The sequence below is a fragment of the Loktanella sp. D2R18 genome (assembly GCF_003318235.1).
GTDB lineage: Bacteria > Pseudomonadota > Alphaproteobacteria > Rhodobacterales > Rhodobacteraceae > Yoonia.
Window position 1 is genome coordinate 115,344 of the sequence record NZ_QOCG01000009.1, and the last position, 55,792, is coordinate 171,135.

63 protein-coding genes, 1 tRNA gene and 1 pseudogene (2 of these 65 only partly in view) are annotated in these 55,792 nt (G+C 54.4%); 41 read left to right on the forward strand and 24 right to left on the reverse strand.

Features of this window, described 5'->3' with window-relative positions:
• From eno to DS901_RS05630, 3 genes are all read left to right on the forward strand, one after another.
• Positions 1-613, forward strand: the end of a protein-coding gene (gene eno / locus DS901_RS05620; protein WP_113775955.1) for a phosphopyruvate hydratase. 665 nt of this gene lie to the left of the window's left edge; 613 of the gene's 1,278 nt are visible here — the last part of the coding sequence; its start codon lies off the left edge, out of view; its stop codon occupies positions 611-613.
• Positions 614-704: 91 nt separating this feature from the next.
• Positions 705-1,295, forward strand: a complete 591-nt coding sequence (locus tag DS901_RS05625; RefSeq protein WP_113775956.1) for a GNAT family N-acetyltransferase — start codon at positions 705-707, stop codon at positions 1,293-1,295.
• Positions 1,292-1,711 (forward strand): cupin domain-containing protein, encoded by a 420-nt coding sequence (locus DS901_RS05630; RefSeq protein WP_113775957.1) that lies wholly within the window; start codon positions 1,292-1,294, stop codon positions 1,709-1,711. The genes DS901_RS05625 and DS901_RS05630 overlap by 4 nt, the downstream gene beginning before the upstream one ends.
• Here the strand turns inward: DS901_RS05630 and DS901_RS05635 are convergent.
• The 7 genes from DS901_RS05635 to pdxH all read right to left on the reverse strand — a co-directional run bounded on the left by DS901_RS05635 (position 1,708) and on the right by pdxH (position 8,954).
• The gene (locus DS901_RS05635) at positions 1,708-2,493 is read right to left on the reverse strand and encodes a TIGR00266 family protein (protein ID WP_113775958.1); all 786 of its coding nucleotides are present in this window, start codon (positions 2,491-2,493) and stop codon (positions 1,708-1,710) included. The genes DS901_RS05630 and DS901_RS05635 overlap by 4 nt on opposite strands.
• Positions 2,494-2,711: 218 nt before the next feature.
• A complete protein-coding gene (locus tag DS901_RS05640; protein WP_113775959.1) occupies positions 2,712-2,945 on the reverse strand; it encodes a hypothetical protein in 234 nt (77 codons plus the stop codon).
• Positions 2,945-6,571 (reverse strand): vitamin B12-dependent ribonucleotide reductase, encoded by a 3,627-nt coding sequence (locus DS901_RS05645; protein WP_113775960.1) that lies wholly within the window; start codon positions 6,569-6,571, stop codon positions 2,945-2,947. Before DS901_RS05645 ends, DS901_RS05640 begins: the two co-directional genes overlap by 1 nt.
• 546 nt (positions 6,572-7,117) lie before the next feature.
• Positions 7,118-7,194 (reverse strand) — tRNA-Pro (locus DS901_RS05650).
• A 41-nt stretch (positions 7,195-7,235) separates the two neighbouring features.
• Positions 7,236-7,712, reverse strand: a complete 477-nt coding sequence (locus tag DS901_RS05655; protein WP_258546659.1) for a DUF192 domain-containing protein — start codon at positions 7,710-7,712, stop codon at positions 7,236-7,238.
• Complete coding sequence (locus DS901_RS05660) at positions 7,709-8,236, reverse strand: cold-shock protein (RefSeq protein WP_113775961.1); 528 nt, start codon at positions 8,234-8,236, stop codon at positions 7,709-7,711. Before DS901_RS05660 ends, DS901_RS05655 begins: the two co-directional genes overlap by 4 nt.
• Positions 8,237-8,348: 112 nt before the next feature.
• A complete protein-coding gene (pdxH, locus tag DS901_RS05665; RefSeq protein ID WP_113775962.1) occupies positions 8,349-8,954 on the reverse strand; it encodes a pyridoxamine 5'-phosphate oxidase in 606 nt (201 codons plus the stop codon).
• 155 nt (positions 8,955-9,109) lie between these two features.
• Here pdxH and fabI point away from each other — a divergent pair, with 155 nt between their 5' ends.
• The 6 genes from fabI to trpE all read left to right on the forward strand — a co-directional run bounded on the left by fabI (position 9,110) and on the right by trpE (position 15,717).
• Complete coding sequence (fabI, locus tag DS901_RS05670) at positions 9,110-9,916, forward strand: enoyl-ACP reductase FabI (RefSeq protein WP_113775963.1); 807 nt, start codon at positions 9,110-9,112, stop codon at positions 9,914-9,916.
• 2 nt (positions 9,917-9,918) lie between these two features.
• Positions 9,919-10,533 (forward strand): LysE family translocator, encoded by a 615-nt coding sequence (locus DS901_RS05675; protein ID WP_113775964.1) that lies wholly within the window; start codon positions 9,919-9,921, stop codon positions 10,531-10,533.
• A gap of 23 nt (positions 10,534-10,556) precedes the next feature.
• On the forward strand, positions 10,557-11,063 hold the full coding sequence (gpt, locus tag DS901_RS05680) for a xanthine phosphoribosyltransferase (RefSeq protein WP_113775965.1): 507 nt from the start codon (positions 10,557-10,559) through the stop codon (positions 11,061-11,063).
• A gap of 60 nt (positions 11,064-11,123) precedes the next feature.
• On the forward strand, positions 11,124-12,299 hold the full coding sequence (locus DS901_RS05685; RefSeq protein WP_113775966.1) for an aminotransferase: 1,176 nt from the start codon (positions 11,124-11,126) through the stop codon (positions 12,297-12,299).
• A 64-nt stretch (positions 12,300-12,363) separates the two neighbouring features.
• The gene (locus DS901_RS05690; RefSeq protein WP_113775967.1) at positions 12,364-14,202 is read left to right on the forward strand and encodes a peptidylprolyl isomerase; all 1,839 of its coding nucleotides are present in this window, start codon (positions 12,364-12,366) and stop codon (positions 14,200-14,202) included.
• A 6-nt stretch (positions 14,203-14,208) separates the two neighbouring features.
• Positions 14,209-15,717, forward strand: coding sequence for an anthranilate synthase component I (gene trpE, locus DS901_RS05695; RefSeq protein ID WP_113775968.1), 1,509 nt, complete (start codon positions 14,209-14,211; stop codon positions 15,715-15,717).
• A gap of 42 nt (positions 15,718-15,759) precedes the next feature.
• Here the strand turns inward: trpE and DS901_RS05700 are convergent, their stop codons facing one another.
• Positions 15,760-17,349 (reverse strand): divergent polysaccharide deacetylase family protein, encoded by a 1,590-nt coding sequence (locus DS901_RS05700; RefSeq protein ID WP_113775969.1) that lies wholly within the window; start codon positions 17,347-17,349, stop codon positions 15,760-15,762.
• Between the two features lie 144 nt (positions 17,350-17,493).
• On the opposite strand from DS901_RS05700, the gene DS901_RS05705 reads away from it, so the two are divergent.
• The 8 genes and pseudogenes from DS901_RS05705 (at position 17,494) to lexA (ending at position 23,379) form a co-directional block, all read left to right on the forward strand.
• Positions 17,494-18,075 (forward strand): anthranilate synthase component II, encoded by a 582-nt coding sequence (locus tag DS901_RS05705; protein ID WP_113775970.1) that lies wholly within the window; start codon positions 17,494-17,496, stop codon positions 18,073-18,075.
• The gene (gene trpD, locus DS901_RS05710) at positions 18,072-19,085 is read left to right on the forward strand and encodes an anthranilate phosphoribosyltransferase (RefSeq protein ID WP_113775971.1); all 1,014 of its coding nucleotides are present in this window, start codon (positions 18,072-18,074) and stop codon (positions 19,083-19,085) included. The genes DS901_RS05705 and trpD overlap by 4 nt, the downstream gene beginning before the upstream one ends.
• On the forward strand, positions 19,085-19,726 hold the full coding sequence (locus DS901_RS05715; protein ID WP_113775972.1) for a uracil-DNA glycosylase: 642 nt from the start codon (positions 19,085-19,087) through the stop codon (positions 19,724-19,726). Before trpD ends, DS901_RS05715 begins: the two co-directional genes overlap by 1 nt.
• Positions 19,723-20,529 (forward strand): indole-3-glycerol phosphate synthase TrpC, encoded by an 807-nt coding sequence (trpC, locus tag DS901_RS05720; protein ID WP_113775973.1) that lies wholly within the window; start codon positions 19,723-19,725, stop codon positions 20,527-20,529. Before DS901_RS05715 ends, trpC begins: the two co-directional genes overlap by 4 nt.
• Positions 20,529-21,005, forward strand: a complete 477-nt coding sequence (moaC, locus tag DS901_RS05725; protein WP_113775974.1) for a cyclic pyranopterin monophosphate synthase MoaC — start codon at positions 20,529-20,531, stop codon at positions 21,003-21,005. Before trpC ends, moaC begins: the two co-directional genes overlap by 1 nt.
• A 263-nt stretch (positions 21,006-21,268) precedes the next feature.
• Positions 21,269-21,454 (forward strand): annotated as a pseudogene (locus DS901_RS19120) (DUF4357 domain-containing protein); the annotation flags it as partial.
• On the forward strand, positions 21,451-22,623 hold the full coding sequence (locus DS901_RS05740; RefSeq protein WP_113775976.1) for a molybdopterin molybdotransferase MoeA: 1,173 nt from the start codon (positions 21,451-21,453) through the stop codon (positions 22,621-22,623). The pseudogene DS901_RS19120 and the gene DS901_RS05740, both read left to right, overlap by 4 nt.
• A gap of 69 nt (positions 22,624-22,692) precedes the next feature.
• Positions 22,693-23,379, forward strand: a complete 687-nt coding sequence (gene lexA / locus DS901_RS05745) for a transcriptional repressor LexA (protein ID WP_113775977.1) — start codon at positions 22,693-22,695, stop codon at positions 23,377-23,379.
• Here the strand turns inward: lexA and DS901_RS05750 are convergent.
• On the reverse strand, positions 23,376-25,454 hold the full coding sequence (locus DS901_RS05750) for a ComEC/Rec2 family competence protein (protein WP_113775978.1): 2,079 nt from the start codon (positions 25,452-25,454) through the stop codon (positions 23,376-23,378). The two genes, lexA and DS901_RS05750, sit on opposite strands and share 4 nt — an antisense overlap.
• An 81-nt stretch (positions 25,455-25,535) precedes the next feature.
• Here DS901_RS05750 and gltX point away from each other — a divergent pair, with 81 nt between their 5' ends.
• From gltX to DS901_RS05765, 3 genes are all read left to right on the forward strand, one after another.
• A complete protein-coding gene (gene gltX / locus DS901_RS05755; RefSeq protein ID WP_113775979.1) occupies positions 25,536-26,930 on the forward strand; it encodes a glutamate--tRNA ligase in 1,395 nt (464 codons plus the stop codon).
• A 93-nt stretch (positions 26,931-27,023) separates the two neighbouring features.
• Positions 27,024-28,319, forward strand: a complete 1,296-nt coding sequence (gene gltA / locus DS901_RS05760) for a citrate synthase (RefSeq protein ID WP_113775980.1) — start codon at positions 27,024-27,026, stop codon at positions 28,317-28,319.
• Between the two features lie 73 nt (positions 28,320-28,392).
• Positions 28,393-28,899, forward strand: coding sequence for a GNAT family N-acetyltransferase (locus tag DS901_RS05765; protein ID WP_113775981.1), 507 nt, complete (start codon positions 28,393-28,395; stop codon positions 28,897-28,899).
• On the opposite strand, the gene DS901_RS18680 is transcribed toward DS901_RS05765, so the two are convergent.
• A complete protein-coding gene (locus DS901_RS18680; RefSeq protein ID WP_181820783.1) occupies positions 28,867-29,061 on the reverse strand; it encodes a hypothetical protein in 195 nt (64 codons plus the stop codon). The genes DS901_RS05765 and DS901_RS18680 overlap by 33 nt on opposite strands.
• Here DS901_RS18680 and DS901_RS05770 point away from each other — a divergent pair.
• Complete coding sequence (locus DS901_RS05770) at positions 29,055-29,564, forward strand: DUF2087 domain-containing protein (protein ID WP_113775982.1); 510 nt, start codon at positions 29,055-29,057, stop codon at positions 29,562-29,564. The two genes, DS901_RS18680 and DS901_RS05770, sit on opposite strands and share 7 nt — an antisense overlap.
• Here the strand turns inward: DS901_RS05770 and DS901_RS05775 are convergent.
• The 10 genes from DS901_RS05775 to DS901_RS05820 form a co-directional block, all read right to left on the reverse strand.
• Positions 29,549-30,325 (reverse strand): enoyl-CoA hydratase-related protein, encoded by a 777-nt coding sequence (locus DS901_RS05775; protein ID WP_113775983.1) that lies wholly within the window; start codon positions 30,323-30,325, stop codon positions 29,549-29,551. The genes DS901_RS05770 and DS901_RS05775 overlap by 16 nt on opposite strands.
• Positions 30,326-30,394: 69 nt before the next feature.
• On the reverse strand, positions 30,395-30,835 hold the full coding sequence (locus DS901_RS05780; protein ID WP_113775984.1) for a cytochrome c-type biogenesis protein: 441 nt from the start codon (positions 30,833-30,835) through the stop codon (positions 30,395-30,397).
• On the reverse strand, positions 30,832-32,802 hold the full coding sequence (locus DS901_RS05785; protein ID WP_113775985.1) for a heme lyase CcmF/NrfE family subunit: 1,971 nt from the start codon (positions 32,800-32,802) through the stop codon (positions 30,832-30,834). Before DS901_RS05785 ends, DS901_RS05780 begins: the two co-directional genes overlap by 4 nt.
• A gap of 78 nt (positions 32,803-32,880) precedes the next feature.
• Positions 32,881-33,084 (reverse strand): hemolysin XhlA family protein, encoded by a 204-nt coding sequence (locus DS901_RS05790; protein ID WP_113775986.1) that lies wholly within the window; start codon positions 33,082-33,084, stop codon positions 32,881-32,883.
• Positions 33,077-33,565, reverse strand: a complete 489-nt coding sequence (locus tag DS901_RS05795; RefSeq protein WP_113775987.1) for a holin family protein — start codon at positions 33,563-33,565, stop codon at positions 33,077-33,079. The genes DS901_RS05790 and DS901_RS05795 overlap by 8 nt, the downstream gene beginning before the upstream one ends.
• Entirely contained in the window at positions 33,553-34,167 is a 615-nt protein-coding gene (locus DS901_RS05800) for a holin-associated N-acetylmuramidase (RefSeq protein WP_113775988.1), read from the reverse strand. The genes DS901_RS05795 and DS901_RS05800 overlap by 13 nt, the downstream gene beginning before the upstream one ends.
• Positions 34,168-34,212: 45 nt before the next feature.
• On the reverse strand, positions 34,213-34,680 hold the full coding sequence (gene ccmE, locus DS901_RS05805; RefSeq protein WP_113775989.1) for a cytochrome c maturation protein CcmE: 468 nt from the start codon (positions 34,678-34,680) through the stop codon (positions 34,213-34,215).
• Entirely contained in the window at positions 34,677-35,705 is a 1,029-nt protein-coding gene (gene argC, locus DS901_RS05810) for an N-acetyl-gamma-glutamyl-phosphate reductase (RefSeq protein ID WP_113775990.1), read from the reverse strand. The genes ccmE and argC overlap by 4 nt, the downstream gene beginning before the upstream one ends.
• A 34-nt stretch (positions 35,706-35,739) precedes the next feature.
• Complete coding sequence (locus DS901_RS05815; protein ID WP_113775991.1) at positions 35,740-36,552, reverse strand: glutamate racemase; 813 nt, start codon at positions 36,550-36,552, stop codon at positions 35,740-35,742.
• Positions 36,530-37,438, reverse strand: a complete 909-nt coding sequence (locus DS901_RS05820) for a lysophospholipid acyltransferase family protein (RefSeq protein ID WP_113776141.1) — start codon at positions 37,436-37,438, stop codon at positions 36,530-36,532. The genes DS901_RS05815 and DS901_RS05820 overlap by 23 nt, the downstream gene beginning before the upstream one ends.
• Positions 37,439-37,520: 82 nt before the next feature.
• On the opposite strand from DS901_RS05820, the gene DS901_RS18950 reads away from it, so the two are divergent.
• The 8 genes from DS901_RS18950 (at position 37,521) to DS901_RS05860 (ending at position 44,189) form a co-directional block, all read left to right on the forward strand.
• Positions 37,521-37,646: a hypothetical protein gene (locus tag DS901_RS18950; RefSeq protein WP_258546660.1), complete on the forward strand. Its 126-nt coding sequence runs from the start codon at positions 37,521-37,523 to the stop codon at positions 37,644-37,646.
• Between the two features lie 56 nt (positions 37,647-37,702).
• Positions 37,703-38,623, forward strand: coding sequence for a LysR family transcriptional regulator (locus DS901_RS05825; protein WP_113775992.1), 921 nt, complete (start codon positions 37,703-37,705; stop codon positions 38,621-38,623).
• Positions 38,624-38,859: 236 nt separating this feature from the next.
• The gene (locus DS901_RS05830; RefSeq protein ID WP_113775993.1) at positions 38,860-39,354 is read left to right on the forward strand and encodes a hypothetical protein; all 495 of its coding nucleotides are present in this window, start codon (positions 38,860-38,862) and stop codon (positions 39,352-39,354) included.
• Positions 39,355-39,971: 617 nt separating this feature from the next.
• Positions 39,972-40,586: a hypothetical protein gene (locus DS901_RS05840; RefSeq protein WP_147249860.1), complete on the forward strand. Its 615-nt coding sequence runs from the start codon at positions 39,972-39,974 to the stop codon at positions 40,584-40,586.
• A 96-nt stretch (positions 40,587-40,682) separates the two neighbouring features.
• Positions 40,683-42,842 (forward strand): phosphoribosylformylglycinamidine synthase subunit PurL, encoded by a 2,160-nt coding sequence (purL, locus tag DS901_RS05845; protein WP_113775996.1) that lies wholly within the window; start codon positions 40,683-40,685, stop codon positions 42,840-42,842.
• 74 nt (positions 42,843-42,916) lie between these two features.
• Complete coding sequence (locus DS901_RS05850) at positions 42,917-43,147, forward strand: BolA family protein (protein ID WP_113775997.1); 231 nt, start codon at positions 42,917-42,919, stop codon at positions 43,145-43,147.
• A gap of 68 nt (positions 43,148-43,215) precedes the next feature.
• Positions 43,216-43,575 carry a Grx4 family monothiol glutaredoxin gene (grxD, locus tag DS901_RS05855; protein WP_113775998.1) on the forward strand — a complete coding sequence of 120 codons (360 nt, stop codon included), beginning with the start codon at positions 43,216-43,218 and terminating at the stop codon, positions 43,573-43,575.
• 11 nt (positions 43,576-43,586) lie between these two features.
• Positions 43,587-44,189: a glutaredoxin domain-containing protein gene (locus DS901_RS05860; RefSeq protein WP_113775999.1), complete on the forward strand. Its 603-nt coding sequence runs from the start codon at positions 43,587-43,589 to the stop codon at positions 44,187-44,189.
• 5 nt (positions 44,190-44,194) lie between these two features.
• Here the strand turns inward: DS901_RS05860 and DS901_RS05865 are convergent, their stop codons facing one another.
• Entirely contained in the window at positions 44,195-44,584 is a 390-nt protein-coding gene (locus DS901_RS05865; protein WP_113776000.1) for a cell division protein ZapA, read from the reverse strand.
• Positions 44,571-45,038 carry a hypothetical protein gene (locus tag DS901_RS05870; RefSeq protein ID WP_113776142.1) on the reverse strand — a complete coding sequence of 156 codons (468 nt, stop codon included), beginning with the start codon at positions 45,036-45,038 and terminating at the stop codon, positions 44,571-44,573. The genes DS901_RS05865 and DS901_RS05870 overlap by 14 nt, the downstream gene beginning before the upstream one ends.
• A 282-nt stretch (positions 45,039-45,320) precedes the next feature.
• On the opposite strand from DS901_RS05870, the gene tkt reads away from it, so the two are divergent.
• The 4 genes from tkt to DS901_RS18955 all read left to right on the forward strand — a co-directional run bounded on the left by tkt (position 45,321) and on the right by DS901_RS18955 (position 48,568).
• Positions 45,321-47,339: a transketolase gene (gene tkt, locus DS901_RS05875; protein ID WP_113776143.1), complete on the forward strand. Its 2,019-nt coding sequence runs from the start codon at positions 45,321-45,323 to the stop codon at positions 47,337-47,339.
• Between the two features lie 84 nt (positions 47,340-47,423).
• Entirely contained in the window at positions 47,424-47,651 is a 228-nt protein-coding gene (locus DS901_RS05880; RefSeq protein ID WP_147249861.1) for a hypothetical protein, read from the forward strand.
• A 76-nt stretch (positions 47,652-47,727) separates the two neighbouring features.
• Positions 47,728-48,258: a hypothetical protein gene (locus DS901_RS05885; protein ID WP_147249862.1), complete on the forward strand. Its 531-nt coding sequence runs from the start codon at positions 47,728-47,730 to the stop codon at positions 48,256-48,258.
• Positions 48,259-48,439: 181 nt separating this feature from the next.
• Positions 48,440-48,568 (forward strand): hypothetical protein, encoded by a 129-nt coding sequence (locus tag DS901_RS18955; RefSeq protein ID WP_258546661.1) that lies wholly within the window; start codon positions 48,440-48,442, stop codon positions 48,566-48,568.
• 253 nt (positions 48,569-48,821) lie between these two features.
• Here the strand turns inward: DS901_RS18955 and DS901_RS05890 are convergent, their stop codons facing one another.
• Positions 48,822-49,838, reverse strand: a complete 1,017-nt coding sequence (locus DS901_RS05890) for a GlxA family transcriptional regulator (RefSeq protein WP_220150218.1) — start codon at positions 49,836-49,838, stop codon at positions 48,822-48,824.
• Between the two features lie 47 nt (positions 49,839-49,885).
• On the opposite strand from DS901_RS05890, the gene DS901_RS05895 reads away from it, so the two are divergent.
• The 5 genes from DS901_RS05895 (at position 49,886) to gap (DS901_RS05915) (ending at position 53,675) form a co-directional block, all read left to right on the forward strand.
• On the forward strand, positions 49,886-50,146 hold the full coding sequence (locus DS901_RS05895) for a DUF1272 domain-containing protein (RefSeq protein WP_113776003.1): 261 nt from the start codon (positions 49,886-49,888) through the stop codon (positions 50,144-50,146).
• Positions 50,143-50,760 (forward strand): DJ-1/PfpI family protein, encoded by a 618-nt coding sequence (locus DS901_RS05900; protein WP_113776004.1) that lies wholly within the window; start codon positions 50,143-50,145, stop codon positions 50,758-50,760. Before DS901_RS05895 ends, DS901_RS05900 begins: the two co-directional genes overlap by 4 nt.
• A gap of 311 nt (positions 50,761-51,071) precedes the next feature.
• Positions 51,072-51,836: an SDR family NAD(P)-dependent oxidoreductase gene (locus DS901_RS05905; RefSeq protein WP_113776005.1), complete on the forward strand. Its 765-nt coding sequence runs from the start codon at positions 51,072-51,074 to the stop codon at positions 51,834-51,836.
• Between the two features lie 101 nt (positions 51,837-51,937).
• On the forward strand, positions 51,938-52,384 hold the full coding sequence (locus tag DS901_RS05910; protein ID WP_113776006.1) for a MerR family transcriptional regulator: 447 nt from the start codon (positions 51,938-51,940) through the stop codon (positions 52,382-52,384).
• A 289-nt stretch (positions 52,385-52,673) separates the two neighbouring features.
• Positions 52,674-53,675: a type I glyceraldehyde-3-phosphate dehydrogenase gene (gap, locus tag DS901_RS05915; RefSeq protein ID WP_113776007.1), complete on the forward strand. Its 1,002-nt coding sequence runs from the start codon at positions 52,674-52,676 to the stop codon at positions 53,673-53,675.
• On the opposite strand, the gene DS901_RS05920 is transcribed toward gap (DS901_RS05915), so the two are convergent.
• Positions 53,672-54,169, reverse strand: coding sequence for a GNAT family N-acetyltransferase (locus DS901_RS05920; protein ID WP_113776008.1), 498 nt, complete (start codon positions 54,167-54,169; stop codon positions 53,672-53,674). The genes gap (DS901_RS05915) and DS901_RS05920 overlap by 4 nt on opposite strands.
• A 57-nt stretch (positions 54,170-54,226) precedes the next feature.
• On the opposite strand from DS901_RS05920, the gene DS901_RS18685 reads away from it, so the two are divergent.
• From DS901_RS18685 to DS901_RS05930, 3 genes are all read left to right on the forward strand, one after another.
• On the forward strand, positions 54,227-54,370 hold the full coding sequence (locus DS901_RS18685; protein ID WP_181820784.1) for a hypothetical protein: 144 nt from the start codon (positions 54,227-54,229) through the stop codon (positions 54,368-54,370).
• A 74-nt stretch (positions 54,371-54,444) separates the two neighbouring features.
• Positions 54,445-55,446, forward strand: a complete 1,002-nt coding sequence (gene gap, locus DS901_RS05925) for a type I glyceraldehyde-3-phosphate dehydrogenase (protein ID WP_113776009.1) — start codon at positions 54,445-54,447, stop codon at positions 55,444-55,446.
• A gap of 122 nt (positions 55,447-55,568) precedes the next feature.
• Positions 55,569-55,792 carry the start of an acyltransferase family protein gene (locus tag DS901_RS05930; protein WP_113776010.1) on the forward strand. 1,708 nt of this gene lie beyond the right edge of the window, so 224 of the gene's 1,932 nt are visible here — the first part of the coding sequence; it begins with the start codon at positions 55,569-55,571; the stop codon falls past the right edge of the window.

Consider the following 55,792-nt stretch of genomic DNA (forward strand, 5'->3'; position numbering starts at 1 on the left):
TATGACATCAATCGAAAAAGCGGGCTACAAGCCGGGCGAAGATATCTATCTTGCGCTTGATTGTGCGGCGACGGAATACTTTAAAGACGGCAAATACGAAATGGTTGGCGAAGGCGTGTCGCTCACTTCTGATGAAAACGCGGCCTACCTTGCGCAGCTTGCAACCGACTACCCAATCATCAGCATCGAAGACGGCATGGACGAAGATGATTGGGACGGCTGGAAAGCCCTAACCGACATGATCGGCGACAAAGTGCAGCTGGTTGGCGACGATCTGTTTGTGACCAACCCTGCCCGTCTGGCTGACGGCATTGCCAAAGGCTCTGCCAATTCGATGTTGGTCAAGGTCAACCAAATCGGCACGCTGACAGAGACCCTGCAAGCCGTCGACATGGCGCACCGCGCACAGTTTACCAACGTGATGTCGCACCGTTCCGGCGAAACCGAAGACGCCACAATCGCCGACCTCGCGGTTGCGACCAACTGCGGTCAAATCAAAACCGGCTCCCTATCACGCTCTGATCGTCTGGCAAAATACAACCAGCTGATCCGCATCGAAGAACTGCTCGGCGAAACAGCAACTTACGCTGGGCGTTCTATCCTAAAAGGCTAAAAATTCTGCCCCGTGCGACCAACGTTGCACGGGGCATTTTCTTACGAAATGGTATTGGCCCCGCCGATCATTTCAGACTACCTTTCCAATCATGTTAAATCCCGGCTTTCATCAAATCCCGCGCGGTATGGTCGCGACTGTTGTGACCTATTTGGAAATGACGGCGCCACCCGCGGCATCGCCACCACAGGCGCATGATTTTACCTTTGCCCGTCACACCGCCGCTGACCCAGAATGGTACCGCACAATGTTTCGGGCGGTTGGCGAAGATTGGTTGTGGTTTGGGCGTCTGTATTTGGCGGATGATGCATTGACCGCCATTCTGCATGATCCCGATTACGAAGTTTGGACCTTGCAGCAAGATGGGCAAAACGTTGGACTGGTCGAGATTGACCACCGCACATCTGGCGCATGCGAGCTGGCGTATTTCGGCCTTACCCCAAACACGGTCGGCAAAGGCGCGGGGCGTATCATGATGGCACATGCTGTTGCACAGGCTTTTGCACGCGATGTCGATCGCTTCCATGTCCACACTTGTACAATGGATAGCCCACAAGCCTTACCGTTTTATATGCGTGCTGGGTTCACTGCGATGAAACAAGAGGTCGAAATTGCACCCGATCCGCGCCTATCGGGCCACCTGCCCGCCGATGCATCTGCGCATATCCCGGTGTTCAAATGAGTGCCGACGCTATTATCAAAAAACTAGACCTGCAACCGCATCCCGAGGGCGGCTATTACCGTCAAACGTGGATCGCGGATAATGACGGGCGGCCCACAGGTACTTGCATCTATTTTCTGTTGAAAGATGGTGAAGCCAGCCATTGGCACCGCGTCGATGCCACGGAAATTTGGCTATACCACGCGGGTGCGCCGATTGTCCTTAGCTTGTCAGAATCCGATAACGGGCCAGCGATTGACCACATTCTTGGCCATGATGTTTTGGCCGACCAAGCCCCGCAAATCATCGTACCTGAAAACCACTGGCAGGCAGCAGCCACAACAGGCGATTGGACTTTGGTCAGTTGCACCGTGTCGCCGGGGTTTGATTTTGCCGGGTTCCACCTTGCAGAACCCGGCTTTGACATTCCGCGTTAGCGGTCGCCGAACATATCGCCAAGGCCGCCCAGAACGGACCCTTCGCCTTTGCTGCCGCCCGGTCCTGCGGCGCGCAAAATCCGGTCTGCAAGGCGCGAGAATGGCAGGCTTTGCAGATACACTGTGCCCGGACCGCGCAAGGTGGCAAGGAACAAGCCTTCGCCACCGAACACCATAGATTTCAGATTGCCTGCACGTTCGATGTCATAGGTCACACCCGAATCAAACGCCGCAATACACCCGGTATCAACGCGTAGCACTTCGCCCGGCTGCAATTCGCGTTTTATCACCGTGCCACCAACGTGAATGAACGCCATGCCGTCACCGCGCAAACGTTGCAAGATAAAGCCTTCACCGCCAAAGAATCCGGCGCCAAGCTTCTTTTGGAACGCGATATCGGTCGTGGTGCCAAAGGCCGCGCAGAGGAATGCGTCTTTTTGGCAGATCAATTCGCCGCCGACAGTGGTCATATCAACGGGGATAATTTTACCGGGGTAAGGTGCCGCAAAGGCCACGCGTTTTTTGCCCTGACCATCATTTGAAAAATGGGTCAGAAAGATTGATTCGCCCGTCAACACTCGTTTGCCTACGTTTAACAGCGAGCCCATCACGCCCTTTGTCGGGGTGGTCCCGTCACCCATTTTGGACACAAACGCGATGCCGTCTTCCATGTAATTCATGGCCCCGGCTTCGGCGATTACGGTTTCTTGCGGGTCTAATTCCACTTCGACGATCTGCATATCATCACCAAAAATCTCATAGTCAACTTCGTGGCACTGCATTGAAAAATCTCCTGAAAATTACTTCCAAAACCCTAGAGGATCTAGGTCACAGCGCCAAGACATGAAAACCGTACCTTGAACCGAGCCGCACAAAAAAAGGGGGACCGAAGCCCCCCTGATAGTCTTGCTGATCAGGCTCAGTATTTATACCGCTCGGATTTTTTTGCCTGCGGCCTGATCGGCACCAAGGGCGAACGCATCCGCCCCGGATCGGCATATTAATGCATTGAAAACACGGCGCGGCAGGCCCCGTTTTCAGTTTCAATGGCATCAACGGAATAAAGCGCGTTCATCGCAGAAGCCCCAAGGAATGCGACCGCCATGTTATTGGAAAACGCATCGGTGAGCGGCCCTGCAGCATCGGGCGCAAACTGCGCCTCAACACTGCGCCCCCGCAGGCGGATTTCATTGGCGTCGCAGCGGATACCGGCAATTTCGAACGCGTGTTCCATCAGCTGCAGCCCGATGTGCCGCCACAGGTGTTGCATTTCATGCAAGTCCCGTTGCGTACCAGTGTGTAGTTGCCGCATTCGCCGCACGGATCGCCTTCATATCCCTGCATTTTCGCCTTGTCGCGGGCGGAAATGCTGACGGTGCCCGTGCTGATCGCGGTTTCCGATGTGGTTTCAGTGGCGATGGTTTGCACAGTAACCTCTGCGCTTTCTTCAGTAGCGCCGCGCATCATAACCAAATCGTTTGGCATACGTTTGCGCAGGTAACCAGTTGATGAAATCTGCTTGAGCACCTCAAGCGAACGCGATGCTGCGGTTTCGGTTGGGGTTTGGACGTTAGACACCCCTTCTTCTTCACCACGGCCGATATCGTCGAACGCCGCCCCTTCGGGTTTCACATGGGCCAGATCGGTGCGGTCCAGATATGACACGGCCAATTCACGGAAGATGTAGTCAAGGATCGAGGTCGCATTTTTGATGCTGTCGTTGCCTTGCACCATGCCCGCTGGTTCAAACTTGGTGAATGTGAACGCGTCCACGAATTCTTCGAGTGGCACACCGTATTGCAGCCCAACGGATACCGCGATGGCAAAGTTGTTCATCATGGCGCGGAACCCGGCACCTTCTTTGTGCATATCAATAAAGATTTCACCAAGATTGCCGTCTTCGTATTCCCCCGTCCGCAGGTACACTTTGTGGCCACCGACGATGGCTTTTTGCGTATATCCTTTGCGGCGTTGCGGCATTTTTTCGCGTTCGCGGTTGCGCACTTCTTGGATGATGACTTTTTCGATCACCTTTTCGGCCAACACGGCGGCTTTTTCTTGTGGCGTACCAGATTCCAGCGTTTCTGCCGCCTCATCATCATCTTCAACCAAGGCAGATGCCAAAGGTTGCGACAATTTTGATCCATCGCGGTACAGCGCGTTTGCCTTTACGCCCAACGACCATGACAATTCATAAGCCTTTTGGCAGTCTTCGATGGTCGCATCGTTTGGCATGTTGATGGTTTTTGAAATCGCACCTGAGATGAACGACTGCGCAGCGGCCATCATGTAGATGTGGCTGTCAACGCTCAGATAGCGTTTGCCTTTTTTGCCGCATGGGTTGGCGCAATCAAAGATGTTGTAGTGCTCTTCTTTGAGGAATGGCGCGCCTTCGAGCGTCATTGTCCCGCAGACGTGATCGTTTGCGGCCTCGATATCTTGCTTTGAATAGCCAAGGTGACGTAGCAGATCAAAGGTTGGATCATTCAGCTTTGCGGCTGGAATACCCAGTGTTTTGGTGCAGAAATCTTCGCCCAACGTCCATTGGTTGAACACAAAACGGATATCAAAAGCAGAGGCGAGCGCCGCTTCGACCTTGTCGATTTCTTCTTGGCCAAAGCCATGCCCGATCAGCGATGTATGGTTAATGGCTGGCGCCTGACCGATGGTGCCGTGGCCGACAGCGTATGAAATGATTTCTTCAATCTGCGCCGGTCCGTAGCCGATTTTCTCAAGCGCGGCAGGCACAGATTGGTTGATGATCTTAAAGTAGCCGCCGCCTGCAAGCTTTTTGAATTTCACCAGCGCAAAGTCAGGTTCAATCCCCGTTGTGTCGCAATCCATGACCAAACCGATGGTGCCAGTTGGCGCGATCACCGATACTTGGGCGTTGCGGTAGCCATGCTGTTCGCCCAGCTCCAATGCTTCGTCCCATGCAGACACGGCCAATGCGATCAAACGCTGATCGGGGCAGTTTTTATGGTCGAGTGGAACAGGTTTGACGTCCAGATTGTCGTAACCTGTCGTTTTACCCAAGGCCGCCTGACGGTGGTTTTTGATGACGCGCAACATATGTTTTGCGTTCTTCGTGTAGCCTGGGAACGCGCCCAATTCGCCAGCGATTTCCGCAGATGTTGCGTAAGATACACCCGTCATGATCGCAGTCAGTGCTGCCCCCATAGACCGCCCTTCGTCGCTGTCATAGCCAAAGCCCATATTCATCAGCAAACCGCCGATGTTCGCATAGCCAAGACCAAGCGTGCGGAAGTCATAAGACCGCTGCGCAATTTCTTTAGATGGGAACTGCGCCATCATCACAGAGATTTCCAACGTCACCGTCCACAGGCGTGTGGCGTGCATATAGTCTTCGACCTGAAATTCACCGTCTTTGTAGAAGGTCAGCAAGTTCATTGATGCAAGGTTACAGGCCGTATCATCCAAGAACATATATTCAGAACAAGGGTTTGAACCACGGATTGCACCATCTTCGGGGCATGTGTGCCACGCGTTAACCGTGTCGTGATATTGGATGCCCGGATCGGCACAGGCCCATGCGGCATGGCCAACCTGTTCCCACAGGTCGCGGGCTTTGATAATCTTAGCGACCTCACCGTTTTTGCGGTTGATCAGCTTCCAGTCGGCATCATCTTCAACAGCTTTCAAAAACGCATCGGTGACGCGGATCGAGTTGTTAGAGTTCTGACCGGACACTGATGAATAGGCCTCGGAATCCCAATCGGTGTCGTAGGTTGGGAATTCAATGCTGGTGTGACCCTGCTTTGCGTAATCCAGCACACGTTTGATATATGTCTCAGGGATCGCCGATTTTTTTGCGGCGCGCACGGCTGATGCCAGCGCTTCGTTGGTTTTGGTGTCATAGGCCCCGTCAGCGGTGCCGTCCCACGATTGGATCGCAGCAAAAATGTCGTTGAGGTAACGTTCGTGCATCTTGGAACCAGCCACGATGCTCGCCACTTTTTGTTCCTCGATGACCTTCCAGTTGATGAATTCTTCAATATCGGGGTGATCTGAATCGACGATAACCATTTTGGCAGCGCGGCGGGTTGTGCCGCCCGATTTAATCGCGCCAGCAGCGCGATCACCGATTTTGAGGAACCCCATCAAACCAGAAGACTTGCCGCCGCCTGACAGCGCCTCACCTGCGCCGCGCAGAGATGAAAAGTTGGTGCCTGTACCAGAACCGTATTTGAATAGGCGTGCTTCGCGGACCCATAGATCCATAATGCCGCCTTCGTTGACCAAATCATCTTCGACGGATTGGATAAAACAGGCGTGCGGTTGTGGGTGCTCATAGCTAGATGCTGATTTTGTCAGCTCGCCAGATTGATAATCAACATAGTAGTGGCCTTGCGCCGGACCATCGATACCGTAAGCCCAGTGCAAACCTGTGTTGAACCATTGTGGGCTGTTTGGTGCTGCGCGCTGTGTCGCAAGCATATAGCGCATTTCGTCGAAATAAGTACGTGCATCTTCCTCAGACGAGAAGTAGCCGCCCTTCCAACCCCAGTAAGCCCATGCGCCTGCCAGACGATCAAAAACTTGCTTCGCAGAAGTTTCGCCACCGAATGTCGCATCCTTAGCGGGGACAGACCGCCATAGGAATTCAGGAACACCTTTTTCTTTCACTTTTTTCAACGCAGAAGGTACGCCCGCTTTGCGGAAATACTTCTGTGCAATCACATCGGATGCAACTTGGCTCCAGCCGCCCGGAATTTCACAGTCATCAAGTTTAAACACAATCGTCCCGTCAGGATTGCGAATCTCTGACGTTGTGGATTTGAATTCCAACGCTCCATATGCGTCTTGTCCTGATTTCGTGAAATTACGTTCGATTTTCATCTGTCTGCCCCTGATTTTATCGACATGCTGACGTTGCAGCAAAAAACTTGATCCCAACCACTCACGCGGTACCTAAAACACGCATCCGAGGGTTCGCTAGGCCGCAAAAATCATGTCAGGTCAAAGCCCGAAACACGCATATAATTGCATTTGGCATGACGCCCGCCTGAAGAACCGCCCCCGGTTAAATCGACACCACATGTAGTGTTCCGCCGATCTGCCCGCACAAACTGACGCATCTAGCCCTAGTGGGTCAACGAATTTTTAACACAAAATACGGATTAAATCAGTTGACGGCCCCTTTCCGCCACATCGAAAAATCATGCACCGATTCATCCACTATCTTGTCCACAGAATCTTAATTTCTGTGCAGAACCGGAAAGCTGTTTGGTTCGGCTGACTTAGTTAAAATTCTTCACAGATCAGATGAAGCATATCCCGCGGAACCACCCGATGCGGATCAATACAGTGAACAAATTTGGGGCAAAAATGGAACCGCCGGACAGCCTAACGGCGATCCGGCGTTCAGGTCCAATTTGGACTTAGTGGTCGGGGCGGAGAGATTCGAACTCCCGACCCTCTGTTCCCAAAACAGATGCGCTACCAGGCTGCGCTACGCCCCGACTGCGCTTTCTCTAAACGCGGTGAACTGATTTGAAAAGACCTAATCGTCACTCTTTTCATCACAAGGCAAAATTGCTTGTGCGCCAAAGCTGGGATGCTGCAAAACATCGCCAATATCGATACCTAGACGCGCCGCAAGGCCGCCATTTATCTCAAGAACCATCTGCACATCGTCGCCACCGGGAATCGGTGTGCGATCCAAAGGAATCGCATTTTCATGAATTTTGAGAATTTCGCCGTCTGGGGCGACAAATAGCATATCCAGGGGAATCAACGTGTTGCGCATCCAAAAGCTAACGCTTTGGGGATGTTCATAGACAAACAACATGCCCGTCATAATGGGCATCTGTTCAACAAACATGAGGCCTTGGGCGCGTTCCGCGTTGTCGTCAGCGACTGTGACGTGAAAATGCGCCTGCCCCCAATCGCCACTTACGGTCACACGATCAGGCGAACAGGCCGCCGATGCAGCTTGGGCGCAGAAAACGAATCCAATAACGGCAAGCGAAGCTTTCACCGGGCCGCAACTTCCCAGCCGACAACTTCTATTGCCATCCGGCCACGTTCACCATCAACGAGCCGCAGCCCGATCGCCTCGCCTGATTGAAGATCGGATAGGCCTGATCGGCGCAATACCTCGATGTGGATAAAGACATCATCGTCATTGCCAAAAATATTCGCGAAGCCAAATCCTTTGGCCTTGTCGAACCATTTCACGCGCGCAGGTTCAATTGCACGCAGTGCAATGTCTTCGGGCGAAAATTCTTCCATGTCTTTGAGCGGCACTGCGGCGTCCATCTCTGGCGGCGTGATCGATAACACCTCGGTCGCTTGCAGCCCACGTTGCGTATCTTGCACTGCGATCTCGATCACCGACCCGTCAACAACGGACCCCTGCCCAAAGTTGCGCAACACATTGGCGTGCAGCAAAATATCTGACCCGCCTTGATCAGACACAACAAAGCCGAATCCCTTTGCAGGGTCAAACCACTTTACCAATCCGATGACGCGTTGCTGGTCCGTTGTGCCCTGCGTTTCCATTCGTCTTCCCCTCAGGCACAACTAACGTCGCCCCTGTTCATTCTCAATTTTTGTCCCGATCGCAACCAAATACCAAACTAGCTTTAACCATACATTTCATTCAGCCCAAAATCTATGGGCATAATCTTTCGATGTTCCACGGCTCCTTAACCGTTTTACGCGACCAGCGAAACCGGTCATGCAACCTAAATGCGCCATCAGACCAAAATTCGATCTCAAGTGGCACAATCCGAAAACCGCCCCAAAATGGCGGTCGCCCCGGATCCGCCCCCTGTTGCGCAGTAACTTTTGCGACCTGTGCCATCAACGCAGTGCGTGATGACAATGGTTGCGACTGACGCGATGCCCAAGCCCCTAGCCGACTTTTGAGCGACCGTGACTTATAGTATGCGTCAGCAATTTCGCCGTCCTCGCGAACAACCGTTCCACGCACCCTAATCTGCCGCGCGAGCGACTTCCAGTGCATAACAAACGCTGCTTTGCCTGCCTGCTCAATCTCTTGTGCTTTGCGGCTTTCATAGTTGGTGTAAAACACAAATGCAGCCGGCTCAATCTCCTTAAGCAAGACCATACGGACGTTAGGTAAACCTGTTGCATCAACGCTCGCGAGAGCAATCGCATTCGGGTCGCTCGGTTCGCTCGCGCGTGCAGTATCAAGCCATTGACGTGCAATAAAAAACGGGTCTTCGCCCGCAAAGATTCCGCCCCTGTCTACCATGTCGAAACACGCTCCAAAAATTACTTCGTTAGGATTAGGGACAATCCGATAAACGCGCAACCACTTTAGCTCGTTTCCTCAAAAGCTTGCTGCCATCGGTACAATCCCCTAAACGAAGTGAACTTAATAATTATGCAGCCGAAGGAACTACAGCGATGACGTCACAGCTGATGAAGGGCAAACGCGGGCTTATTATGGGCCTTGCCAACGACAAATCCATCGCGTGGGGGATCGCAAAATCCTGCGCCGATGCGGGGGCTGAACTTGCCTTTTCTTATCAAGGTGACGCGCTGAAAAAACGGGTTGATCCACTGGCTGCATCGGTTGGATCCGACATCGTTTTGCCCTGCGATGTTAGCGACGAAGGATCTATCGACACACTGTTTTCCGAACTTGAAGCGCGCTGGGGTAAACTTGATTTCGTCGTACATGCCATTGGCTTTTCAGATAAAAATGAACTGCGCGGGCGCTATGTTGATACCAGCCGCGACAACTTCCTCATGTCGATGGATATCTCGGTTTATTCGTTCACAGCCGTCGTGAACCGCGCAGAAAAGATGATGAATGATGGCGGGTCTTGCCTGACGCTCACATATTATGGCGCAGAAAAAGTCATGCCGCACTACAATGTCATGGGCGTCGCCAAAGCCGCGCTGGAAGCATCGGTGCGTTACCTTGCCGAAGATCTGGGCAAAGACAACATCCGCGTGAACGCAATCAGTGCTGGTACGATCAAGACTTTGGCCGCATCTGGTATCGGCGATTTTCGGCTCATCATGAAGTGGAACGAGTATAACTCGCCACTGCGTCGTACCGTGACCCAAGAAGAAGTCGGCAAATCGGCACTCTATCTCCTGTCTGATTTGGGGAGCGCCGTAACCGGAGAAGTCTTGCATGTCGACGCCGGCTACCATGTCGTTGGCATGAAAGCGGTCGACGCGCCCGACATTTCGAAGGATTAACTATGACGTTCGCAGCCTTCGGCACAATTTGGCTTTTGCACGCGCTGGCCGCGATCAGCCCCGGCCCCGCCGTTGTGATGTCTGCACGTACAGGTGTCGTCGAAGGTATGCGCACGGGCGCGATGCTCGCAGTAGGAATCGGGATCGGCGGGGTGATTTGGGCGCTCTTGGCACTTTGCGGGTTGTCGTTTGTGCTTCAGACCGCGCCCGCATTGCTCGTCTCCCTAAAAATCTGCGGCGGCGCCTATCTGATCTGGATGGCCTGGCATCTTTGGCAGGCCGCAGATCGGCCCCTTGATACGCGCGCGCATTATGCGCCACCACGCAGTGCAGTATCTGCGTTGCGCCTTGGTATCACGACACAGCTTGCGAATCCAAAACCCGCCGTTCTTTTTAGTGCAATTTTCGTGGGCACAGTTCCTGCGGGCACCAGTCTTTGGACTTATACTGCAATCCTTTTGATCGTTTTGGCCAATGAAACAATTTGGAACATCTTGGTTGCACGGGTATTTTCGCTTGAAAGATCACGCCAAGGCTACATAAACCTCAAATCCATCATTGATCGCGCTTTTGGCGCGACCTTGGCCCTACTTGGTGTCAAGATCGCAGCCACATAGCCGCCTCCATAAGGAAAGTAACGATGACCGACACACGCCTGCCGCATGAAAAAGGGTTTCACATCAGCTGGGATCAAATCCACCGCGACAGTCGGGCGTTAGCATGGCGTCTTGATGGCAAAGGGCCCGATGATGGGGCGTGGAAAGCCATTGTAGCGATTACACGTGGCGGTATGGCCCCGGCCATGATTGCGGCGCGCGAATTGGATATCCGTACAATCGATACCATCAGCGTCAAAAGCTACGACCACCAAGATCGTTCAGAGGCGAAAGTCCTGAAAGCACCCGACGCCGAACTGATGGGCGACGGCACCGGTATTTTGATCATCGACGATTTGGTCGACAGCGGCAAAACGCTTGAACTGGTGCGCGAGATGTACCCAAACGCGCATTTCGCAACGGTCTACGCGAAACCAAAGGGGCGTCCACAGGTTGACACCTTTATCACCGAAGTCAGCCAAGACACGTGGATCTTCTTTCCTTGGGATATGGCGCTGCAATATGTCGAACCCTACCGTGGGACTGATTAGGCCCGCTGCGCAGACCAATCGAATTTGACTTGCGGCGAAGCCGCTCAATTGGATCAGACCATGACACGACCCCGCACCGCGACGACATTTTTTCCGCCCGTGATGGAGGCCCGCCGCTGGCTTGATGGGGTAACCCACCCAGCCGACCGGCCGCTGCTAAATGTCAGCCAAGCCGCACCGGTTGATCCGCCCCCGGCCCCCTTGCGCGAAGCGATGGCGCAAGTGGTGCTCAATAATCCTGACGCGCATCTTTATGGGCCGGTCCTTGGCCTGCCAGAACTGCGCGCGGAAATTGCGACCCGCTGGTGCACTGCCTATGCTGGGACCGTCGCTGCCGATCAGGTTGCGATTACATCGGGCTGCAACCAAGCCTTCGCAGCCGCGATTACCACGCTATGCGCCGAAGAAGACGAAATCATTATCCCCGTCCCATATTATTTTAACCACCGTATGTGGTTGGATATGTCAGGCGTGAAAACTGTCGCTTTGCAAACCGGTCCGGGCATGATCCCTGATGCGGACGCAGCGGCTGCGTTGATCACCTCGCGCACCCGCGCAATCGCGCTTGTGTCCCCGAACAATCCTTGTGGCGTCGAATATCCGGCTGCAACATTGCGTGCCTTTCTGGAACTGGCCCGCAAACACGGGATCGCCCTAATCGTCGATGAAACCTACCGCGACTTCGATAGCCGCAGTGGCGCGCCCCATGATCTGTTTGTCGATCCAAATTGGGACGACACATTGATCCAGCTTTATTCCTTTTCCAAAGCCTTTCGCCTGACCGGCCACCGCGTCGGCGCCATTGTTGCAAATGCGAAACGATTGGCTGAGGTTGAAAAATTTCTTGATACCGTCGCAATTTGTCCCAATCAATTGGGCCAACACGCGGCACTTTGGGGGATGCAAAATCTTGACGCATGGCTTGCGGGCGAGCGGCTCGAAATTTTAGATCGGCGCGCCGCGATCACTGATAATTTTGCACCGATGGCGGCAAAGGGCTGGGAACTGTTGGGCTGTGGTGCGTATTTTGCCTATCTTAAACACCCGTTTGCGATGTCTTCGGCTGATCTTGCCCCGCTTTTGGTACGTGACGCGGGCGTGCTTGTGCTGCCTGGCACGATGTTCATGCCCGATGATCTGCCCGGTGGCGAAACCCAAATTCGTGTCGCATTTGCCAATATTGACCGCGCAGGTGTTGAAACCTTGTTCAATAGGCTGTCAAACCTGTCTTACTGACCCTTGCACCCACCTGCGTGGGGCCGTATTCATGCCCCACATAAGGGCGGAGCACGCAAGAACCATGTCAGACAAAAAGAAAAATCGGGTTGGTCCATTGATCATCGTTGGTGTCGTGCTTGTTGGCATGGCGGGTTTTGGCTCTGGCGGGTTCACCGGCAATATCAGCAGCCTTGGCACTGTGGGCGACAAAGATGTGCCGATCAACGCTTATCAGACCGAGCTCAACCAACAGATTTCAGCGATCTCCCAACAATTTGGGGCTCAAATCACTTTCCAACAAGCCGTTGGTTTGGGCATCGACCGTCAGGCCTTACAATCTGTGATCCTCAACCGAACCCTTGACAATGAGGCAACCCAGCTTGGGCTGTCCGTTGGTGACGAACGCGTTTTTGATCAGCTCAAAGCGATCCCTGCCTTCCAAGCGGGAAACGGGTTTAACGCGGAAAGCTACCGCCTGTCGCTGCAACAATCCGGCCAATCCGAAGCTGCTTTTGAGACCAGCCTGCGCGATGAGATGTCGCGCACATTGCTGCAAGGTGCCGTTGTGAGCGGCGTGCCGACAATGGATGTGTTTGGCGAAACCCTGATTGGCTTTATTGGCGAAGAACGCAGCGCCACATGGGCTGTGGTTAGCGCCGATATGCTTGAAGAACCCCTGCCCGGCGCAACGGATGCGGAAATCCAAGCCTATTACGACGCAAACCCAGCAGAATTTACCCTGCCTGAAACCCGCGACATTACTTATGTCTGGATCACACCCGACATGATCCAAGACCAGATGGAGGTCACCGACACCGCCATTGAACAACTGTACCAAGACCGGATCGCAGAATTTATACAGCCCGAACGCCGGTTGGTTGAGCGTTTGGTCTATCTTGATGCGGCCAAAGCAGATGAAGCCCGCACGCGCCTTGACGCCGGTGAAATCACATTTGACGAATTGGTGGCAGAACGCGGTCTGACATTGAACGATGTCGATATGGGCGATGTTGACCAAGAAGAGCTGCGCGCCGCAGGTGAAGCGGTCTTTGCGGCAGTCGCGGGCGATGTGGTTGGCCCGTTCAATTCACCGCTTGGGCCTGCAATTTTCCGAATGAACGCGGTTTTGACGGCACAGGAAACTTCGCTAGAAGAAGCCACACCGCAACTGCGCGATGAATTGGCCGCGGATGCCGCGCGCAGCGTGATTTCCGACAGCACAGACGTGATCCTTGATCTTGTCGCGGGTGGGGCCACGCTCGAAGATTTGGCCGAACGCACAGATCTGCAACTTGGCACCATCAATTGGACAGCCGATATCGCAGAAGGTATCGCAGCCTACGACAATTTCCGCGACGCGGCTGCGGCGGCACAGGAAGGTGCCTTTGCTGAGCTGATTGATTTGGCCGATGGCGGTGTCTTTGCACTGCGCCTTGACGGAATTACCCCGCCGACTGTGCAGCCGTTGGATGATGTCCGCGCCGATGCCGAACAAGGCGCCGAAGATAAAATTCAGCAAGACGCAGTGCTTGCGCTTGCAGAAACTTTGGCTGCGGACATCCAACCGCTGACCGGGTTCGATACGGTCGGTTTGGTCCCAGAGATCATCGAAAACCTGACCCGCACCGGTTTTGTTGAAGGCACGCCAGCCACATTCAACGAAACTCTGTTTGAAAGTGCGGTGGGTGATGTCACCGTACTAGACGCGGGCGACCGCGCCGTAATTTTGCGGCTTGATGCGATTGCCGCACCCGAAACAACAGATGAACTGACAGCGGCACAAATCGACAGCATCGCGCAGAACGCAAGCCAAGCCATCGCGCAAGACATCTTTGCGGCCTATGCAACTGCGCTGCAAGAAGACACAGACGTGAATATCAATCAGGCTACCGTGGACGCGGTCAACGCCCAGTTCCAGTAGGTCACCATGTCGCTTTTACCCGATTACGATAGCTTCGCCCGCGCATATGATGCGGGCGAAAATCAGGTTGTTTATACCCGTATTGCAGCAGATCTGGACACGCCTGTGTCCTTAATGCTCAAACTGTCGGGCGCAGGCAAAAACGCCTTTATGCTTGAAAGCGTAACAGGCGGCGAAGTCCGTGGCCGCTATTCTATCATCGGCATGAACCCCGATTTGGCATGGGAATGTCGCGGCACCACGTCGCGCGTGAACCGCAATGCGCGCTTCGACGACGCTGATTTTCAACCGATGGAAGGTGATCCGCTAACAGCGCTGCGCGCCTTGATCGCAGAATCGCGGATTGCACTGCCAGATGATCTGCCTGCTGCCTCGGCCGGGCTATTTGGGTATTTGGGTTATGACATGATCCGTTTGGTCGAACACTTGCCCGATGTGAACCCTGATCCGTTGGGCCTGCCGGATGCGGTGATGCTGCGCCCCTCTGTGGTGGCCGTGTTGGATGGGGTGAAGGGCGATGTGATCCTTGTGTCCCCCGCCTATGTGAATTCCGACCTGAATGCGCGCGCAGCCTATGCGCAAGCGGCTGAACGGGTTATGGATGCGCAGCGTGCGCTAGAACGCCCCACCCCCGGCGATGGCCGCGCACTGGCCGATCCGGCCCCCGTCAGCCCACCACAATCGAATTTCAGCCACAGCGCCTATCTTGAAGCCGTTGAAACCGCCAAAGAGTATATCCGTGCCGGCGATATTTTTCAGGTCGTCCCGTCACAACGCTGGACCCAAGATTTCCGTGAGCCGCCCTTTGCGCTTTATCGCAGCTTGCGGCGCACGAACCCGTCACCGTTTATGTTCTTTTTTAACTTCGGAGGGTTCCAAGTCATCGGAGCCAGCCCTGAAATTCTGGTACGCGTATTCGGCAACGAGGTGACTATTCGCCCCATCGCAGGCACCCGCCCACGTGGCGCAACCCCGGCAGAAGATAAAGCAAATGAGTTGGATTTGCTGGCCGATCAAAAAGAACTGGCCGAGCATTTGATGCTGCTGGATCTGGGTCGGAACGACACTGGCAAGGTCAGCAAAATCGGCACTGTGAAACCCACCGAAGAGTTTATCATCGAACGCTATAGCCATGTGATGCATATCGTATCGAACGTTGTCGGTGAATTGGCCGATGACCAAGACGCGCTATCCGCATTCTTTGCAGGGATGCCTGCCGGCACGGTATCCGGCGCACCCAAAGTCCGCGCGATGGAAATCATCGACGAGCTGGAGCCCGAAAAGCGCGGTGTTTATGGTGGCGGCTGCGGCTATTTCAGCGCCAATGGCGATATGGATATGTGCATCGCGCTGCGTACAGCCGTACTACAAGATGAAAAGCTCTATATCCAAGCGGGCGGCGGTGTTGTCTATGACAGTGATCCAGAAGCCGAGTACCAAGAAACCGTGCATAAATCGAATGCAATCCGCAAAGCGGCTGCCGATGCCACGATGTTTAAACCCGGTGGCAATTGACCCAAATGCATAGGTGGATCAAGATCCACCCTACCCCAAGACCTATGGCATCACGTCGAGCAGCACCGCTGATACCGGCGCGAGCGCCAATTGCTGTTGATTGACACCGCCGGACCAATCCGCGAGCGCCGCAAGCGTTGTGTCTTGTACCCGCCCAAGCAACACAGCGTTTCCAGTTTGACGCGCGCGTAACGCTGCCTGATCAAGCCGGCGTTTGATCGCAGCTTCATCTTCACCCGCGCCGTCAAGCTCTCGCATAATCGCGGCGGCGGGCACACCTGCCTCTGTTGCGGCTTGTTGCGCTGTGTTCAACCCGCGCTGCGCAGTAATCAGCCCACGCCCATCAGCCGCAAGCACCTGCATCACCTGCGCTGTCGCTGCCCGGTTATTGCGCAAAACACTGCTCTCATCCGCAAAGAGAATCGCGGCTTCTGGTATCAAGCCAAAGACCGCTTCGAACGCGACCTCAATATCTGTTGGCACCGCACCGGCAGGCAATGACACCTGCACCGCAACTTCGACCCCGGCGGATTGATACGCCATGGCCCGGTCATGTGCTTGCGGGTCAAGCGCGTGTAGCACGACCGTCACGGGCAAGCCCAGTTCCGCAATTTGCGTCGCCATATCCGCATTTGCACCACTATCAATCAGCAAAACGGAAAGTAGCGGCACTTCATTCGGATTTTCAAAGGCAGTCCCAAAACGCTGCAACGCCGTTTCTGCTAGGTCCCCCTGTGATAGGTCATCCTCTGCTGCGATATCGCGATCCTGCGCGTTGCTCTCAGACGAAACTCCCAAACGCAAAACGCGACCAGTATTCGCTTGGGGCGCGGGCTCTGCGGGTTCGGTCGTTTCCGGTTCTGCTTGCGCCAGCTCAGGTACAGCCGGGGTTTCCGGCGCCTCGGAGACGATCACAGGCGCTGGGGTTTGCGCCTCGACGATTGGTTCCTCTAGCGGAATTGCCGGTGCAATGCTTTCGGGTTCAGGAGCGGGCTCTGGCTCAGCAATTTCGGCAACCTGTGGGACCGTTTCTTCTGGCGTTTCTTCGGGTACGAGCACCGCAATTGATTGGGTATCTTCTGCGGGCACCACAGGTGCGGCTGGCGCTTCGACAACGTCAGGTGCATTCGCGACCAACGCATCTTCGGCGATTCCTGCGACGGTCGGCGCGTCAGTCTCGGAGACCTCGGCGCGGGGAGGCGCAGATTGCGTTGCGATCACCGCTTCCTCTTCGGTCATTGGAATCTCTGGCTGTGCCACGGTCGTGGTCTCAAGCGCGGGTTCTTCCAGCGTGGCTACAGCAGTTGATTCGTCAGCGACCGCGGGGTCGTCCTGAATCGCTTCCAGTTCCAAGGTTTGCGGCGGTACGGCCGGTTCCGTATCAGCCGCGGGGGCAATGATTTCTGCTTCCGGTGCTGATACGCGGGGCGCATTTACGGCAAATTCACGCGCAACCGCTGGCGGTGTGGCTTCGTCTTCGAGGCTGACGGGCGCCACTGTTTCAGGTGCGGCCACCAGAGGCATTTGCGGCGGAGCGTTTCCCGCTGGCTGCTCAGCAACAAGAGACGCGATACTTACAGCCGTACCACCAAGCCAAAGCGCCCAAATGCTGCCTCGTAGAATGCCCGCCATCGTCAATTCACCTTATTCAGTCGCGCAAAATCGCGCCGTACGACCTTGACGCTGCCCCGCGTGTCGGCCCATGTATGAAATTGATTATACCGTGACCCTTTAGGGCGGCGGTACCCCTAAATACGACCAAAACGGGATTTTGTCATGCTTTTGCTGATAGATAACTACGATAGCTTCACCTATAACCTCGTTCACTATCTGGGTGAGCTCGGGGCGGACGTCGTTGTGAAGCGCAATGATGCGCTTGATACCCAAGAAGCAATGGCGACGCGACCCGATGCGATTATGCTCTCTCCCGGCCCCTGCGACCCCGCCCAGGCGGGCATTTGTCTGGCCCTTGTACATGCGGCAGCCGAAGCAAAAATTCCGTTGATGGGTGTCTGCTTGGGCCACCAAGCCATTGGTGAGGCCTTTGGCGGCAATGTCGTGCGGTGCCATGAAATCGTGCATGGTAAAATGGGTGCGATGAAGCACAAGGGCGTTGGCCTGTTCAAAGGCCTGCCTAGCCCGTTTGAAGCCACCCGCTATCATTCGCTGATCGTTGAACGCGCCACCCTGCCCGATTGCTTAGAAATCACCGCAGAGTTGGAAGATGGCACGATCATGGGTTTGCAGCACAAAACCCTGCCGATCCACGGCGTGCAATTCCACCCTGAAAGCATCAAGTCTGAACATGGGCATAAATTGCTGAATAATTTTCTTGAGATGGCAAAGGTGCCCGCATGAGCGATGCAATGAAACCGCTGATTTACGCAGCTTCTGAAGGGCCATTGTCGCGCGCACAGGCGCAAGAGGCTTTTGAAATCTTATTTAAAGGCGACGCCACTCCGGCCCAAACGGGCGGCTTTTTGATGGCCCTACGCTCACGCGGCGAATCCGTTTCCGAATACGCCGCAGCCGCCGCTGTGATGCGCGCGCATTGTGTGCCCGTCAAAGCCCCCGAAGGTGCGATGGATATCGTCGGCACGGGCGGTGACGGCAAACACACGTTGAATATTTCGACTGCAACGGCCTTTGTTGTGGCGGGTGCAGGTGTACCTGTCGCCAAACACGGTAACCGTAACCTGTCGTCCAAATCTGGCACGGCGGATGTGCAATCCGCGCTCGGGATCAACGTCATGGCCACGCCAGAGATTGTTGAACGCGCCATTGCAGAGGCTGGGATTGGTTTCATGATGGCCCCAATGCACCATCCGGCAATGAAGCATGTTGGGCCTGTGCGGCTTGAGTTGGGTTGCAAAACGATCTTTAACATCTTGGGACCGCTTACAAATCCGGCGGGCGTCAAACGCCAACTAACGGGCGCGTTTGCTGTCGATCTGATCCATCCAATGGCGGAGACCCTGCAACAGCTTGGGACTGAGAAAGCATGGCTTGTGCATGGAAGCGATGGCACAGATGAGATCACGATTTGCGGGCCAACAGCGGTCGCAGCCCTTGAGGATGGCACCATCATATCACGCGAAATCCACCCCGAAGATGCCGGGCTGCCCGTGCATGATTTCCGCGACATTATTGGTGGCACCCCAGAAGAAAACGCAGCAGCGATGCGCGCACTATTGGATGGTGCGACGGGCGCTTACCGCGATGCGGTGTTGCTGAACGCTGCCGCAGCGCTAGTCGTGGCTGACAAGGCTGCCACGCTTCCCGAAGGCGTAGAGATCGCGCGCGACACTATCGACAGCGGCAAAGCCAAGCACGCTGTCGAAACGCTCGCACGGATCACATCGGCCTGATGTTTGATCTGGGGCGATTGGGTGCGTGGCGCGATCTGGCGTTTTTTGATGACAATCTCCCGGCGATTGCGGCGCAGTTGGACACGGATATTCTCCCGCCGCCAATGCTGACATTTGCGGCCCTAGAACGCTGTCAACCAGATGCGACCCGAGTCGTCATCATCGGCCAAGACCCTTACCATACACCCAGCAAAGCGGATGGGCTGGCGTTTTCGATCCCTGATGATTTTGGAGGACGCCTTGATAGTCTTGGCAATATTTTCAAAGAGATAGATAGCGATCTTGGGCAGCTACGCAGCAAGACCGGCCTTTCCGATTGGGCCGATCAAGGCGTGCTTTTGCTCAATACCGCGCTGACCGTGCAGCCCGGAAAACCCAGAGCCCACGCAAAATTAGGCTGGTCGCAACTGGTTCTTGAGGTGATCAAACGGCTGGATGATACCCCACGCGCCTTTATCCTTTGGGGTGGCCCGGCGCAGGCCTACGCCAAACATATCGCCCCCGGAAATCTGATCTTAACCTCGGCGCACCCGTCGCCATTATCATGTCACCGTGGTTTTTTCGGGTCGCGCCCATTTTCAAAGGTGAACCAGTGGCTTATTGAACAGGGGCAAGAGCCAATAAATTGGGCGGACCCATGACCGATATTCTCGAAAAGATCAAAACTTATAAGCTCGCGCATGTCGCGGCCTGCAAAGAAGCGGTGCCCCTGTCAGAGATTGAGGCACGTGCCAAAGACGCGCCGCCGACACGTGGGTTCGCCGACCGTCTGGCAGAGGCCGCGCGCGAAGGTTATGGGCTGATCGCCGAGATTAAAAAAGCAAGCCCGTCCAAAGGGTTGATCCGCGAAGACTTTCACCCGCCCGCGTTGGCTGAGGCGTATCAAGCGGGCGGCGCGACTTGCTTGTCCGTCCTCACCGATGGCCCATCCTTTCAAGGCGATGACAGCTATCTGACCGCTGCACGCAGCGCCGTTGACCTGCCCGCGCTGCGCAAAGATTTTATGTATGACACTTACCAAGTCGCCGAAGCCCGCGCGCTGCACGCCGATTGCATTTTAATCATCTTGGCCTCTGTATCAGATGCGCAAGCCCAAGAGCTTGAGGCCGCAGCATTTGAATGGGACATGGATGTGTTGCTAGAGGTCCATGACGCTGCTGAATTAGAACGCGCAAGCTTGCTTAAATCACCGCTGATGGGGATCAATAACCGTAACCTCAAGACCTTTGAAACCACGCTTGATACCACACGCACCCTATCGAAACTGGTCCCTGCGGATCGTACAATTGTATGCGAAAGCGGGTTAAACACGCCCGAGGAACTTGCGGATATGGCCCGCTACGGTGCGCGCACGTTTTTGATCGGCGAAAGCTTGATGCGTCAAGGTGACGTGGCGACCGCGACCCGCACATTACTTGCGAACCCCGCAATCGGTGGCATGTGATGACGGGCCTTAGCCACTTTGATGCCGACGGTAGGGCGCATATGGTCGATGTGTCGGATAAACCCGTCACTGCACGCGTGGCCGTGGCAGAGGCGTTCATTAAAATGACCGCGACGACCTTGGCGCTGATTGTTGAAGGCCGCGCGGACAAAGGCGACGTTTTAGGTATCGCCCGGATCGCGGGTATCATGGCTGCCAAAAAGACCGCTGATCTGATCCCATTGTGTCACCCGTTGCCGATCACCAAAGTCGCTCTCGACCTGACCCCCGATGAAAGCTTGCCCGGCATCCGCATTACGGCCACCGTCAAAACGGGTGGGCAAACGGGCGTCGAGATGGAGGCGCTAACCGCTGCGAGCACAGCCGCATTGACCGTCTATGACATGGTGAAAGCGGTGCAAAAAGACATGGAAATCGGCGGCATCCGCGTCACGTTGAAAGACGGAGGCAAATCGGGGCGGTTTGAAAACCCATGACGAAGGCAGGGCGCTCACTTGAACTTTTCTTTGTCGATGGGCGTGCCGATGGGATGCTAACCGCTGAAGTGTTCAACTGGACCGGCCATGTTCTGCGCACCCAAATTTGAATGTATAGTGCCACGTCGCGGCCTGCATGCCTTTGCGATTGCGCAAGGTGGTGAGGTGATTGTGCAAGCAGGTTCATCTGTGCGCGCAACGTGGGTCGGCGAACGTACTAGCAAAGCAAGATATTCGAAACTTCGTGATAACTTGTCGCAAACGGCACGATCGCTGGGACGGATGATACCGCGATTTTCACACAAGATTACGCATTTTCCAGCCCACCATCTGCAGCGGCGGTCGTATTAGGATGTTCGGCGAATAGGCGTACGTCATGGGTACACTTCACGACGCAAGAAACCTATGCTGACTGGGAAACCGCACAATTGAATGATGTCACCCCATGATCACCGTCGATGCAGCCCTTGATCACCTCTTTGCGCTCAGCGCGCCTTTGGCCGTTGAAACGGTTCCACTGACACGAGCGTTTGGCCGCAATTTGGCGCGGGATGTTACCGCGACACGCGATCAGCCGCCCTTTGCTGCTTCGGCGATGGATGGCTATGCGGTGTGCCGTGCGGATGTTCGCCCCGGCATTGTGTTACAGGTGATTGGTGAGGCGGCTGCAGGGCATGCGCTTGCCACGGCGGTGAAACCAGGCGAAGCGGCCCGGATTTTCACAGGGGCCCCGTTGCCTGCGGGGGCGGATCATGTGGTGATCCAAGAGGATGTCACCCGCGCTGGCGACATGATTACACTCGGGTCCGATTTAGAAACCAAACCCTACGTCCGCCCCGCAGGCGCTGATTTTCGGATCGGCGATCAGATCAAAGCGCCCCGTGTCTTATCCGCTGCGGATATTGCCTTGCTTGCCTCAATGAATATCGCGCAAGTCCCCGTCAGCCGCCGCCCCGTTGTTGCGATTATCGCGACGGGCGATGAATTGGTGCAACCCGGCGAGACCCCCGACCCCGATCAGATCATCGCATCCAACAGTTTTGGACTGGCCGCATTGGTGCAAAGCCTTGGCGCACACCCGCGCCTGCTGCCGATTGCGCGTGATAATATCCCAGCGCTTGAATTGGCATTTGATCTCGCGGGTGATGCCGATCTGATCGTGACAATAGGCGGGGCCTCGGTCGGCGATCATGATTTGGTGGGGCAAGTCGCGCAATCAAAAGGCATGCAGCAGGCGTTCTATAAGATCGCGATGCGCCCCGGCAAACCCTTGATGGCTGGGCGCATGGGCACTGCGGTGATGATCGGCCTACCGGGCAACCCAGTGTCTGCGATGGTCTGCGGCCATGTGTTTCTCGCACCTGTTATCCGCCATATGTTGGGGCAAGACCCCACGCCTGCGCCGCGCCAAAGCGCTGTTCTAGCGGCACAGGTTGGTCCAAACGGGTCGCGCGAACATTACACCCGTGCGCGTCTTGGCCCGGATGGAGTGACCGTATTTGAGCGACAGGATTCCGCGCTACTCACTGTTTTGGCCGACGCTAATTGCCTAGCCATACGGCCGATCAACGATCCAGCCCGCGCTGCTGGCGACAAAATTCAGATTATCCCGCTGTAAACCGCGCACAGGTTGACACAAAACAAGAACATGAATAGAACATATGCAAAACCTACTTGGGGATAAGTCATGCTTACGAAAAAACAGCTCGATCTTTTAGCCTTTATTAACACCCGAATTCAGCGTGATGGTGTCCCACCCAGTTTTGATGAAATGAAAGAAGCACTGGATTTAAGGTCTAAATCCGGGATTCACCGCTTGATCACGGCGCTTGAAGAACGTGGATTCATCCGGCGGCTTGCCCACCGTGCACGCGCGCTTGAAATTGTGAAGCTACCCGATGCAATGCAAAGTAAATCTGGGTTTACCCCACGTGTGATTGACGGTGACAAACCCGACAGCACGCCGCCTGCCGCCATGTCGATCGACAATGGCGCGGTTGAATTGCCTGTGATGGGTCGGATTGCAGCCGGCGTCCCGATTGAGGCGATTAGCCAAGTGTCGCATAATGTGTCGGTGCCGCAATCCATGATCGGTGCCGGTGATCACTATGCGCTTGAAGTCAAAGGCGATTCGATGATCGACGCGGGCATTAACGACGGTGATGTCGTGGTGATCCGTGAAACAACTGTTGCGGATAATGGCGACATTGTTGTGGCCCTTGTTGAGGGCCACGAAGCCACGCTTAAACGGTTCCGTCGTAATGGCAGTGCCATCGCGCTTGAAGCAGCCAACCCCGCCTATGAAACCCGTGTGTTCCGCGATGATCAGGTGAAGGTCCAAGGCCGGTTGGTTGGGTTGATCCGCACGTACTAGGGCGCATGTAGCAAGATCTCTGACGTGGGCGCGGCATCAGCGTTCGCGTTCCATAGGCGATTACCTACCACGCCTTGGGCCGTCGTCAGGCGCAAATCCCCCGCATCCGAAAGATCAAAGGCAAGCGCCCCTGTTTGCCGCAACCGGTTGATATCGAAAGTGATACAGGGGCGCCCGGAGACATCCTCTTGGTTGCTAATGAGGACATCTGCGCCGCCACAACCATGTAGTGCGGCAAGTGCAGTTTTCCCAGTCACCTGCAAAACCTGCCATTCCCCGACATGCGCGCGCACTATACGCCCGTCGCGCGTATAGCCAGGACGACTGGCAGCCATTTCCTGCGGCGCGGGCCCGCCATCGTTTTCGAGCCAAATTTGGGCGATAAAACTGCTTCCCTTGGATTTGGACAGCGCCCGCCCTTCTGACCCCATGACCCCGATCATCGCCGCATTGTCCGCCACTAAAAGTGTCGGTCGGGTTGCCTGCCCCCAAAGCAGGAAAGACACAACAACCGGAACGATGCCAATCGCGCGGCCGCGCCCCTGCCAAAGGATGATCCACAACAAACCCAATGCAAGCAGCGGCACCACCCCACTGCTTGGTGCAATGACATGTCCAACAGCGCCATCCCAGCCTGACACCGTCTGTGCGACCCACAAAATCCACTGCAAACCCCAGGCCATCACGGTAAAGCCAATCCAAGATAATCCAGCTGGCGCGAGACAAATCGCCATAACCGCAGCGGGCATCACCAACACGCCCATCAATGGAACGCTCGCCAAATTTGCGATCAGCCCGAAGTGCGCGATTTGGTTAAAATGGGCGGCAGCAAACGGCGCGGTGGCAAGCCCCGCCACAAATGATGAAATCACGACCGAAAACACGCCGCGTACCCATTTGGGCCAGCCGGACATATCAAACTGACGCAGCCAGCCAAAGACCGCAACAAGCGCTGTGGTCGCCGCGAATGACATTTGAAACCCGGGGCCCATCAATGCTTCGGGCTGCCAAAGCAACACAATGATTGCTGCGATTGCCACTGCACGTAACGTCAATGCGCGCCTGTCCAAAAGCACCGCCACCAACATCACAGCGACCATGATAAATGCACGCTCGGTTGCGACATTGCCGCCAGAAAGCGCCAGATAAAACGCCCCAACGATCAAAGCGCAGATCGCGGCGATCTTTTTCGTATGAAACCGCAGTGAAATAGTCGCGCTTAACGCCAACCCATATCGGATCAGCGCGAAGATAAACCCGGTCAGCAGCCCCATATGCAATCCCGAGATTGCCAAAAGATGCGCAAGGTTCGCCGCCCGTAAATCAGCCAATGTTTCTTGGCGCATCGCAGACCGGTCCCCCGTCATGATCGCCGCTGCAAAAGCCCCGGGATCGCCCGGGATCGCGGTTTGCACAAAGCTGGAAAGCTGCATGCGGATCGCAAAAATGCGCATCTGCAATGATCCTTGATCCGGCGCATAAAGCCGCAAGACGGGTGTGCGCGTGTACCCGACAGCCCCGAGTCCCAAAAACCACGCATGCCGCTGAAAATCAAAGCCGCCGGGTTCTGCTGGCCCCGCAGGCGGCGAAAGATGCCCGGTTAGAACGAGCGTTTCACCGGCTTTGTAAGTGGTGACCACTTGATCACCATGTACCGAAACCCGTACCCGTGCAGGCGTACGCGCCGGAGACATACGCGAAAGCACCACCTGATCCAGCGTCAGACGCGGCGCATCGCTGGCAGATCGATCGATATTGACGACCCGCCCTTGGATAGGGCCGTAATAGCGAAAGCCAAGCACGGGTTCGGCGACCGCCCCTGTGCGCCACTGGGCAACCCCGCCCCCTGCAAGCACAAGCGCGATACCGATTGCAAAGGGCGCAATTGCGGGCGTTATCCAGCGCGCACACACAAACAAAGCTGCCGCAATCGCCCAAACGGCACCCACAACGTCGCGACCGGGTTCCTCTGGCAATGAAAAATATGCCCCGATTCCAATCGCAAGGCACACAGGCACCCAACCGATCAAGCCACCGCGTTGCGCCAATAGCGTGTCTTGCAGAGCTGCGCGCACTTGTTCTTTACCCCACAGTTTTGTATCCCCGCCCCATCCGGGACCCTACCGGAATGCTGGTTAGCGAAAGGTTAATTCCCCATGTCCGTTGTCACTCGTTTTGCCCCTTCACCCACTGGCGCCCTGCATATCGGCGGCGCGCGCACGGCCCTGTTTAACTGGCTTTATGCCCGTGGGCGCGGCGGAAAATTCGTGTTGCGGATTGAAGACACCGACAAGACCCGATCAACAGATGAAAATAAGCAGGCTATTCTCGACGGGCTCAGCTGGCTTGGACTTGATTGGGATGGCGATCCTGTGAGCCAAGCGGAAAACGCACCGCGTCACGTCGAAGTCGCGCAGCAGATGCTGGCAGATGGGCACGCGTATAAGTGTTTTAGCACGCAAGATGAAATCGAAGCCTTCCGCGAAACGGCGCGTGCGACCAAGCAATCAACGCTGTTCCAATCACCTTGGCGCGATGTGGCAGCCGCTGATCACCCGGACCTGCCCTTTGTGATCCGTCTTAAGGCCCCACGCGACGGCAAGACAACCCTGCATGATGAGGTCCAAGGCGACGTCACATGGGCGAATGATCAGCTTGATGATATGATCTTGCTGCGCTCGGATGGTTCGCCTGTATATATGCTGGCCGTCGTTGTTGATGACCATGATATGGGCGTGACCCATGTGATCCGCGGCGATGATCACCTTGCGAATGCCTTCCGCCAGAACCTCATTTACGACGCCATGGGCTGGGCTAAACCCGTTCTGGCCCATATTCCGTTGATCTTTGGCCCTGATGGCAAAAAACTGTCCAAACGCCACGGCGCGACGGGTGCGGCCGAATACCAGCAGATGGGCTACCCGGCTGCGGGCATGCGCAATTATTTGACTCGCCTCGGCTGGAGCCATGGCGATGATGAATTCTTTACCGACGCGCAGGCGCGCGAATGGTTTGATCTGAACGGAATTGGGAAATCACCCGCCCGGTTTGACACCAAAAAGCTCACGAATATTTGCGGCCAACATATTGCGGGATCCGACGATGCTGCACTGCTGCAAGAACTGCAAAAATACTTGGTTTCCGTTGGGGAAGATGCCCTGACAGACCAACAAAATGATCGTTTTTTACGTGCAATGCATTGCCTCAAAGAACGCGCAAAGACCATGCCTGATCTTCTTGAAAAAGCGCGATTTTTATTGGTAAACCACCCCATTGATCGGGATGAGAAAGCGCAAAACCTGCTCGACGATGTATCCCGTGGTATACTGTCGGAATTGACGCCGCAGCTGCAAAATGCTAGCTGGACGCGTGACACCTTAGAAGGGATCGTCGCGTCGCTTGCCGAAGCTCATGAAACGAAACTAGGCAAACTTGCAGGGCCGCTACGTGCGGCGCTGGCTGGGCGTGCGGTTTCACCAAGTGTGTTCGATATGATGTTGGTCTTGGGGCAAGCGGAAACAATTGCGCGGATACAAGACGCCAGCGACTGAAACTAATTCGTTACGATTGGCTGCTAGCTGGAACACCGACGAACAAAGATGCGCCGGCAACACCTGCGTTGCGCGGCATAAAGGGGAAGATATATGGCTGAAAATACAGATACCGCAAAACTAACGATTAAGGGCGAAACTTACGAGTTGCCGATCCACTCCCCTACGGCAGGCCCTGACGTTGTCGATATTCGCAAGCTATATGCCCAAGCGAACGTGTTCACCTATGACCCCGGTTTTACGTCAACATCAGCTTGCGACAGCACAATCACATTCATCGACGGTGACGAAGGTGTGTTGCTGCACCGCGGATACCCAATCGATCAACTTGCTGGTCAATCACATTACCTCGAAGTTTGTTATTTGCTGCTTTATGGTGAACTTCCTTCGGCGGCTGAGCTGGAGAAGTTTGAGCGTCTCGTGACCAATCACACGATGATCCACGAACAGATGCACAACTTCTTCCGTGGGTTCCGCCGCGACGCACACCCAATGGCAACGATGGTTGGTGTTGTGGGTGCGATGTCCGCATTTTACCACGATTCAACGGATATCAACGATCATCATCAACGCGAAGTTGCGTCAATCCGTTTGGTCGCAAAGATGCCAACGATTGCGGCTATGGCTTACAAATATTCGATCGGCCAGCCGTTTGTATATCCGCGCAATGATTTGGATTACGCGTCAAACTTCTTGCACATGTGTTTCTCTGTCCCCGCAGAAGAATACCACGTGAACCCCGTTTTGGCACGCGCGATGGACCGCATCTTTACGCTGCACGCTGATCACGAGCAAAACGCATCGACATCGACCGTGCGTTTGGCATCATCTTCGGGTGCTAACCCGTTCGCGTGTATTGCGGCTGGTATTGCGTGTCTTTGGGGCCCTGCCCACGGTGGCGCCAACCAAGCCTGCCTTGAAATGCTCAAAGAAATCGGCTCAGTCGACCGTATCCCTGAATTCATTGCCCGCGCAAAAGACAAAAACGACAGCTACCGCCTGATGGGCTTTGGCCACCGCGTTTACAAAAACTTTGACCCGCGCGCGACTGTGATGAAACAGTCTGCGGACGAAGTTCTTGAACTGCTCGGCGTCGAAGACAACCCACTGTTGCAGGTCGCGATGGAGCTTGAAAAGCAAGCGCTTGCTGATCCGTATTTCGCAGATAAGAAACTGTTCCCGAACGTTGATTTCTACTCGGGTATCATCCTCGAGGCGATGGGTTTCCCAACATCGATGTTCACGCCAATCTTTGCGATGGCCCGCACCGTCGGTTGGATTTCTCAGTGGAAAGAACAGCTTGCCGATCCACAGTTGAAAATCGGTCGCCCTCGCCAGCTTTACCTTGGCGAGACACACCGCGACTATATCGACATCGAAAAGCGCTAAAAATTGGGCCACCTTCGGGTGGCCTTTTTCTTATGAACCCCACAGCCCCTCGCAAAATATCATAGGTTAATCCGTGACGCTCAAAACTGACCGCCTTGTGCTTCGTGAACCGCGCCCATCCGATCTGGATGCGATGTATGCACTCTATAGCGATCTGCGCGACATGAAATATTGGTCGACCGCCCCACATGCAGATCGCTCTGCAACCAAAACCTTACTCGAGCGCACGATAGCTTCATGGGAAGAAAACCCAGCCTATTTCCAAATGACATTGGATGGCACCTACATCGGAAATGTCGGGAATTATCGCGGTAGTGAGGTTGGGTTCATTTTGCATCCGGATCACTGGCGCAAAGGTTATGTGTTTGAAGCCATGCAAGCCGTAATCCCATATCTGTTTGATACCACCATGCACCCCGCATTAACGGCGGAAGCCGACCCGCTGAATGTGGCATCCGTCGGGTTGCTGCGTCGGCTTGGTTTCGTAGAGACCCACACAGCCAAAAACACCCTTTGTATCAATGATGTCTGGTCAGACAGTGTATATTTAGACTTGCCACGCCCAAAGAACCTGCATTAACCTAACACTGGTCATCAGTTCACCAAGGCGTCGCCAGTCCATCCCGGACCTCGCTAAACCTGACATTGGCATATGAAGATCCGCTGCAATCAGCCGGATGATAAGGGCGACCATCACACCGCGTGCGGTGCCGGTACAGATTTCAGGGGCGCGATATGCCACGCCAATTACAACAGATCACGATCAACGACCTTTCTGCATTTACCAAATCCTTGCGCGTCGCCTTGCAACAGCAAGAAGATTTTCCAAACCACGCGCGGATGCTCTCGCTGGTGGCCAAGGCCGCTGGCTATGAGAATTACCAACAGCTCAAGGCGGATGCCCCCGCCCCGGCCACAGCAAAACCGCCACGGAGTGTTGAACGTGCCTTGCGCGCCTTCGATCATGGGATGATGACGCGCTGGCCAAAACAAACGGTGGTGCAAGGGCTTTGTCTTTGGGTGTTTTGGGCACACCTGCCTGCAAATCAAGATTTAGCAGAGAAACAGGTGAACGAAGTGCTGAAAGCGGGTCACAGCTTTGGCGATCATGTGCTGTTGCGGCGGTCACTGATTGACCACCGCCTTGTGACACGCACCAAGGACGGCAAAATCTACCGCCGCATTGAACAGGCACCACCCGCCGAGGCGCTTGCCGTGTTAGCGGCTGTTCAGCGCCCTTTGTAATTTGGTGCGCGTTTTTGCATGAATGCGGCGACACCCTCGTAGAAGTCATGGGTCTCGCCGCAAATCGCTTGGAGTTTTGCCTCAAGCGCCAATTGGTCGTCCAGTGTATTTTCAGACGAACCACGGATCGCGGTCTTTAGCTGTGCGTAAGCCACGGTTGGCCCGGTCGCGAGTTGCAGCGCCCGTGCTTTGACGTAATCCGGGAATTCAGCTGCTGGCACCGTTTCATAAATCATGCCCCAGTCGCGGGCCTGTGTTGCGCTGATCTTATCAGCAAACAAGGCGGCCCCCATCGCACGCGCCGCACCGATTTGACGCGGCAACCAATAGGTGCCGCCTGCATCGGGGATCAATCCAATGCGCGTAAACGCCTGTACGAAATACGCATCCTCGGATGCAATCACCACATCCGCCGCAAGCGCAAGGTTTGCCCCGGCCCCCGCCGCGGGCCCATTCACCGCGCAGATTGTTGGGATTTTACAATCAAAAATGGATTTCAGCATCGGCACGTATTCATCGCGCAACGTGGCTTCCATATCGACTTTGCCATCCTCGGCTGCATCCGCAAGATCTTGCCCAGAGCAGAACGATACCCCTGCCCCTGTCATCACCGCGACCCGCGCATTGTCTTGTGCGTGTTTGAACGCATCTGCGATCTCAAGCCGGATGCGCGTGTTCAGCGCGTTCATCACCTCCGGACGGTTCAGCGTAATCGTGGCCACGTTGTCGGTGATGTCATAGGTAATTTCTTGATAGTCCATCTGCGTATCCTTGGGCTGCGTAGCCGCCACCCTAACGCCTTAGCTAACCGTGCAAAGCACGACGGGGCGTCACTGTTTCAGGATTTCTTCCAACGCCGCTTCTTCATCCGCGCTCAGCGGTGCTGCAACTTCAGACTTGCGCCGAATTGTAACCCAGCCGACGCCAAGCGCCAGAAGCAGCATCAATGGGGCCGCCAGCCAAAGGATAAGGTTCGCCCCCTGCGCATTGGGGCGCAGCAATACGTATTCGCCATAGCGGAACACCATGTAGTCAACGACCTGCGCATCAGTATCCCCTGCAACAAGCCGTTCACGCAATACCACGCGCAATTCTTGGGCGACCGGGGCGTGCGATTCATCGATGGATTCATTTTGGCAGACCGGGCAACGCAACCCTTGCGACAATTCACGGGCCCGCGCTTCTAACACTGGATCGTCCAGAATTTCATCAGGTTCGACCGCGAAAGCGGGTGCCGCCAATAGGCACAGCATGAGGACCAAGCGTTTCATTCCGCCGCCACCATCTGTTTTGGTTTCGCCGCCGCCGCGCCGATCCGCAAACGACGGTCAGACAAGGAGATAAAGCCCCCCAAAGCCATCAAGATCACGCCGCCCCAAATCCAATTGGCAAAGGGTTTGACGTAAACACGCACAGCATAGCCGCCATTCACCTGCGGATCACCAATCACGACATAGATATCACGCAGAACGCCATTGCGAATGTCTGCCTCTGTCGTGGGCATTTTTGCGACAGGGTAGAACCGTTTTTCAGGGCTCAGCGTGCCCAACTGCTTATCACCACGCCAGATGCTCATATCTGCCATGGTGGTCACGTAGTTAGGTCCATCAACTTGGCGCACCTCATTCAGTGTAAAGCTGAATTGCCCAACGTCCCAGCGGTCGCCAACCTCGGCCACGCGAATATCCTCAATCTCCCAGGCCATCATCGCGGCAATGCCAAAGACTGTGACGCCCATCCCCATATGCGCAAAAGCCTTACCCCAATCCGCACGAGGCAACCGCGTGACCCGGCCAAGCCGCGCCTTGATGCTGCCGCGCCCGCTGCGCATCCATAGATCCGCAATAGATCCGCCAACGACCCAGACACCCAAAATCACGCCTATCGGCCCCAAGGCCGTGCGTTCCGTTTGAATTGCATAGGCCAATGCGCCAACCGCGATTGACAAAATCATCCAAGGCACCATCGATTTGATCGCCCGCGACACATTCCCGCGTTTCCACGCAAGGATCGATCCGACAGGCAGAACAATGGCCAAGGCGACCATAAAGGGTGTGAATGCAGCTTCAAAAAACGGCGGGCCGACCGAAAGCGTGCGCCCGAACAGCATTTCCGCAACAAGCGGCCAGATCGTTCCGATAAAGACCACAAAGCAAGAGACCGCCAGAAGCACGTTATTCAAGACCAATGCGCTTTCACGGCTGACTGCACTAAAGACGCCTTTGGATTCCAGCGCACTTGCGCGGGCCGCGAATAGGGTCAGCGCGCCGCCCAAGAACACCGCGAGAATAATCAAAATCAAGACGCCACGTTCGGAGTCTGTCGCAAAAGCATGCACCGATGTCAGCACGCCGGACCGCACGATAAATGCCCCCAATAGCGAAAACCCAAACGCAAGAATGGCTAGCAAAACCGTCCAGCTTTTCAGCGCCTCGCGTTTTTCAACGACAATGGCGGAATGCAGCAAAGCGGCGGCGATCAGCCAAGGCATAAAGGACGCGTTTTCGACCGGGTCCCAGAACCAAAAACCGCCCCAGCCCAATTCGTAATAGGCCCACCAAGACCCCAGCGCGATGCCAATTGTTAGAAACACCCATGCCGCCAGCGTCCAAGGGCGCACCCAGCGCGCCCATGCAGCGTCAACTTTACCCTCGATCAAGGCTGCGACCGCAAAGGAAAACGCCATGCTTAGCCCGACGTAACCTAGATAAAGGAATGGCGGATGAAACGCGAGACCGGGATCTTGGAGCAACGGGTTCAGGTCTCGCCCATTCAGTGGCGGTACCGCAAGACGCAAGAAAGGGTTCGACGTAAACAAGATGAACGCGAAAAACGCAACGCCGATAGAACCTTGCACCGCTAAAACGCGCGCACGCAGACGTGCGGGCAGATTGCCGCCAAATACGGCCGCGCTTGCGCCAAATAGTGCGAGGATCATCAGCCAAAGCAGCATCGACCCTTCGTGGTTGCCCCACACACCGCTGATTTTATAGATCATCGGTTTATCAGTATGCGAATTGGCGTAGACCAGCTGCAGCGAGAAATCAGAGGTTACAAAGGCCCAAGTCAGCGCGCCAAAGGAATAAGCGACCAGCAAAAACTGTGCGAGAGCCGCAGGTTCAGCAACCCCCATCCAACTGAGGTTATTGCGGTGGGCGCCAATCATCGGAATGACCATCTGCACAATGGCAATGCCAAAGGCCAGAATCAGCGCGAAATGTCCAAGTTCAGTAATCATGTCCGCAGTCTTAGCCCAAATTTCGACGGTGCGACATGGGCACACGGATATTTCACCGATACAAATTGACGCGACACATCACATCCGAAAGCCGCCCTGCAGCGCATAGGTTAACGCCCCCATCAAAAACCCACCTATAATCAAACGCACGAGCCATTTGAGCGTGTCCTCAATCGCGCCAAGACGGTCCGCGACATTGTCGCGGTGCACCTCATCCACAGCGTTGCGCGTTTCAATCAAACCAAGCCGTTGTTCGACCTTGTCAAACCAACTCCTATCCATTCTGCGCCTGCCAATCATCCAAGGCGGGGTTGTCACTTATGGGGATTTTATGCGCCTGAACTGCTGCAACGGTTCCTGCCACGGCACGCTGGAAATCTTGTTCTTTGGCCTGATGGCGCGCCCCAAAATAGAAGCTCACAATCGCCCCCATCAACCACCACAGCGGTTCAGGCACCAGTGCAAGCCCTTCCATACCCTTGATGAATTCATCAGGTCGGCGCAACGCCGCGATGAACATCCAAATTGTGCCAAGCGCCAACATTGGGCGCGGTAAACGGTTGAGCCCATCGACCAAGCGATCAAAAAGCCCCCTGCGCGGATGCACAAATTCGGCGGCGAATTGTTGCAGGCTTTGCGATTTCGCGTCTGCGGCCCGGATAGCCCCGTTTTCGGCGTTTTCGCGGAAAACTTCGGCGGTATCCGCGATCACATTGCGCCCATCGCCGAATAAGAAACCCATGATTCCTGTCACCAACCCCATTGTTCAACCCTTTGTTTATGTTGTGTTTCCGTCAGATGATAACGCGGGTCTATGAATTCTTCAGCGCGGGTGATCCAGCCACCTTTGCCACCGTCACGTCTGCGTGCATAATTACGGCTGGCGGGACGCCGCGCCGCCAAATCATAGTAATAATTGCGGCGCGCAATCCCGTATGCATCAACCATATGACTTGGCGCAGCCGCGAGCGCTTTTTCAGTTGCAGCAATCGTCTGTGGCCCGATCTGCCCATCCACTGTTACCGCGATCCGCATCTCATTGAGCAGCCGTTGCAATATCCGCACTGCATGGGCGCCCGCGTTCACATACATATCAAAAACCGTCGCATGTAACGGTTCTGGCAGCTTGTCGATCTTGGGCGCGCGGAAATAATGTTCGACGAATATTGATACGGCATGGGCGCGGGTCAGTACCCGCACATCATCTTCTGTCACCTGATTGTCCCCGGTCAAATCCATGCCGAGCCTTCGCATCGTGTGGATCGTCACACCATAATTCGTGGCACCGCCGGGATCGTCGGGGTCGTTTACATAGCCACCCTCGCGGGCGACAATTTCACTGGCGATTTGTGTAATGGATTGCATCGGTGGCCCTCATGTCTGCGTGACATGAAGGCTGCCTGAGAGAGGTTAATGTGTCGCGTCTGCACCGTCCGGTGCAACATAGGTGCCCTGATCCTTGAGCGCATCAATGACTTCTTTAGGCATATAAGTCTCATCGTGTTTAGCAAGAATTTCAACAGCTTCGAAGGTTCCGTTAATGTAATGACCTTGCCCAACGACGCCCTGACCCTCGGCGAAAAGATCAGGTAAGATACCAGTGTAGGCCACATTGATCACAGCGCCGCCATCCGTCACCGCAAAGGTGATTTCTTGCCCTTGACCGCGCACAAGCGATCCCGTTTCAACCAACCCGCCGAGCCGGAATAATTCGTTCGGGGCGGGCGGTGCGGCGGAAACTTCACTGGGTGAGCGGAAGTACTGAAAGCTGTCTTCAGGCAAAAACCAAAGTGCCGTCAGTATCGCCCCGACACAGGCCCCGGCGATGCCGGTCACCTGAATGCGCCGTCGCTTTTTGAGATTCTTCAGCCCGCTCATGGGAACACCGGTGCCATCATCAGCCCCTCCGTTTCGGGCAAACCTAGCATGAGGTTTGCATTTTGCAGCGCCTGCCCAGACGACCCTTTGGTCAGGTTATCCAAGGCTGCAATCACAATCGCACGCCCTGCAATCCGGTCTGCCGTCACACCAATGTGGCAAAAATTCGATGCCCTGATATGTTTGATCGACGGTGCCTGCCCCATTGGCAGCATCTCGATAAATGGTTCATCCGCATAGGCGGTGTTCAATGTGTCAAAGATCACCTGCGGTTCACCTTGCACATATGTCGTCGCCAAAATTCCCCGGTTGGCCGGGATCAAATGCGGTGTGAACTGGATATGCACAGGGCGGCCAGCGATTGCGCTAAACTCTTGATCAAATTCGCCTAAATGCCGGTGTGTGCCGCCCACGGCATAGCCATGCGCACCCTCGGACAGCTCTGCGTGCAGCAGGTTTTCTTTTAGGCTGCGCCCTGCCCCAGATACGGCTGCCAGCAGGTTCATTACGATCTGATCAAGATCAATCACCCCCGCAGCAATCAGTGGCCGCAGCACATATTGCCCGGTCGCGGCGTTACAGCCCGTACCAGCAACAAGCCGCGCGGTTTTAATATCTTCACGGTAAAATTCGGTTAGCCCGTAAACGGCCTCTTTTTGCATTTCAACAGCGGCATGGGGCTTGCCGTACCATTTTTCATAGGCATCAGGATCGCGCAGCCGGAAGTCAGCGGAAAGATCCACGATTTTCAAATGCATCGGCAATTTTGAAATCACCGCTTGCGACGTCGCATGCGGCAAACCGCAAAACACCAGATCGACCCCGTCAAAAGACATATCTTCGATGGTCGTCAGGACGGGCAAGTCCAAATGCCGCAGATGTGGAAACACATCGGCCATGGCCATGCCCGCCTTTGAGTTCCCAGAAAGCCCGACGATGTTCAGGCTTGGATGTGTGGCAATCAACCGGACCAATTCAGCACCAGTGTAACCAGAAGCGCCAAGAATGGCGACGTTATGTGTCATAGTTTTATCCCTTTGGGATGGAAATGGGGTAAGTTCAGGCTGCGGTAAATGTGATTTGTCGTCGCAGGAACTGTGTCGCGCGGGCAGAGACCTTAACAGGATCTCCCGTTGTCAAAAACGCCGATTCCAAACCCGGGCCGACCATTTCAGGACGCCGCGCCAGATAATCAGCAAGGCTTTCGGCAACCAGATTGGCTTGGCTGAAGACTTTGACGTCAGGGCCAAGCGCGGCCTGAAACTCTGTCTCCATCAGCGGGTAATGGGTGCAGCCAAGAATGGCCGCATCTGGTTGCGGCATTTTGCGCATCAACGCATCCACATGGCTGCGCACCAGCGCATCCGCAAGGATCATATCCCCATCTTCGATCGCATCAACAACCCCGCCGCAGGCCTGTGCCTCGACATCAACGCCAACGGCCCGGAACGCTAATTCACGTTGGAACGCACGGCTGGCTACTGTCGCGGGGGTTGCAAAAAGTGCCACATGTTTGGCCGCAACTTCGCGTGGTGGCGAATTATCACCCCATTGCCGTTCGGTCAGGGCCTCGATCATTGGCACGAATACACCAAGCACACGTTTGCCTTGGGGTACCCAATTTTCTTGCATCCGCCGCAGCGCCGCCGCAGAGGCAGTGTTGCAGGCCAAGATCACCAGATCGCAACCTTCGTCAAACAGCCGTTGGGTCGCAGATGTGGTTAGGTTGTAAATATCATCTGGCGTGCGCACACCGTAAGGCGCATGCGCGCTATCCCCCAAATAAACAAGGGGCACATCAGGCAGGCGTTTCGCGACAGCGTCCAAAACTGTCAGCCCACCTAAACCGCTATCGAATATCCCGACCGCCATCTCGCACCTTATGTATTTCTTCAAACTCATGCCCGTACTGACTTGCATCAATCGGGCTTGGGCTTAGGTCATACGTGGCTTTGCGCAAGAAATCCATGCATGCTTTGGGGTCTTTTTTGTAGGCCGCTAATGTGTCCGGCGTGATCGGCTCTCCGATGACGATACGCACGGGTTTATTCACCCGTTTGCGGAATTCACGGATCAGCAGCCCAAGACGCAAATTGGCATGGATATGGCTCGCCAGTTGGAAAAACCGGCTGTTGCGGCCTTCAAAGAAAATCGGAACGACTGTCGCTCCCGATTTTGAGATCATTTTCGCGGTGAACGTACGCCAACCCGGATCAAGCGGGGCCGAAAACGGGGTCGCAGAAGTCGACACAGTACCGCCGGGGAACACGCCAATCGCACCGCCCTGCGATAGATAGCTGACCGCCGCAGCACGTGTTTCAAGGTTCAACTTGGCGGCTTCTTTAGATTGCGTAAATGAGATCGGTAAGATCACCCGTTTCAGATCAGGCGCACGCTGAAAAATCTCATGTGCAAGAACACGGAAATCTCCTGAACGGCGTTGCGATAGAATACGCCCCATCATCAATCCATCCAGAATACCGTAGGGATGATTACTGACCACCACGACGGGACCGGAATCTGGAATATTTTCAAGCGCGCCTGCGATGATATCAAGCTCGAGCCCGTAACGTGCGACGATCACGTCCCAGAAGTCTTGGCCCGCCGCAACATCATCGCCGTAACCACGCGCGCGCCGAATAAGTGAAAACCGCCCCGTCGCATTCTCCATCGCGCGGACAAGGACACGGCCACTGCGCCCTTTGACAGAGGTCGCATAGGAAATATTGCGCGCGACTTGGCGTTCAAGTTTAGACATATTTATCTGGCCCGTGATTTCACTGGCGCTCAGATTAGCACATCGCGGCAACAAAAAAATGACAATTTGCATACAGGACGCAATGCGGCTCTCAAAATCGCTCATCTATGCGCCAATCGCGGGGTATTTGCGCATGAACCCGCTGATTTCTTCGAATATGGCGGGTATTTGGCCTGAATTGGGCCGCGATCAGTTTGCAACCCGCTAGGGCAATAGCGTAGGTTGGTAGGGTAATTACCTTAGGTCAAAAGCAAGTAGGCGAGTATGGATTGGGATAAACTACGGATTTTCCACGCGGTCGCGGATGCAGGGTCATTGACCCACGCGGGCGACACGTTGCACCTGTCCCAATCTGCGGTCAGTCGCCAAATCCGCGCGCTCGAAGAATCGCTCAACACGACCTTATTTCATCGCCACGCGCGCGGGCTGATCCTGACAGAGCAGGGTGAACTGCTGTTTGACGCAACCAAATCTATGAACAAGCGGCTAGAAGCAGCCGAGGCCCGCATCAAAGACAGTGAAGAAGAAGTCTTTGGCGAACTGCGCGTCACAACGACCACCGGGTTTGGAACAATGTGGTTGGCCCCACGCCTGCCAAAGCTATACGAGAAATATCCTGATCTAAAAATCGACCTGATGCTCGAAGAACGTGTTCTTGACCTGCCCATGCGCGAGGCGGATGTCGCCATCCGGATGAAAGAGCCGTCTCAAGCCGATCTGATCCGCAAACGGTTGATGTCGGTGCGCATGCGGCTTTACGCCTCCGAAGACTACATCGCGAAAAACGGGATGCTCAATGATATTGAGGATATCGCAAACCACCGTTTGATTTGCCAAAGCCCCAATTCAACCCAAGTGAATGCAGGCGCCACATTGGTGCAGCATCTGATGACATATGATGTGCATAGCCTTTTCACCGTGAATAACTATTTTGGCGTTTGGCAAGGGGTTGTGAATAACCTTGGGGTTGGCGTTTTGCCGGATTACCTTGTCGAAGGGTTCCCGCAACTGGTCCGTATTTTGCCCGATTTAGAAAGTGGTGAAGTCCCCGTCTTTCTGGCCTACCCAGAAGAGCTGCGACAATCACAGCGGATCAGCGCATTCCGTGATTTTGTCCAAGATGAAATCTTTGCCCACCGCCGCCAATTGCGCGAAACCACGCAAACGGCGAATGAATCCACTTAACGGCGTTCACGCGGGTTTCCATACGATAACAATACCTTGGTTAATATTCGCGGCGACTAACGTCTGCCTGCAGACGTTTACCATTTGTTAAACATTTTGTTGGCTAGAACGTCAGTTCGCTGTAAATCTATCCTACGCCCATGTTGGGCATCGCGTCACGAGTAACCTAGCACAGACAATTTTTCAGCACTTCATTGTGCGCCCATATCGCCGTGCGTGTTTAATGGATGTTAACGATGAAACTGTTTAAAAGCGCCGCCTTCGCGGCCTGTATGTTGCTGCCTTCGCAGCTTTGGGGATGGGACATTATCCCCGACGAAATTCGCGTCCCGCTTGGCAGCCGCCATGTAAACAACGAAATGGACGTCGATTTAAACGAAATCAACCCTGGTTTCGCACTGACTTGGAACGGCGGCTGGGCCGATATCACCGCAGGCTCCTTGCGCAATAGTTTTCGCAATACCGCGGCGTTTGTGACGGTATCCCGAGATTTTTGGCAGGGGGACCATTGCAGCGCTGCCGGCTTCATTGGCACGGCACATTACCCCGAGCTAAGCGACACAGTGCAGTACCAATATAATGGCTGGATCCCCGTCGGGCGCCTGCATACGGAATGCGGCCCGTTCTATGTTCAAGCCATGCCCGGCCGAGGATTAATCGGCGGCCCCTCAGGAAAAGCCCATTCAGATGTCATTTTAGTCTTTGGCTTGACGCTCGACTTGGAACGGTAAGCCCTCAAAATTCCAGCTAAAGCCAAGGCCATGCGACCAACGCATGACGGCATTGCGTTAAATGCAGGTATTTTTCCTTGATTGCGTAAAATTTACGCCCTATTTGACCCCTTGAAGGCGAAGATGCTTACACGCTCATCGCTTTCACCTCCCTGTTGGACTTCGCCGGGCCCTGTGCCCGGCACTTTTTTGCCTACACGACAATATCCACAGACTTCCCGCTGGCATCTCGGATATTGAACGCAAAACTTGATCAGGTTTCGAATCACCCCCATCAACGCGACGCGCAAACAAAACAACCCCCAAAACAACATTACCCCCAAAGAAGCAACAAACAGACAAATTTTCGCCACATTCAAGTTGCGGTAGAGCAAAGCATACCGCTGCTTACGTAAATTTCTGCACGTTCCTTAGGGTAATGAAAATTTTAACAAAAATTCGCACCACAGCCACGAGCGCAACCTAAGGGTTGGTAGACGTAGCGCTAACATCCCCCTAATTGCTAAAATGTGCTTCACTTTGACGCAACCGAGGCGCACACTCGAAGCAACCAGCATGTTGCAGATCATGTTTCATCGCTGGGACGTCCGGTTTGATTAGTCAAGAAAGGTACAGAAATGCTTACTCCAAGAACAACACGTATCGCAGCAATTGCTCTCCTCCTTCCGATCACCGCCCCTGCCTATGCTCTCAAAATAGACGTAGGCGGAGCGTCAGTGAGCGTTGGGCACGGTAGCACTGCATCAGTCTCTGTAGGTGGCAGCAGCGGTGTAAGCGCCGATGTCAACGTTGGCGGAGGAGAGGGTGTAAGTGCCGATGTAAGTGTGGGATCTGGCAGTGGGGGCGTTGGTGTCGATGTTGGCGGCGGCACTGGCGATGGCGGCACTGATATAGCCGATGGTGGTAGCGGAGGAACTGGCGACGGTGGTTCTGGTACCGGCGTTGGAACAGATGTCGCTGGAGTTGACCCCGAAGTTATTCTTCCTGAAATTGATGGTGACACCATCAGCATTGTTGGGTCGTCGGTTTGGACCAAAGATGCGGTGCTTGTAGGAATGGTAACGGCCATTGAAAGCCAATCAGGGGAACAGGTCGTGGTACGTGTATCGCCAGTTGATAGCTTCGGCGCCCCCTATAACACCCTAAGGTTTCAAGCAGCGATGCGCGCATTCAGCAATCATCAACTGATGTTGCAACACGACCAAGTCGAACTGCTAGATCACCTTAGCTAAGACAGCTTTAGTTTCCCTTGCACTTGTTGCGCTGTTGCCCCTTCCAACCAGCGCAACAAGGCCTTACAAGGCCGCAACGCTGCTTGGGAGACGACCATGACCGAACCGATGATCACCGATGACCTGATCGCTTCACACGGGCTCAGCCCCGATGAATACGCCCGCATCCTCGAGATCATTGGCCGCGAGCCAACTTTCACAGAGCTGGGCATTTTTTCGGCCATGTGGAACGAGCATTGTTCCTACAAATCTTCTAAGAAATGGCTACGCACCCTGCCTACCGAAGGCCCACAGGTCATCTGCGGCCCCGGTGAGAACGCAGGCATTGTCGATATTGGCGACGGCCAAGCGGTTGTTTTCAAAATGGAAAGCCACAACCACCCTTCTTACATCGAACCTTACCAAGGTGCCGCCACAGGTGTTGGCGGCATTCTACGCGATGTTTTCACCATGGGTGCGCGGCCCATTGCGGCAATGAACTCGCTTTCGTTTGGCCATCCTGAACATCCCAAAACACGTCAGCTTGTGAACGGCGTTGTCGCCGGTGTGGGCGGTTACGGCAACTGCTTTGGCGTGCCGATGGTTGGCGGCGAAGTGCGGTTCGACCCTGCGTATAATGGCAACTGCCTTGTGAACGCTTTTGCGGCTGGGTTGGCCGATACGGACAAGATTTTCTATTCGGCTGCATCCGGTATTGGGATGCCTGTCGTGTATCTCGGCGCGAAAACCGGGCGTGACGGTGTTGGCGGCGCGACAATGGCTTCGGCTGAATTCGACGATACAATCGAAGAAAAACGCCCCACCGTGCAAGTTGGTGATCCATTCACCGAAAAGCGCCTGATGGAAGCGACGCTAGAACTGATGGCCACCGGAGCTGTGATTTCGATCCAAGACATGGGCGCAGCTGGCCTCACCTGCTCTGCCGTTGAAATGGGCGACAAAGGTGGGCTTGGCGTCAAGCTGACCCTTGAAAACGTCCCCCAGCGCGAAGAGAACATGACCGCCTATGAGATGATGCTATCAGAATCGCAAGAGCGTATGCTGATGGTGCTCAAGCCTGAACTCGAAGCCGAAGCGCGGGCCGTATTCGAAAAATGGGATCTTGATTTTGCGATTGTGGGTGAAACCATCGCCGAAGACCGATTTGTCGTGCTGCATAATGGTGAAGTGAAAGCCGATCTGCCGCTGGCGACCCTGTCTGGATCGGCTCCAGAATATGACCGCCCCTGGATACCTACCCCGGCGGCCGAACCGCTGACAGACGTGCCAGAAGTGAACCCGATTGATGGTCTTAAGGCGCTGATCAACAGCCCAAACTACGCCGGCAAACAGTGGGTCTATGAACAATATGATCAACAGGTCATGGGTGATACTGCCCGCACGCCCGGCGCAGGATCCGGCATTGTGCGTATCCACGGGACCGATAAATCACTGGCCTTCACCAGTGATGTGACCCCGCGCTACGTCAAAGCCAACCCAGTTGAAGGCGGCAAACAAGCCGTCGCCGAAGCCTACCGCAACCTGACAGCTGTCGGAGCAACCCCGCTTGCGACCACCGACAACATGAACTTTGGCAACCCAGAAAAGCCCGAAATCATGGGCCAATTTGTCGGTGCCATCGAAGGCATCGGCGCCGCTGTGACCGCGCTTGATATGCCGATCGTGTCGGGCAACGTCTCCCTATATAATGAAACTGATGGCACTGGCATCTTGCCCACCCCTACAATCGGGGCGGTTGGAATCATTCGTCAGTCCGATGATATGATCAACGGCCAAATTCGCGAGGGCCATGTTTTGCTGCTGGTCGGTGAAACAGTGGGCCATCTCGGGCAATCCGCGCTTTTGGCCGAAGCCTTTGGCCGGATCGAAGGCGACGCACCCGCAGTCGATCTGGACGCGGAAAAGCGCAACGGTGATTTCATCCGCGAAAATCACGCGATGATCACCGCGTGCACCGATCTCAGCGATGGTGGGCTGGCGCTTGCCGCATTTGAATTGGCCGAAAAAGCGGGCGTTGGGATCAGCATTGACGCCGATGACACCGCCACTTTGTTTGGTGAAGATCAAGCTCGCTACCTGATCGGGTGTAACTTTGACATGGCCGAAGCGCTTATGATCGCAGCATCAGAAGCAGGCGTACCGCTTACTATGGTGGGTAAGGTCGGCGGCGAAACTGTGAGCTTTGGCGCGCATGAGGCCGCATTGGCCGATCTTGCCACATCATTTCGCAGCGCGTTTGCAGATGCTGTCGCCTAAAACTGTCGGGCGCGGCCCCTTGCCGCCCCGAATTTGCGCACCTAGATTATAGGTAACCGACCAAAGGACCTCTTATGCCAATCACTGCCACTGACATTGAAACGCTGCTGCGCAAAAACTTTCCCAATGCGACGATTACCGTGCAAGGCGACGACGGGGCGCATTTCGCGGCCGAAGTCATTGACGAAAGCTTTCGCGGTATGAACCGTATTCAACAGCAACGCGCGGTAAACGCGACGCTGAAAGAAAAAATCGACAGCGGTGAACTGCACGCTTTGGCGCTGACCACCAAAGCGCCTGCGTAAACCCTGTCTACCGTAAAATTTGCAGCCCGAGATCGCTATATTTTGGGCCCCATCAAAGGATAAAATCCATGACCGCTGAAACCCAAATCAAAGACACCGTCACAAACAACGATGTTGTCCTATTTATGAAGGGCACAAAAACCATGCCGCAATGTGGGTTTTCATCCCGCGTGGCTGGTGTTTTGAACTTTATGAGCGTCGATTACAGCGATGTGAATGTGCTGGCCGACGAAGAAATTCGCCAAGGTATCAAAGATTTCTCTGATTGGCCGACCATCCCACAGCTTTACGTCAAAGGCGAATTTGTCGGCGGATGCGACATCATCACCGAGATGATGCTGTCAGGCGAGTTGGACACATTGTTCGCTGACAATGGCGTAGCATTCGACAAAAACGCGGCGGACCAAATCCGCGAAGCCAACGCGTAAACAGGCCAAATATGACCCCAGATCAAATCGCTTGGCTATGTGTGATCGCAATTATTGCCGCGACTTTGGTTTGGGGGGCTTTAAAGTTATGGAAGATGATTTCGCCCCCATCGGGCGCATATCGATCAATTGGCACTGAATCGCTTGATTATGACGCATTTAATGATCAAATTCAAAAGTCGTCACGCCGACAAGCAGTTTTGAGTAGTTGGCTTCCCGGCTCCGGAACCACTAGGAGTCATACCGCATTCGATTTAAAGAAAATTGAACGCCCACAAACACCGCGGCCTAGTAGTTACGACAGCCAAGAAAGCGCAGAAAACCTTGTCAAAGGGATCCTTGCCTACAATGATATCGCACTTTTTGTCCGCAATCTGAATGAATTCGACACGACCAGCCCAGACGCAAAGACACGTGCCCTATTGCAAGAGGTTGGCGTCGCTTTCAAAACGGTTGACGTCAGCAAAGACCCGACCATGCATTTGGCATTTCCAGAAGACGGCACCGAAATCAGCCTGCCGGTGGTCTATGTGCATGGCAAAGAAATCGGATCTTATGACACCATAAAAAAAATGCACCGAGACGGGACCCTCGGGGCAATTTTTTCTAAGTAATTGCGTTAGGTTTTCGGGCTAACCTGATCTGCCAGCGCTTCTGCACGGGCCGCGATTTCAGCAAGCGCTTCTGTCACGCTGGCCGGGACCACCGGCACTTCGATACGTTCGGGGACAGGTGCGGGTTGCGCCTCAAGAAACGCGATCCGGGCGCGCAATTCTTCGAATTCAGCGGCACTTTTTTCGAGTTTGGCTTCGAGACCTGCAGTTTTATCTGCCAACATCAGACCCGCCATCAACAGCATGCGTGCTTCGGGCATCCGGCCAATCTGGCCCGACAGATGCGCAGCTTCGGTATCAAGCATGGCGGCAGCGGAATGCAAAAACTGTTCTTCACCGGTCTGACAGGCAACTTCAAAACTGCGACCTCCGATTGTGATTTCAACCTGCGGCATGGGATGTCTCCTCGACCAGCGGTTTCAGTTCTGTCAAAATCGCATCAATTTCAGCGGCTTCTGCGTTGCGCTGGTCTTGTATGGCTTGCAATTCTGCGGCAACGGCGGCGTTCACCAGATCAGGGGTCAAACCTTCGGTCACCGCATCGCGCAGCTTTGTATTGATTTCACGCATTTGAACATTCGACGCCCGCAACGTCTGCATTTGCGCATCATATGCGACCAGTTGCGCACGTTGTTTTTCAACCCGGTCTGTCAGGCTGGCGACCTGCGTGTCTTGGCGCTCTTTAAGCGCACGGACACGCGCGACCAGCTCTGCATTTGCCGCGCGCTCCGCTTCTAATGCCGCACGCAATTCTGCGTCGCCATCGCTGGCCTGCTGGGTTTCAATCCCCTGCCTGATCCGGTCCAAAGCCGTTGTAATCCGACCTTCCAATGCACTCATTTCACTCATCTGCTCGTCCTTTTGATCTGCTCGCGCGTCAACACATGTCCTGCCAACGGCGAAAGACCGTTTGTATTCAGTCGCCCGGTGCGTGCTGAAATTTGATCCAGTCAAATTGCTACCAATCCGAATCGTGCCTTTTGCAGCCCAGACTATGCCATCACGCGATGCGTCGCAAATCACAGCTGTCTTTTCATTTGAACGACTTAACTGTCACGCTTGATCTTAGGCTTCACCCTGATATGACGCAGGCAAGCAAGACATTTACCTTTTGAATAGGATGTGACCACCTTGGATATCAAAGCCCTGCGCGCCGCCAACCCTGAACATTGGAACAAAGCCGCCGCCCTTCGTACGCTGACACTTGATGCGGTTGCTGCTGCGAACTCTGGCCACTCTGGCATGCCGATGGGCATGGCCGATGTTGCGACTGTATTGTTCGAAAATCACTTGAATTTCGATCCAAAGACCCCTGAATGGCCCGACCGTGATCGGTTTATTCTCTCTGCGGGCCACGGGTCAATGTTGCTTTACGGTCTGATGTACCTGACGGGCTACGAAGATATCACGCTGCAACAGATCAAAGATTTCCGCCAATGGGGCGCGAAAACTGCCGGTCACCCTGAATACGGCCATGCGCGCGGTATCGAAACCACCACAGGTCCTTTGGGCCAAGGCATCGCCAATTCGGTTGGTTTTGCCATCGCCGAAGAAATTCAGCGCGCCACGTGGGGCAAAAAGATCATTGATCACCAGACCTATGTGATTGCGGGCGACGGCTGCCTGATGGAAGGCGTCAGCCAAGAGGCCATCGGCCTTGCTGGCATGCAAAAGCTGGGCCACCTTTGCGTGTTCTGGGACAATAACAACATCACCATCGACGGCACTGTTGATATGGCTGATATCACTGACCAGCCTGCCCGCTTTGCAGCATCTGGCTGGCACGTGCAGGAAATCGACGGGCACGATCCCGTTGCGATTGATGCAGCGATCACCGCTGCCAAGGCAGATCCGCGCCCATCCATGATTGCGTGTAAAACACACATCGCTTTGGGCCACGCCGCACAAGACACATCCAAAGGCCATGGCGCTTTGACCAATGCCGAGCAACTAAAAGCCGCCAAAGAACTTTACGGTGCGCCATTGGGGGATTTTGAAGTCGCACCCGACGTCAAAGCCGCATGGGAAGCCATCGGTGCACGCGGTGCAGCGACCCGCGAAGCTTGGGATGCGCGCTTTGCCACGCTATCAGGCACAAAACAGGCAGAATTCAACCGCACCTACGCTGGCGAAGCCCCAAAAAAGCTCTCTGCTGCAATTCGTGCATTGAAAAAGCAGGTCAGCGAAGACAAGCCAAAGGTCGCGACCCGCAAATCGTCAGAAATGACATTGGCCGTTGTGAACCCGCTCATGCAAGAAACCATCGGCGGCTCTGCTGACTTGACCGGGTCAAACAACACGCTGACGGCAGATATGGGCACCTTTAACCCTGACAACCGCAAAGGCCGCTACATCTATTACGGCGTACGTGAACATGGCATGGCCGCTGCGATGAACGGCATGGCGCTACACGGTGGCGCACGCCCCTACGGCGGCACATTCATGTGCTTTACCGATTATGCACGCGGCGCAATGCGCCTTTCAGCGCTGATGGGTATTCCAACCACTTACGTCATGACCCACGATAGTATCGGTCTTGGTGAAGATGGTCCAACCCACCAGCCAGTTGAACATCTGGCTATGCTGCGCGCGACGCCAAACACCCATGTGTTCCGCCCTGCGGACACTGTAGAAACGGCTGAAGCTTGGGAAATGGCGCTGACATCAACCAGCACCCCGTCTGTGCTGTGCTTGTCACGTCAGAATCTGCCAACCGTGCGGACCGAACACAAAACCAAGAACCTGACCGCGCAAGGCGCCTATGTTCTTGCAGATGCCGAAGGCAAACGTCAGGCGATCTTGATGGCCACAGGGTCCGAAGTCGAAATCGCACTCGCCGCGCGTGACCTGCTACAGGCACAAGGCATCGGTACACGCGTTGTGTCCATGCCGTGCTGGGAGCTGTTTGAGGCCCAAGACGAAGCCTACCGCCGCAAAGTACTGCCTGCAGGTCCTGTCCGGGTCGCAATCGAGGCAGGTGTGCGTATGGGCTGGGATAAATGGCTGATGGGCGAGCGCGGCAACAATAAAAAGGCAGGCTTTGTCGGCATGCCCGGCTTTGGTGCCTCTGCCCCGGCGGACCGCTTGTTCAAAGAATTTGGCATCACTGCCGAAGACACAGCCGCTTTGGTTGCGTCACTGATCAAATAAATGGTGGGCGTAGGCTATATGGCCGACGCCCATTTTCTTTCCCGCGCGACACAAACCTTGCGCACATAACCTATGGAGATTGAAATGGATTTCGGAGATATGATCGGCAAAGCCGCTGGCGCATTGGGCGGTGGTGATTTTGATTTGGCAGAAACACTGGGCGGCGCGGGTATTGATGCGTCAATGCTTAAGGGCCTAGACCTATCCGCCGCAAAAACCTTTATCGAAGAAAAAGGTGTCGATCTAAGCATTCTAGATACGCTTGGGCTGGACCTTGATGAACTGCTCGCAAAGTTCACAGGCGACGCGTAGACCTATAGAGGATCTAGGCGGCGCAAACTGCGCCACCTAGATCCTGTTACACTGTCGGCCATGAAAATAGATAAATATGAAATCCACAACAACGCTAGCCATCGCAACATCCATATCATTAGCCTATTCAAACTTCGCAATGGCTAATGGCCACGATCTACCCTGCTTTCAACGTATTTATAGTGCAGAGCATATGGCGGACCACCCTGAACAAACCGTCTCAGAGTTAACGTTTTGGTTTGAATTGATCCATATGGGCGATTATTTGGCCGGCAACTTCAAGGCCCAAACCGCGGATACGCCAGTGACCCGTGAAACAGGCCTTGCCGATCAAGCATTCGAAGACAGCATGTTTTGTGGCGATGGCCAGTATCCATACCCATACCAGCTGTCACAATGTGGTTTGGAATGCGGCGGCACAGATGTTTTGATCGAATATCTTACCCCTGATGAAATTCTCTTTCACACCAAAGGTATTTCTGTGAACAATTTTGAAGGTCGCTGTACCTCGGGTGTCCTTCAAGAAGGCGACGACGATAGTTTCACAACTTACCGCCTTTTCCTTGTCCCATCAGAAGTCTGTACGGGCGTTGGCCCATTTGGTTGATAAAACACCTATAACTATGGCGACATCAATTCTGGGCGATCTACGTCAACAAGTGGGATGCCTGACTGTCAACACCTGAAATAGGTGACAGGCACGTTCTATACCAAGGGGCTCCTGTTTCTTCGACAACAAAATATTTTTTGCCGCGAATATCTTGGGTTGTGCAGGCATTGATGCGTCAATGATCAAGGGTCTAGACTTATCCGCCGCAAAAACCTTTATCGAAGAAAAAGGTGTGGATCTGCGCATTCTAGATACGCTTGGACTGGACCTTGATGAACTGCTCGCAAAGTTCACCGGCGACGCATAGGCGCGATTTTCTTTTAAAGAGATCAAGCGGGCAGCGCATAGTGTGCCCGATTGTTTTGCGCACCTCGGCAGCTTTAATTGCGATCGGTTGATAACACTGAGGTTTCACCCAAAGCTGCCACGAACCGAATAAACAAACCAGAGATTCGTATTCGGCGCGGTCAAGGCCGGCGATGAGCCCAAAGCGCCGGATGCTGCGCAGGTTGGTAACGACTGCTTTTACGAAAGGCATTCCAGTTACTGCCACCACTTTATCACTCTGAATTTATGGCCTTTTTGAAGTCGGTTTGAGCCTGACCAAACCTCTTCCGATATGCTCCTGGAGCAACTTTGAAGGATCTCATCAGTGCCCTGCGCAATCTTTCGCTGTCAGCAAAACCACACTGCTTCACGATCATGCTCAGAGGCATGTCTGTTTCTTCTAACAATAGACAAGCTGCTTTCAAGCGGATCGCTTCCACCGCCTTTGCAGGCGTAGCCCCCGTTTGGGCCGTGTAAAGACGCGCAAAATGGCGTGGGCTCATTGCCGCTTGATTGGCCAAATCATCGACAGAAAGGGGTGCCGTCAAGTTGTCTGCAATCCAAGCATTCAATTCATCAAATCGACCAGTCGAGGTTTGGTATTGCTGCTTTAAGGTGGTGCTGAATTGGGACTGTCCGCCGGGACGTACCAAATAACAAACCAGTGATTGAGCGACGGCCAACGCTGCTTTCCGTCCAACATCTTCTGTCACCATCGCAAGGCTCATGTCGATCCCTGCCGTCACGCCCGCCGAGGTCCAGATCTTTCCATCGTTAATAAAAATTGCGTCCTCCTCAACGCTCACCTCATCAAAACTATCGTGAAGCAAATCGCAGTATTCCCAATGTGTCACCACCCGACGGCCGTCCAAAAGTCCGGATTTGGCTAATATAAATGCACCTGTGCACACGGACCCAACGCGCCTGCTTTTCGCAGCAAGGTGCAGGACCTCATCTCGAAGATTCGCGTTTTCGGAGGCTGCAAACGCTCCCGGTCCCCCAGCAACAATAAGCGTGTCGATGTCCAAATTTCGCAGTTTGGATAGGGCGACCGTTTCAACGGGCAAATGGGCATCAGAAGAGACCATACCCCCGTCCAATGATGCAACCACGAGGTCGTAGATGTGAGTCGATCCAAGAGAGGTATCCGCAAACACCTGCATCGGCCCTGCCAAGTCTAGGAGTTTGACATTGGGAAAGACAACAAAAAGAACAGTTTTGGCAGGATTCGAGGTCATATTGTCATTCATGACAGAAACATGACCGTTACACTAGGGAAAACCAAAGGAGTCTACAGATGCTATTACTTAAACCCAATTGCGAATGTTGCGACAAAGACCTGCCACCAAGTGCTCGTGATGCCAGAATATGTTCTTACGAGTGCACTTTCTGCACAAACTGTGTTGAAAACTATCTAGACGGTGCCTGCCCCAATTGCGGCGGAAACTTTGTGCCGCGCCCGATCCGTTCGCGCGAAAACTTAATGAACAGTCCCGCATCAGACCGGCGAGTTATCGGTCAGCAGGCCGTTTGTCTCGCGGTGCGAGGTCAGTCATGAGCGCGGTTCGTTCAATTGGTGCGGTGGTTTTTGACGGTTTTGAGACCCTCGATTTATTTGGACCTCTGCAAATGTTTGGAACACTGGCGGATCATTTTGGCATTTCCATTGTTGCGGAGCAGCATGGCCTGGTGACCAGCAGGCATGGCCAGAAACTCTCTGTGGAACATGCATTTGATGATTGTCAGTCGTATGATCTCATATTGGTCCCTGGGGGCCCGGGCACGTGGGATCAGATTGATAACAATCGCCTTCTCAATTGGCTGCAAGACATGGCGCCTAAGTCTGAACACGTCTTATCAGTTTGCACCGGAGCGGCGTTTCTGGCGAAAGCTGGATTATTAGATGGGCGGGCCGCAACGACGAACAAACTGAACTTTGATTGGGTCACCCAATTTGGCCCGAATGTGGACTGGCAAGGGCGGGCCCGTTGGGTCGAGGATGGGGCGTACTTCACATCGTCCGGCGTGTCTGCTGGAATGGATATGAGCCTTGCTGTCATTGAGCATTTACTCGGCGCGGAACAAGCTGACTTCTCGGCAACCCATTCGGAATATGAGCGGCAGCGGGACCCTAAAAACGACCCCTTTGCTTTGCAGTTTGGGATTGCCTAGCTGTCGTTGCAAGCATCCACGAAGGTGAAAAGCGGACATTTGCCCTAGCAAAACCAATGCCCGTTTTGCCCCCGCCAAGCAGACATCGGCGGCATTTTATGTCCCTATCTTGCTTGCGGGCGCGGCGAAGGTCGGCTTTAGAACTAGTTCATAGGCGTGAACTCCAGTCTCTCAGCCCAGTTCAACATTCGTCCATAAATGAAATTTGATAATATCCCAAAAACAGACTTGACCCTGACACTAGTGTTAGGCCGCTAAGGCTGTCTGCTCACCATAGGTGATGATGTATTTACAGACAGGAAGAACACGACATGACACAAGATAACATTTGGCAAAACAAGGTCGCAATTGTGACCGGCGGCAGTTCCGGTATTGGCAAGGCGACGGCGCTTGAGCTTGTTGCACAGGGCGCGAAAGTTCTGATCACCGGGCGCAACGCTGACAAACTTGCCGAAGTGGCAGCTATGAGCGATGCGATAGAAACACTGCAAGCAGACAGCGCAGACGCAGAGAGCGGAATGCAGATCGTCGAAGCAGCAACCAACAATTGGGGACGCCTTGACCTGATCGTCAATAATTCAGGGGCGGGGCAACCGCTCCCTATGGCTGGTTACGATGCGGATGTCATCGCTAATATGTCTTCGGTGAATATCGTGGCACCTTCCCTTTTGGTAAAGGCAGGGCGCACCGCCCTGAGCGAAAGCAAAGGGGCCATTGTGAATATCGGTACAGCTGCGGCCCAAAACGCGGCGCCGATGATTGCCCACTACGTGGCAACCAAATCCGCTTTGGAAAGTTTGACCAAGTCTTGGGCAATCGAACTGGCCGGTGACGGCATTCGTGTAAACGCGATTGCGCCCGGTCCCGTCAAAAGTGGCGCGCTTACGGGAATGATGGGATTACCAGACGAAATGGCACAACAGATCGAAGAACAAGAGGCTGCTCAGGTTCCTCTTGGGCGTCGTGGTTTGACAAGCGATATCGTGCCATGGATCCTCCAATTGGGAAGTTCTGATAACCAATGGCTTACGGGTCAAACCTTGACCGTAGACGGCGGTTGGGCTTTGCGAACCTGAGGGAACACATGGGCTGGAGGAAACCGCTTCCTCCAGTTCCGCCCTTGACGAACAATGAACACCTTCACATGTGTGTCTAGGTTAGATGAAAAGGGATAAAGATGCAGGCTAAAGAAGCGTCCGAACGGCTTGGCATAACGCAACGCATGTTGCGCCACTATGAAAAACAAGATCTGCTGTCCGTTGGACGCACGCTCAATGGTTATCGTCGATATAGCGAATCCAATCTGCGTCGCGCAGGTCGCATTCGTGACTTTATTGCGACCGGATTTTCCACTCGCGAAATTCGTGCCATGAGCGCCTGCCTATCCGACGACGGCTCTGGCCCCTGTGTGGGTGGAATTGAAAAAATGTTAGAAAAGCTAGAGCATATTGAACGGCTCAAGGCTGAACTGGATGATCGCCACACCGCAGTTCTTGAGCGCCTTGCCGTCTTGAAGAACGGTATTTCAAGTTCGGACGAGACAGTTGAGACAATGGGAACCACGACCGATCCTTTTGTGCGTCATGAGACACCTGCCGTCCCAGACGCGACCGACCCCCAATAGAACCAAGCGACAATTATTTCGAGCGGAGCGCTTTGCCCATCTCCAAATCTCGAAAGCGGCGGTTGAACTAATGTTCGGCAAAGTCCCCGCAAACCCGCCCTTCGCCTCAAGCACAAGAAATGTCGGCTTTTGATGCAGGTCGACAATCAATTCCCAAACGTTAGCGACAACAGTTAGCGCAACCATGAAAAGTTAACGCTAACACACTGAAAATCTGTCACTTTTACACTTTTCAGAATGCAATTCATTGCCTATCGACCCTGTAACGCGACGCAGAGGAGCAAGGCACATGACAGTTACCATTGGGATCAACGGATTTGGCCGCATTGGCCGTTGCACATTGGCACATATCGCCGAGGCCGCACGCAACGATGTGCAAGTTGTCAAAATCAACGCCACGGGCCCCATCGAAACAAATGCCCACCTGCTAAAATACGACAGCGTACATGGCCGTTTTGGCAGCCCGATCAAGGTTGATGGCAACACGTTGGATCTGGGGCGTGGACCGATTGATGTCATGTCCACATATAACCCCGAAGAGCTGGACTGGTCCGGCGTGGATGTTGTGCTCGAATGTACGGGCAAATTCAACGACGGCAAAAAATCCGCGGTACATCTGTCACGCGGTGCCAAAAAGGTGTTGATCTCGGCCCCGGCGTCAAACGTGGACCGGACAGTTGTCTACGGCGTAAACCACCGCGATATGGAGGCTAACGAACGTACGGTGTCCAACGGGTCATGCACCACCAATTGCCTGGCCCCGCTTGCCAAGGTTCTGAACGATACCATCGGCATCGAGCGCGGCATCATGACCACCATTCACAGCTATACGGGCGACCAGCCCACGCTCGACCGTCGTCATAGCGATCTCTACCGCGCCCGTGCGGCGGCCATGGCGATGATCCCGACATCAACCGGCGCAGCCAAAGCATTGGGCGATGTGCTACCGGAATTGGCGGGCAAGCTGGACGGGACCGCAATGCGGGTCCCTACCCCGAATGTCAGCGCCGTTGATCTAACATTTGAAGCCGGAAAATCCGTGACCGTCGCAGACGTGAACGCCATCGTCGCCGAAGCGGCAGGCGGTTACATGGGCATGGTGATGTCATACGACGACGAAGCCAAGGTCAGCATCGATTTTAACCACACAACGCAATCGTGCATTTTTGCCCCCGACCAAACCAAAGTCGTCGGCGGCAAAACGGTACGCGTCTTGGCCTGGTACGATAACGAATGGGGCTTCTCGGCGCGTATGGCAGATGTGGCGGCAACAATGGGGCGATTGAACTAGGCTTCAACCTTTCGCGAAAACGACAGCATTCCCTGCTCTTTTTGTTTAGTTTCCAACGTAAACCCCGCCTTGCGCAGCACATGCGCTGAGGCGGGGTTTGTCGTTGCCACGCCTGCCAAGAGGGTGACGGGCGGTTTTGCGGCGGCGACCAGCCCGTGCAAAAGCTCTGTTGCATAGCCCTGCCCCCAGGTACTTTGCGCAAATAGATACCCAAGGTGGATGGCCGTATTCGGTTCATCATCAAATAGGATTAGCAGTCCAACCAGTTGATCATCCACATTGATGACGTAAACGTCGCTCTCGGACTGTCGCGCTGCGACCCAATCGGCGACATCCCCTATCAAGGCAAAAGACGGTGGCAATTCGCGCGTCACGTCGTTGCTGAGGATTCTGGACAAGTAACGCAAAAGTGCGCCCCTTGCTATCGGGTCAGCCAAGAGCGCGTCCCAATGTGAAACTTTCAGCCGAGGTGTTGTGAAATCTGAAAGGGGCATCTCAATTGCTTTCTCAAAGGTCTTACCTTCTTAACACCTTCAAGCTAAATGTTTTACATGACGAATACGATCGCCCTTATCCTCGCCTTTTTGATCACCGGATTTGTGCTGGCTGATTTTTATGTGATGCATTGGGGCGCGGTGCCGTTTCTGTTTCGCAAACTTTTGGCGTTGATCGAATACATCGCAATTTGGCGATAGTGCCGATCTACGGTTGACCTTTTGCCATAAATCGCAATGTTAGCGCCAACACTCATCCCTTAGGAGATAGCATCATGGCCGTCAAAGTTGCCATTAACGGATTTGGTCGTATTGGTCGTAACGTATTGCGCGCAATCATTGAAAGCGGACGTACCGACATCGAAGTTGTTGCAATCAACGATCTTGGCCCGGTGGAAACCAATGCACATCTGTTGCGATTTGATTCTGTGCATGGGCGTTTTCCGGGCACTGTCACCACGACAGAGACAACAATCGACGCGGGCCGTGGCCCAATCGAGGTGACTGCGATCCGCAACCCAGCAGACCTACCTTGGGCGCATGTCGATGTGGTTTTGGAATGCACTGGCATTTTTACAAGCAAAGAAGCCTGCCAAGCGCATCTTGATAACGGCGCGAGCCGCGTGTTGATTTCTGCGCCGGGCAAAGACGCGGATAAAACCATTGTCTTTGGCGTGAACGACGATGCGCTGACAACGGATGATCTTATCGTTTCAAACGCATCTTGCACCACCAATTGCCTGTCTCCGGTTGCCAAAGTTCTCAATGATGCGATCGGCATCACCAAAGGCTTTATGACAACGATCCACAGCTACACAGGCGACCAGCCAACGCTGGATACGATGCACAAAGACCTGTATCGCGCCCGCGCAGCGGCGCTGTCGATGATCCCGACGTCAACCGGTGCTGCAAAAGCTGTAGGCCTTGTCCTGCCAGAGCTTAACGGTAAGTTGGACGGTGTTGCGATCCGCGTACCGACACCCAATGTATCTGTTGTCGACCTGACGTTTGAGGCATCCCGCGCGACAACCGTCGAAGAAGTGAACACTGCGATTATCGCCGCTGCCGACGGCCCACTGAAAGACATCTTGGGCTACACCGATCTGCCAATGGTCAGTTCTGACTTTAACCATGATCCGCATTCGTCAATCTTCCACCTTGATCAAACCAAAGTGCTTGACGGAAACATGGTACGTATCCTGACCTGGTACGACAACGAATGGGGCTTCTCAAACCGTATGAGCGACACAGCCGTCGCAATGGGGAAACTAATCTAGGCAAAGCGCCACTTAGTATCGGGCTGTTTTGTAAAATGGCCCGATAAACCCACGATAATCTGATTGAATTCTAATTCTGCGCGTGTTCCATTCGAGCATTAGACGCCACAAGCTGGATTCTCATGACCTATCGTGAAGATATTGACGGCCTCAGAGCTGTTGCAATTCTATTGATTGTTTTCTTTCACGCCGAACTTCAAAACGTCCCGGGAGGGTTCATTGGCGTAGACGTCTTTTTCGTCATTAGTGGATATTTGATTAGCACAATCCTGCTGAAAGACATTTCAACCGGGTCATTCAGCTTTCGAAAATTCTACCAACGAAGGCTGCGAAGACTTGGCCCAGC

Excerpts from the sequence above, each read along its gene's own strand:
- pdxH (WP_113775962.1), bottom strand. The coding sequence starts at position 8,954 with ATGGTAGACAGGGGCGGAATCTTTGCGGGCGAAGACCCGTTTTTTATT.
- DS901_RS18685 (WP_181820784.1), top strand. The coding sequence starts at position 54,227 with ATGACGAATACGATCGCCCTTATCCTCGCCTTTTTGATCACCGGATTT.
- trpC (WP_113775973.1), top strand. The coding sequence starts at position 19,723 with ATGACCGATATTCTCGAAAAGATCAAAACTTATAAGCTCGCGCATGTC.
- DS901_RS05910 (WP_113776006.1), top strand. The coding sequence starts at position 51,938 with ATGCAGGCTAAAGAAGCGTCCGAACGGCTTGGCATAACGCAACGCATG.
- DS901_RS05895 (WP_113776003.1), top strand. The coding sequence starts at position 49,886 with ATGCTATTACTTAAACCCAATTGCGAATGTTGCGACAAAGACCTGCCA.
- DS901_RS05885 (WP_147249862.1), top strand. The coding sequence starts at position 47,728 with ATGAAATCCACAACAACGCTAGCCATCGCAACATCCATATCATTAGCC.
- DS901_RS05775 (WP_113775983.1), bottom strand. The coding sequence starts at position 30,325 with ATGGACTATCAAGAAATTACCTATGACATCACCGACAACGTGGCCACG.
- trpE (WP_113775968.1), top strand. The coding sequence starts at position 14,209 with ATGTCGCTTTTACCCGATTACGATAGCTTCGCCCGCGCATATGATGCG.
- DS901_RS05825 (WP_113775992.1), top strand. The coding sequence starts at position 37,703 with ATGGATTGGGATAAACTACGGATTTTCCACGCGGTCGCGGATGCAGGG.
- DS901_RS05860 (WP_113775999.1), top strand. The coding sequence starts at position 43,587 with ATGACCCCAGATCAAATCGCTTGGCTATGTGTGATCGCAATTATTGCC.
- DS901_RS05900 (WP_113776004.1), top strand. The coding sequence starts at position 50,143 with ATGAGCGCGGTTCGTTCAATTGGTGCGGTGGTTTTTGACGGTTTTGAG.
- DS901_RS05635 (WP_113775958.1), bottom strand. The coding sequence starts at position 2,493 with ATGCAGTGCCACGAAGTTGACTATGAGATTTTTGGTGATGATATGCAG.
- fabI (WP_113775963.1), top strand. The coding sequence starts at position 9,110 with ATGACGTCACAGCTGATGAAGGGCAAACGCGGGCTTATTATGGGCCTT.
- DS901_RS18950 (WP_258546660.1), top strand. The coding sequence starts at position 37,521 with ATGCGGCTCTCAAAATCGCTCATCTATGCGCCAATCGCGGGGTATTTG.
- DS901_RS05645 (WP_113775960.1), bottom strand. The coding sequence starts at position 6,571 with ATGAAAATCGAACGTAATTTCACGAAATCAGGACAAGACGCATATGGA.
- DS901_RS05790 (WP_113775986.1), bottom strand. The coding sequence starts at position 33,084 with ATGGATAGGAGTTGGTTTGACAAGGTCGAACAACGGCTTGGTTTGATT.
- gap (WP_113776009.1), top strand. The coding sequence starts at position 54,445 with ATGGCCGTCAAAGTTGCCATTAACGGATTTGGTCGTATTGGTCGTAAC.
- DS901_RS18955 (WP_258546661.1), top strand. The coding sequence starts at position 48,440 with ATGATCAAGGGTCTAGACTTATCCGCCGCAAAAACCTTTATCGAAGAA.
- DS901_RS05785 (WP_113775985.1), bottom strand. The coding sequence starts at position 32,802 with ATGATTACTGAACTTGGACATTTCGCGCTGATTCTGGCCTTTGGCATT.
- DS901_RS05780 (WP_113775984.1), bottom strand. The coding sequence starts at position 30,835 with ATGAAACGCTTGGTCCTCATGCTGTGCCTATTGGCGGCACCCGCTTTC.
- trpD (WP_113775971.1), top strand. The coding sequence starts at position 18,072 with ATGAGCGATGCAATGAAACCGCTGATTTACGCAGCTTCTGAAGGGCCA.
- DS901_RS05675 (WP_113775964.1), top strand. The coding sequence starts at position 9,919 with ATGACGTTCGCAGCCTTCGGCACAATTTGGCTTTTGCACGCGCTGGCC.
- DS901_RS05795 (WP_113775987.1), bottom strand. The coding sequence starts at position 33,565 with ATGGGGTTGGTGACAGGAATCATGGGTTTCTTATTCGGCGATGGGCGC.
- DS901_RS05865 (WP_113776000.1), bottom strand. The coding sequence starts at position 44,584 with ATGCCGCAGGTTGAAATCACAATCGGAGGTCGCAGTTTTGAAGTTGCC.
- DS901_RS05920 (WP_113776008.1), bottom strand. The coding sequence starts at position 54,169 with ATGCCCCTTTCAGATTTCACAACACCTCGGCTGAAAGTTTCACATTGG.
- DS901_RS05685 (WP_113775966.1), top strand. The coding sequence starts at position 11,124 with ATGACACGACCCCGCACCGCGACGACATTTTTTCCGCCCGTGATGGAG.
- ccmE (WP_113775989.1), bottom strand. The coding sequence starts at position 34,680 with ATGAGCGGGCTGAAGAATCTCAAAAAGCGACGGCGCATTCAGGTGACC.
- DS901_RS05660 (WP_113775961.1), bottom strand. The coding sequence starts at position 8,236 with ATGGAAACGCAGGGCACAACGGACCAGCAACGCGTCATCGGATTGGTA.
- DS901_RS05830 (WP_113775993.1), top strand. The coding sequence starts at position 38,860 with ATGAAACTGTTTAAAAGCGCCGCCTTCGCGGCCTGTATGTTGCTGCCT.
- DS901_RS05700 (WP_113775969.1), bottom strand. The coding sequence starts at position 17,349 with ATGGCGGGCATTCTACGAGGCAGCATTTGGGCGCTTTGGCTTGGTGGT.
- DS901_RS05905 (WP_113776005.1), top strand. The coding sequence starts at position 51,072 with ATGACACAAGATAACATTTGGCAAAACAAGGTCGCAATTGTGACCGGC.
- purL (WP_113775996.1), top strand. The coding sequence starts at position 40,683 with ATGACCGAACCGATGATCACCGATGACCTGATCGCTTCACACGGGCTC.
- DS901_RS05740 (WP_113775976.1), top strand. The coding sequence starts at position 21,451 with ATGATCACCGTCGATGCAGCCCTTGATCACCTCTTTGCGCTCAGCGCG.
- gltA (WP_113775980.1), top strand. The coding sequence starts at position 27,024 with ATGGCTGAAAATACAGATACCGCAAAACTAACGATTAAGGGCGAAACT.
- argC (WP_113775990.1), bottom strand. The coding sequence starts at position 35,705 with ATGACACATAACGTCGCCATTCTTGGCGCTTCTGGTTACACTGGTGCT.
- DS901_RS05770 (WP_113775982.1), top strand. The coding sequence starts at position 29,055 with ATGCCACGCCAATTACAACAGATCACGATCAACGACCTTTCTGCATTT.
- gap (WP_113776007.1), top strand. The coding sequence starts at position 52,674 with ATGACAGTTACCATTGGGATCAACGGATTTGGCCGCATTGGCCGTTGC.
- DS901_RS05880 (WP_147249861.1), top strand. The coding sequence starts at position 47,424 with ATGGATTTCGGAGATATGATCGGCAAAGCCGCTGGCGCATTGGGCGGT.
- moaC (WP_113775974.1), top strand. The coding sequence starts at position 20,529 with ATGACGGGCCTTAGCCACTTTGATGCCGACGGTAGGGCGCATATGGTC.
- lexA (WP_113775977.1), top strand. The coding sequence starts at position 22,693 with ATGCTTACGAAAAAACAGCTCGATCTTTTAGCCTTTATTAACACCCGA.
- DS901_RS05840 (WP_147249860.1), top strand. The coding sequence starts at position 39,972 with ATGCTTACTCCAAGAACAACACGTATCGCAGCAATTGCTCTCCTCCTT.
- gltX (WP_113775979.1), top strand. The coding sequence starts at position 25,536 with ATGTCCGTTGTCACTCGTTTTGCCCCTTCACCCACTGGCGCCCTGCAT.
- DS901_RS05630 (WP_113775957.1), top strand. The coding sequence starts at position 1,292 with ATGAGTGCCGACGCTATTATCAAAAAACTAGACCTGCAACCGCATCCC.
- DS901_RS05815 (WP_113775991.1), bottom strand. The coding sequence starts at position 36,552 with ATGGCGGTCGGGATATTCGATAGCGGTTTAGGTGGGCTGACAGTTTTG.
- DS901_RS05705 (WP_113775970.1), top strand. The coding sequence starts at position 17,494 with ATGCTTTTGCTGATAGATAACTACGATAGCTTCACCTATAACCTCGTT.
- gpt (WP_113775965.1), top strand. The coding sequence starts at position 10,557 with ATGACCGACACACGCCTGCCGCATGAAAAAGGGTTTCACATCAGCTGG.
- DS901_RS05870 (WP_113776142.1), bottom strand. The coding sequence starts at position 45,038 with ATGAGTGAAATGAGTGCATTGGAAGGTCGGATTACAACGGCTTTGGAC.
- DS901_RS05640 (WP_113775959.1), bottom strand. The coding sequence starts at position 2,945 with ATGGAACACGCGTTCGAAATTGCCGGTATCCGCTGCGACGCCAATGAA.
- DS901_RS05800 (WP_113775988.1), bottom strand. The coding sequence starts at position 34,167 with ATGCAATCCATTACACAAATCGCCAGTGAAATTGTCGCCCGCGAGGGT.
- DS901_RS05715 (WP_113775972.1), top strand. The coding sequence starts at position 19,085 with ATGTTTGATCTGGGGCGATTGGGTGCGTGGCGCGATCTGGCGTTTTTT.
- DS901_RS05690 (WP_113775967.1), top strand. The coding sequence starts at position 12,364 with ATGTCAGACAAAAAGAAAAATCGGGTTGGTCCATTGATCATCGTTGGT.
- grxD (WP_113775998.1), top strand. The coding sequence starts at position 43,216 with ATGACCGCTGAAACCCAAATCAAAGACACCGTCACAAACAACGATGTT.
- DS901_RS05850 (WP_113775997.1), top strand. The coding sequence starts at position 42,917 with ATGCCAATCACTGCCACTGACATTGAAACGCTGCTGCGCAAAAACTTT.
- DS901_RS05820 (WP_113776141.1), bottom strand. The coding sequence starts at position 37,438 with ATGTCTAAACTTGAACGCCAAGTCGCGCGCAATATTTCCTATGCGACC.
- DS901_RS05890 (WP_220150218.1), bottom strand. The coding sequence starts at position 49,838 with ATGAATGACAATATGACCTCGAATCCTGCCAAAACTGTTCTTTTTGTT.
- DS901_RS05625 (WP_113775956.1), top strand. The coding sequence starts at position 705 with ATGTTAAATCCCGGCTTTCATCAAATCCCGCGCGGTATGGTCGCGACT.